The sequence below is a fragment of the Ruegeria sp. AH7 genome, assembly GCF_056541325.1.
This window is the reverse complement of record NZ_JBQFYF010000002.1, coordinates 1-55,559: the sequence shown is the minus strand read 5'-3', so window position 1 is coordinate 55,559 and position 55,559 is coordinate 1. Positions and strand designations below refer to the sequence as shown.

57 protein-coding genes (1 of these 57 running past the window's edge) are annotated in these 55,559 nt (G+C 57.9%); 30 read left to right on the top strand and 27 right to left on the bottom strand.

Annotation, left to right across the window (positions count from 1 at the left end; translation table 11 throughout):
• The 4 genes in view from fabA to ACR0JX_RS04745 are tightly spaced (at most 59 nt apart) and all read left to right on the top strand, a layout consistent with a single transcriptional unit that may run on beyond the window.
• Positions 1-212, top strand: the 3' end of a protein-coding gene (fabA, locus tag ACR0JX_RS04760) for a bifunctional 3-hydroxydecanoyl-ACP dehydratase/trans-2-decenoyl-ACP isomerase (protein WP_170531196.1). Its footprint begins 298 nt before the window's first position; the window shows 212 of its 510 coding nt (coding positions 299-510); its start codon lies off the left edge, out of view; its stop codon occupies positions 210-212.
• A 31-nt stretch (positions 213-243) separates the two neighbouring features.
• On the top strand, positions 244-1,473 hold the full coding sequence (fabB, locus tag ACR0JX_RS04755; RefSeq protein WP_480541867.1) for a beta-ketoacyl-ACP synthase I: 1,230 nt from the start codon (positions 244-246) through the stop codon (positions 1,471-1,473).
• A 5-nt stretch (positions 1,474-1,478) separates the two neighbouring features.
• Positions 1,479-2,270, top strand: coding sequence for an enoyl-ACP reductase FabI (locus ACR0JX_RS04750; protein WP_480541865.1), 792 nt, complete (start codon positions 1,479-1,481; stop codon positions 2,268-2,270).
• Between the two features lie 59 nt (positions 2,271-2,329).
• Positions 2,330-2,503, top strand: coding sequence for a hypothetical protein (locus ACR0JX_RS04745; protein WP_170531201.1), 174 nt, complete (start codon positions 2,330-2,332; stop codon positions 2,501-2,503).
• Positions 2,504-2,619: 116 nt separating this feature from the next.
• On the opposite strand, the gene ACR0JX_RS04740 is transcribed toward ACR0JX_RS04745, so the two are convergent.
• Positions 2,620-3,048, bottom strand: coding sequence for an FKBP-type peptidyl-prolyl cis-trans isomerase (locus ACR0JX_RS04740; protein ID WP_480541863.1), 429 nt, complete (start codon positions 3,046-3,048; stop codon positions 2,620-2,622).
• A 126-nt stretch (positions 3,049-3,174) separates the two neighbouring features.
• Between ACR0JX_RS04740 and ACR0JX_RS04735 the strand changes: the two genes are divergently transcribed.
• The 8 genes from ACR0JX_RS04735 to ACR0JX_RS04700 all read left to right on the top strand — a co-directional run bounded on the left by ACR0JX_RS04735 (position 3,175) and on the right by ACR0JX_RS04700 (position 10,237).
• Positions 3,175-3,861, top strand: coding sequence for a haloacid dehalogenase type II (locus ACR0JX_RS04735; RefSeq protein ID WP_480541861.1), 687 nt, complete (start codon positions 3,175-3,177; stop codon positions 3,859-3,861).
• The gene (locus ACR0JX_RS04730) at positions 3,861-4,688 is read left to right on the top strand and encodes an alpha/beta fold hydrolase (protein ID WP_480541859.1); all 828 of its coding nucleotides are present in this window, start codon (positions 3,861-3,863) and stop codon (positions 4,686-4,688) included. The genes ACR0JX_RS04735 and ACR0JX_RS04730 overlap by 1 nt, the downstream gene beginning before the upstream one ends.
• The gene (locus tag ACR0JX_RS04725) at positions 4,685-5,662 is read left to right on the top strand and encodes a threonine ammonia-lyase (protein WP_480541857.1); all 978 of its coding nucleotides are present in this window, start codon (positions 4,685-4,687) and stop codon (positions 5,660-5,662) included. The genes ACR0JX_RS04730 and ACR0JX_RS04725 overlap by 4 nt, the downstream gene beginning before the upstream one ends.
• A gap of 46 nt (positions 5,663-5,708) precedes the next feature.
• Positions 5,709-6,497, top strand: coding sequence for a 3-oxoadipate enol-lactonase (gene pcaD / locus ACR0JX_RS04720; RefSeq protein ID WP_480541855.1), 789 nt, complete (start codon positions 5,709-5,711; stop codon positions 6,495-6,497).
• A gap of 12 nt (positions 6,498-6,509) precedes the next feature.
• Positions 6,510-7,223 (top strand): alpha/beta fold hydrolase, encoded by a 714-nt coding sequence (locus tag ACR0JX_RS04715; RefSeq protein ID WP_480541853.1) that lies wholly within the window; start codon positions 6,510-6,512, stop codon positions 7,221-7,223.
• Positions 7,224-7,320: 97 nt separating this feature from the next.
• The gene (locus ACR0JX_RS04710) at positions 7,321-8,520 is read left to right on the top strand and encodes a TCR/Tet family MFS transporter (protein WP_480542968.1); all 1,200 of its coding nucleotides are present in this window, start codon (positions 7,321-7,323) and stop codon (positions 8,518-8,520) included.
• Between the two features lie 90 nt (positions 8,521-8,610).
• Positions 8,611-9,843 carry a mandelate racemase/muconate lactonizing enzyme family protein gene (locus ACR0JX_RS04705; RefSeq protein ID WP_480541851.1) on the top strand — a complete coding sequence of 411 codons (1,233 nt, stop codon included), beginning with the start codon at positions 8,611-8,613 and terminating at the stop codon, positions 9,841-9,843.
• A 106-nt stretch (positions 9,844-9,949) separates the two neighbouring features.
• The gene (locus ACR0JX_RS04700) at positions 9,950-10,237 is read left to right on the top strand and encodes an ArsR/SmtB family transcription factor (RefSeq protein WP_480542966.1); all 288 of its coding nucleotides are present in this window, start codon (positions 9,950-9,952) and stop codon (positions 10,235-10,237) included.
• A 3-nt stretch (positions 10,238-10,240) separates the two neighbouring features.
• Here ACR0JX_RS04700 and ACR0JX_RS04695 read toward each other — a convergent pair whose 3' ends face one another.
• A complete protein-coding gene (locus ACR0JX_RS04695; RefSeq protein WP_480542964.1) occupies positions 10,241-13,237 on the bottom strand; it encodes an ABC transporter transmembrane domain-containing protein in 2,997 nt (998 codons plus the stop codon).
• A gap of 256 nt (positions 13,238-13,493) precedes the next feature.
• On the opposite strand from ACR0JX_RS04695, the gene ACR0JX_RS04690 reads away from it, so the two are divergent.
• Positions 13,494-13,841 (top strand): DUF3307 domain-containing protein, encoded by a 348-nt coding sequence (locus ACR0JX_RS04690; RefSeq protein WP_480541849.1) that lies wholly within the window; start codon positions 13,494-13,496, stop codon positions 13,839-13,841.
• Between the two features lie 7 nt (positions 13,842-13,848).
• Here the strand turns inward: ACR0JX_RS04690 and ACR0JX_RS04685 are convergent, their stop codons facing one another.
• The 8 genes from ACR0JX_RS04685 to ACR0JX_RS04650 all read right to left on the bottom strand — a co-directional run bounded on the left by ACR0JX_RS04685 (position 13,849) and on the right by ACR0JX_RS04650 (position 23,045).
• Positions 13,849-14,580 carry a hypothetical protein gene (locus ACR0JX_RS04685; RefSeq protein ID WP_480541847.1) on the bottom strand — a complete coding sequence of 244 codons (732 nt, stop codon included), beginning with the start codon at positions 14,578-14,580 and terminating at the stop codon, positions 13,849-13,851.
• A gap of 57 nt (positions 14,581-14,637) precedes the next feature.
• Entirely contained in the window at positions 14,638-15,942 is a 1,305-nt protein-coding gene (locus ACR0JX_RS04680; RefSeq protein WP_480541845.1) for an NAD(P)/FAD-dependent oxidoreductase, read from the bottom strand.
• On the bottom strand, positions 15,939-16,613 hold the full coding sequence (locus ACR0JX_RS04675) for a TetR/AcrR family transcriptional regulator (protein ID WP_353012206.1): 675 nt from the start codon (positions 16,611-16,613) through the stop codon (positions 15,939-15,941). Before ACR0JX_RS04675 ends, ACR0JX_RS04680 begins: the two co-directional genes overlap by 4 nt.
• Positions 16,614-18,158, bottom strand: a complete 1,545-nt coding sequence (locus ACR0JX_RS04670) for a trimethylamine methyltransferase family protein (RefSeq protein WP_480541842.1) — start codon at positions 18,156-18,158, stop codon at positions 16,614-16,616.
• A gap of 2 nt (positions 18,159-18,160) precedes the next feature.
• Complete coding sequence (locus tag ACR0JX_RS04665; RefSeq protein ID WP_480541840.1) at positions 18,161-20,563, bottom strand: GcvT family protein; 2,403 nt, start codon at positions 20,561-20,563, stop codon at positions 18,161-18,163.
• Positions 20,564-20,676: 113 nt separating this feature from the next.
• Positions 20,677-21,306: a glutathione S-transferase family protein gene (locus ACR0JX_RS04660; RefSeq protein WP_480541838.1), complete on the bottom strand. Its 630-nt coding sequence runs from the start codon at positions 21,304-21,306 to the stop codon at positions 20,677-20,679.
• A 31-nt stretch (positions 21,307-21,337) separates the two neighbouring features.
• Positions 21,338-22,486 (bottom strand): acetate/propionate family kinase, encoded by a 1,149-nt coding sequence (locus tag ACR0JX_RS04655; RefSeq protein WP_480541836.1) that lies wholly within the window; start codon positions 22,484-22,486, stop codon positions 21,338-21,340.
• A gap of 61 nt (positions 22,487-22,547) precedes the next feature.
• Entirely contained in the window at positions 22,548-23,045 is a 498-nt protein-coding gene (locus ACR0JX_RS04650; RefSeq protein WP_480541835.1) for a class I SAM-dependent methyltransferase, read from the bottom strand.
• A 233-nt stretch (positions 23,046-23,278) separates the two neighbouring features.
• Between ACR0JX_RS04650 and ACR0JX_RS04645 the strand changes: the two genes are divergently transcribed.
• The 5 genes from ACR0JX_RS04645 to ACR0JX_RS04625 are packed head-to-tail and all read left to right on the top strand — an operon-like array spanning position 23,279 to position 30,487.
• Positions 23,279-25,051 carry an ABC transporter ATP-binding protein gene (locus tag ACR0JX_RS04645; protein WP_480541833.1) on the top strand — a complete coding sequence of 591 codons (1,773 nt, stop codon included), beginning with the start codon at positions 23,279-23,281 and terminating at the stop codon, positions 25,049-25,051.
• The gene (locus tag ACR0JX_RS04640; protein ID WP_480541831.1) at positions 25,044-26,954 is read left to right on the top strand and encodes an ABC transporter substrate-binding protein; all 1,911 of its coding nucleotides are present in this window, start codon (positions 25,044-25,046) and stop codon (positions 26,952-26,954) included. The genes ACR0JX_RS04645 and ACR0JX_RS04640 overlap by 8 nt, the downstream gene beginning before the upstream one ends.
• 13 nt (positions 26,955-26,967) lie before the next feature.
• Entirely contained in the window at positions 26,968-27,996 is a 1,029-nt protein-coding gene (locus ACR0JX_RS04635; protein WP_170531235.1) for an ABC transporter permease, read from the top strand.
• Positions 27,993-29,147 (top strand): ABC transporter permease, encoded by a 1,155-nt coding sequence (locus ACR0JX_RS04630; protein WP_480541828.1) that lies wholly within the window; start codon positions 27,993-27,995, stop codon positions 29,145-29,147. The genes ACR0JX_RS04635 and ACR0JX_RS04630 overlap by 4 nt, the downstream gene beginning before the upstream one ends.
• The gene (locus ACR0JX_RS04625) at positions 29,144-30,487 is read left to right on the top strand and encodes a CoA transferase (protein ID WP_480541826.1); all 1,344 of its coding nucleotides are present in this window, start codon (positions 29,144-29,146) and stop codon (positions 30,485-30,487) included. Before ACR0JX_RS04630 ends, ACR0JX_RS04625 begins: the two co-directional genes overlap by 4 nt.
• Before the next feature lie 100 nt (positions 30,488-30,587).
• On the opposite strand, the gene ACR0JX_RS04620 is transcribed toward ACR0JX_RS04625, so the two are convergent.
• The gene (locus ACR0JX_RS04620; protein ID WP_480541824.1) at positions 30,588-32,951 is read right to left on the bottom strand and encodes a mechanosensitive ion channel domain-containing protein; all 2,364 of its coding nucleotides are present in this window, start codon (positions 32,949-32,951) and stop codon (positions 30,588-30,590) included.
• 275 nt (positions 32,952-33,226) lie between these two features.
• Between ACR0JX_RS04620 and ACR0JX_RS04615 the strand changes: the two genes are divergently transcribed.
• From ACR0JX_RS04615 to ACR0JX_RS04585, 7 genes are read left to right on the top strand one after another with little or no spacing between them, the layout of a single operon-like run.
• Positions 33,227-34,441 carry a glycosyltransferase family protein gene (locus ACR0JX_RS04615; RefSeq protein ID WP_480541822.1) on the top strand — a complete coding sequence of 405 codons (1,215 nt, stop codon included), beginning with the start codon at positions 33,227-33,229 and terminating at the stop codon, positions 34,439-34,441.
• A complete protein-coding gene (locus ACR0JX_RS04610) occupies positions 34,438-35,685 on the top strand; it encodes a glycosyltransferase (RefSeq protein ID WP_480541820.1) in 1,248 nt (415 codons plus the stop codon). The genes ACR0JX_RS04615 and ACR0JX_RS04610 overlap by 4 nt, the downstream gene beginning before the upstream one ends.
• Positions 35,685-36,761 carry a glycosyltransferase family 4 protein gene (locus tag ACR0JX_RS04605; protein ID WP_480541818.1) on the top strand — a complete coding sequence of 359 codons (1,077 nt, stop codon included), beginning with the start codon at positions 35,685-35,687 and terminating at the stop codon, positions 36,759-36,761. Before ACR0JX_RS04610 ends, ACR0JX_RS04605 begins: the two co-directional genes overlap by 1 nt.
• Positions 36,758-37,342, top strand: coding sequence for a histidine phosphatase family protein (locus ACR0JX_RS04600; protein ID WP_480541816.1), 585 nt, complete (start codon positions 36,758-36,760; stop codon positions 37,340-37,342). The genes ACR0JX_RS04605 and ACR0JX_RS04600 overlap by 4 nt, the downstream gene beginning before the upstream one ends.
• On the top strand, positions 37,339-38,481 hold the full coding sequence (locus tag ACR0JX_RS04595) for a glycosyltransferase family protein (protein ID WP_480541814.1): 1,143 nt from the start codon (positions 37,339-37,341) through the stop codon (positions 38,479-38,481). The genes ACR0JX_RS04600 and ACR0JX_RS04595 overlap by 4 nt, the downstream gene beginning before the upstream one ends.
• Positions 38,478-39,251 (top strand): polysaccharide deacetylase family protein, encoded by a 774-nt coding sequence (locus ACR0JX_RS04590; protein ID WP_480541812.1) that lies wholly within the window; start codon positions 38,478-38,480, stop codon positions 39,249-39,251. The genes ACR0JX_RS04595 and ACR0JX_RS04590 overlap by 4 nt, the downstream gene beginning before the upstream one ends.
• Positions 39,248-39,724 (top strand): class I SAM-dependent methyltransferase, encoded by a 477-nt coding sequence (locus ACR0JX_RS04585; RefSeq protein ID WP_480541810.1) that lies wholly within the window; start codon positions 39,248-39,250, stop codon positions 39,722-39,724. The genes ACR0JX_RS04590 and ACR0JX_RS04585 overlap by 4 nt, the downstream gene beginning before the upstream one ends.
• Here the strand turns inward: ACR0JX_RS04585 and ACR0JX_RS04580 are convergent, their stop codons facing one another.
• Positions 39,725-40,867 carry an alpha-D-ribose 1-methylphosphonate 5-triphosphate diphosphatase gene (locus ACR0JX_RS04580; RefSeq protein WP_170531257.1) on the bottom strand — a complete coding sequence of 381 codons (1,143 nt, stop codon included), beginning with the start codon at positions 40,865-40,867 and terminating at the stop codon, positions 39,725-39,727.
• Between the two features lie 52 nt (positions 40,868-40,919).
• Here ACR0JX_RS04580 and ACR0JX_RS04575 point away from each other — a divergent pair, with 52 nt between their 5' ends.
• A complete protein-coding gene (locus ACR0JX_RS04575; RefSeq protein ID WP_480541808.1) occupies positions 40,920-41,603 on the top strand; it encodes a DUF1045 domain-containing protein in 684 nt (227 codons plus the stop codon).
• Here ACR0JX_RS04575 and phnN read toward each other — a convergent pair.
• Genes phnN through phnG form a run of 8 tightly spaced genes read right to left on the bottom strand, consistent with a single transcriptional unit; the run spans position 41,585 to position 47,181 of the window.
• A complete protein-coding gene (gene phnN, locus ACR0JX_RS04570; protein WP_480541806.1) occupies positions 41,585-42,133 on the bottom strand; it encodes a phosphonate metabolism protein/1,5-bisphosphokinase (PRPP-forming) PhnN in 549 nt (182 codons plus the stop codon). The two genes, ACR0JX_RS04575 and phnN, sit on opposite strands and share 19 nt — an antisense overlap.
• Entirely contained in the window at positions 42,130-42,813 is a 684-nt protein-coding gene (gene phnL, locus ACR0JX_RS04565; protein ID WP_480541804.1) for a phosphonate C-P lyase system protein PhnL, read from the bottom strand. The genes phnN and phnL overlap by 4 nt, the downstream gene beginning before the upstream one ends.
• Positions 42,814-42,835: 22 nt before the next feature.
• A complete protein-coding gene (phnK, locus tag ACR0JX_RS04560; protein ID WP_480541802.1) occupies positions 42,836-43,606 on the bottom strand; it encodes a phosphonate C-P lyase system protein PhnK in 771 nt (256 codons plus the stop codon).
• A complete protein-coding gene (locus ACR0JX_RS04555) occupies positions 43,603-44,463 on the bottom strand; it encodes an alpha-D-ribose 1-methylphosphonate 5-phosphate C-P-lyase PhnJ (protein ID WP_480541800.1) in 861 nt (286 codons plus the stop codon). Before ACR0JX_RS04555 ends, phnK begins: the two co-directional genes overlap by 4 nt.
• Positions 44,460-45,056: an HAD family hydrolase gene (locus tag ACR0JX_RS04550; protein WP_480541798.1), complete on the bottom strand. Its 597-nt coding sequence runs from the start codon at positions 45,054-45,056 to the stop codon at positions 44,460-44,462. The genes ACR0JX_RS04555 and ACR0JX_RS04550 overlap by 4 nt, the downstream gene beginning before the upstream one ends.
• On the bottom strand, positions 45,053-46,144 hold the full coding sequence (locus ACR0JX_RS04545) for a carbon-phosphorus lyase complex subunit (protein ID WP_480541796.1): 1,092 nt from the start codon (positions 46,142-46,144) through the stop codon (positions 45,053-45,055). The genes ACR0JX_RS04550 and ACR0JX_RS04545 overlap by 4 nt, the downstream gene beginning before the upstream one ends.
• A gap of 3 nt (positions 46,145-46,147) precedes the next feature.
• Positions 46,148-46,723, bottom strand: coding sequence for a phosphonate C-P lyase system protein PhnH (phnH, locus tag ACR0JX_RS04540; protein WP_480541794.1), 576 nt, complete (start codon positions 46,721-46,723; stop codon positions 46,148-46,150).
• Complete coding sequence (phnG, locus tag ACR0JX_RS04535) at positions 46,723-47,181, bottom strand: phosphonate C-P lyase system protein PhnG (RefSeq protein WP_480541793.1); 459 nt, start codon at positions 47,179-47,181, stop codon at positions 46,723-46,725. The genes phnH and phnG overlap by 1 nt, the downstream gene beginning before the upstream one ends.
• A gap of 102 nt (positions 47,182-47,283) precedes the next feature.
• On the opposite strand from phnG, the gene phnF reads away from it, so the two are divergent.
• Positions 47,284-47,994: a phosphonate metabolism transcriptional regulator PhnF gene (phnF, locus tag ACR0JX_RS04530; RefSeq protein ID WP_480541791.1), complete on the top strand. Its 711-nt coding sequence runs from the start codon at positions 47,284-47,286 to the stop codon at positions 47,992-47,994.
• Between the two features lie 57 nt (positions 47,995-48,051).
• Here phnF and ACR0JX_RS04525 read toward each other — a convergent pair whose 3' ends face one another.
• From ACR0JX_RS04525 to phnC, 5 genes are all read right to left on the bottom strand, one after another.
• On the bottom strand, positions 48,052-48,666 hold the full coding sequence (locus ACR0JX_RS04525; protein WP_480541789.1) for an LbetaH domain-containing protein: 615 nt from the start codon (positions 48,664-48,666) through the stop codon (positions 48,052-48,054).
• A gap of 20 nt (positions 48,667-48,686) precedes the next feature.
• Complete coding sequence (phnE, locus tag ACR0JX_RS04520; protein ID WP_480541787.1) at positions 48,687-50,054, bottom strand: phosphonate ABC transporter, permease protein PhnE; 1,368 nt, start codon at positions 50,052-50,054, stop codon at positions 48,687-48,689.
• On the bottom strand, positions 50,051-50,932 hold the full coding sequence (gene phnE, locus ACR0JX_RS04515) for a phosphonate ABC transporter, permease protein PhnE (RefSeq protein WP_480541785.1): 882 nt from the start codon (positions 50,930-50,932) through the stop codon (positions 50,051-50,053). Before phnE (ACR0JX_RS04515) ends, phnE (ACR0JX_RS04520) begins: the two co-directional genes overlap by 4 nt.
• A 65-nt stretch (positions 50,933-50,997) precedes the next feature.
• Complete coding sequence (gene phnD, locus ACR0JX_RS04510) at positions 50,998-51,900, bottom strand: phosphonate ABC transporter substrate-binding protein (RefSeq protein WP_480541783.1); 903 nt, start codon at positions 51,898-51,900, stop codon at positions 50,998-51,000.
• Between the two features lie 64 nt (positions 51,901-51,964).
• The gene (gene phnC / locus ACR0JX_RS04505; protein ID WP_480541781.1) at positions 51,965-52,786 is read right to left on the bottom strand and encodes a phosphonate ABC transporter ATP-binding protein; all 822 of its coding nucleotides are present in this window, start codon (positions 52,784-52,786) and stop codon (positions 51,965-51,967) included.
• Positions 52,787-52,949: 163 nt separating this feature from the next.
• Here phnC and rpe point away from each other — a divergent pair, with 163 nt between their 5' ends.
• Entirely contained in the window at positions 52,950-53,636 is a 687-nt protein-coding gene (gene rpe / locus ACR0JX_RS04500; RefSeq protein ID WP_480541779.1) for a ribulose-phosphate 3-epimerase, read from the top strand.
• Between the two features lie 7 nt (positions 53,637-53,643).
• Here rpe and ACR0JX_RS04495 read toward each other — a convergent pair whose 3' ends face one another.
• Positions 53,644-54,096, bottom strand: coding sequence for a MarR family winged helix-turn-helix transcriptional regulator (locus ACR0JX_RS04495; protein WP_480541777.1), 453 nt, complete (start codon positions 54,094-54,096; stop codon positions 53,644-53,646).
• A 57-nt stretch (positions 54,097-54,153) separates the two neighbouring features.
• Between ACR0JX_RS04495 and ACR0JX_RS04490 the strand changes: the two genes are divergently transcribed.
• Positions 54,154-54,522 carry an antibiotic biosynthesis monooxygenase family protein gene (locus tag ACR0JX_RS04490; protein WP_480541775.1) on the top strand — a complete coding sequence of 123 codons (369 nt, stop codon included), beginning with the start codon at positions 54,154-54,156 and terminating at the stop codon, positions 54,520-54,522.
• Positions 54,523-54,543: 21 nt separating this feature from the next.
• Positions 54,544-54,993, top strand: coding sequence for a hypothetical protein (locus tag ACR0JX_RS04485; protein WP_480541773.1), 450 nt, complete (start codon positions 54,544-54,546; stop codon positions 54,991-54,993).
• Positions 54,994-55,111: 118 nt separating this feature from the next.
• On the opposite strand, the gene ACR0JX_RS04480 is transcribed toward ACR0JX_RS04485, so the two are convergent.
• Positions 55,112-55,559: EF-Tu C-terminal domain-related protein (locus tag ACR0JX_RS04480; protein ID WP_480541771.1), on the bottom strand; the 448-nt coding region annotated here is incomplete at its 5' end.

Sequence of the window (55,559 nt, the reverse complement as noted above, 5' to 3'; positions counted from 1 at the left end):
GGCAGGGTCGCGGCATGGCCGTGGGTGTCGGCGAAGTCAGGCTAACAGGGATGGTGCGACCGGACCGCAAGATGTTGACCTATAAAATCGATTTCAAAAAGGCGATCCAGACCCGCCGCCTGACCATGGGCGTCGCAGATGGTATCGTCGAAGCGGACGGCGAAATGATTTACGACGTCAAAGACATGAGAGTTGTTCTGTCGGACGCCTAAGGCGGACCAGCCTGAAATAAGGAGCACGCACATGCGTCGAGTAGTTGTCACCGGTCTGGGGATCGTATCCTCCATCGGGAACAATGCCCAAGAGGTTCTGGCCTCACTTAAGGCCGGTAAATCCGGTATCGAAGCTAATGAGCAAATGGTTGAACATGGCTTTCGCAGTCAGATCGCCGGAACGCTGAAAATCGACGTGGCCGAGCATGTGGACAAACGCACTTTGCGGTTCATGGGCCCCGGCGCTGCCTATGCCCATATCGCCATGAGTCAGGCGATAGCCGATTCCGGGTTGGGCGAAGACCAGGTGGTCAATCCTCGCACGGGTCTGGTGGCAGGTTCCGGTGGGCCATCCACAAGCGCAATGCTGACAGCGCACCAGACCGTGCTGAAAACCGGTGCGACTAAGCGGATCGGGCCATTTGCTGTGCCGAAATGCATGTGCTCGACCATTTCCGCGAACCTAGCGACGGCGTTCAAGATCAAGGGGATCAACTACTCGATCACCTCGGCTTGCTCGACCTCGCTGCACTGCATCGGCAACGCGGCAGAACAGATCATGCTGGGCAAACAGGATGTCATGTTCGCAGGCGGCGGAGAAGAACTGGACTGGACGTTGTCCTGCCTGTTCGACGCGATGGGTGCGATGTCATCGAAGTATAACGACACACCCGAAAAAGCCTCGCGCGCGTTCGACGAAAACCGCGATGGGTTCGTGATTTCCGGCGGAGGCGGAATTGTCGTGCTGGAAGAACTGGATCACGCCTTGGCCCGTGGTGCAAAAATCTATGCCGAAGTGACCGGCTATGCCGCCACATCGGATGGCCATGATATGGTGGCCCCGTCCGGCGAGGGTGGTGAACGAGCGATGCGGCTGGCTCTGGCGACAGTTCCTGAAAGCCGCAAGGTTGGCTATATCAACGCCCATGGCACCTCGACCCCGGTCGGGGACGTGGGTGAGGTCGAAGCCGTGCGCCGCATTTTTGGCGAAGGCAGTGTGCCGCCAATCTCATCGACCAAATCGATGACCGGCCACGCACAGGGGGCTGCGGGCGCGCTAGAGGCGATCTTCTGTCTGCTGATGCTGGATAATGATTTCATTACGCCGTCGATCAATGTCGACACTTTAGCCGAAGGCATTCTGCCCGGTGAAATTGCAACGGAAACGGTTGAAAACGCAGGCTTGGACAGTGTCATGACCAACAGCTTCGGCTTTGGCGGCACCAACGGGTCCATGGTTCTGTCGAAGTATAACGGGTGAATGTGATGTCGGATATTCTAAAGGGAAAACGCGGGCTGATCATGGGCGTGGCCAATGATCGCTCGATTGCATGGGGCATTGCCAAAGCCATGCACGAAGCAGGCGCGGAACTGGCATTCACCTATCAAGGCGAGGCATTCGGCAAGCGGTTGGAACCGCTGGCCCAAAGCCTTGGCAGCGATTTCATGGTGGATGCGGATGTCACCGATGACGCATCGTTGGATCGCGCGTTCGGAGAACTGGCCGCACGCTGGCCAACCATTGATTTCGTGGTCCACGCGATTGCCTATTCGGACAAATCCGAACTGACGGGCCGGTTCCTGAACACCTCACGGGCCAACTTCAAGCATTCGATGGATGTTTCGGCATATTCCTTCATCGAAGTCGCGCGACGCGCCTATCCGATGATGAAGGAAAATGGCGGCTCGCTGCTGACACTGACCTATCAGGGTTCGAACCGCGTTGTTCCAAATTACAACGTGATGGGTGTTGCCAAGGCGGCACTGGAGTCTGCGACCCGCTATTTGGCCAACGATCTGGGCCCTGAAGGCATCCGTGTAAACGCCATTTCGCCCGGACCGATGAAGACACTAGCAGGCGCAGCCATCGGCGGTGCGCGTAAGACCTACAAGTTCTGCGACCTGAATGCCCCTATGCGCTCGAACGCGACGCTTGAGGCGGTCGGCGGAACCGCCGTCTATCTGACATCGGATGCGGGCGCCTGCACGTCGGGCGAAATCATCCGTGTGGATGGCGGTTTCCACGTGCTCGGAATGCCACAGCCCGATTTCATGTGACCATATCTTTCCCTGACGCCGCCCAGATTTAACCAAATTTCAGCGTCAGGGTTTGCGATATGAGCAAACTTGACCAGATCATCGCAAGCAATGCCCGCACGGCACGTCGCAAATCCGGCTTTCTGAGCCAGCGCGCCCGTATCCTGCTTTTGACCCTGACCACGTTGCTGGTGCTATTTGTGTTCTTCACACAACCTCCAGTGCGCAGCGCCATCGAAGCGTTGATCGGATAAGGGCAAAGCCGGGTTCATTGCGTTCAAGAACAGCGCAGGCCCGTGCAGGTCCTGCGATGGTACTGCGTAGATTTCAACCGTTCTGACTGAAACACTCGGATCGATCTTCAATTACACTAGTTGATTGAGGCAACCTCAATCTCGAAAATCAAATCCTGACCAGCCAGCGGGTGATTGGCGTCCAGCGTTACGGTCGCGTCATTTGCGTCAACAATCGTGACCGGCAAAGCCTGACCATCCGGTGTCTGCATTTGCAATTGTGTCCCGGGGTCCAGCGGGATGTCATCCGGAATACCCTCGCGCGGTATTTCCTGGCGCATGGCAGGGTTGATCGGCCCATAGGCATCAACGCAGGCAATCTCGACCCGTTTCTTATCGCCCACGGCAAGGCCGGGCATCGCGCTATCAAGCCCCGGGATGATCTGCCCGGACCCCACAACAAACTCCAGCGGATCGCGCCCGTCCGAGCTGTCGAAGACAGTACCGTCCAGCAGCGTACCGGTATAGTGGATGCGAACCCTGTCGCCTTGTTTGATGTCTGTCATTTGGGGCCTCCGGGCCGATAAGTGTGTGAACCGCCAACCCTAGGGGCCTACACAATGATGTAAACCCTTCGCCCTTTCATGCCCTGCCCTCTTATGCCAACTTGCGCAGAAATGTCGGAGGCGTAGATGACAATCACAACCTGTATTTTTGATGCCTATGGCACATTGTTCGACGTCGCCGCCGCCGCCCGTCAGGCCGCGTCCGAGCCAGGCTTTGAGGCGCTGCGCGACACCTGGCCCAAGGTCGCGGGACATTGGCGTTTGAAGCAGCTCCAATACACCTGGCTTCGGGCCGTCGCCGATGCGCATGCCGATTTCTGGGATGTCACACAGGATGGTCTGGATTGGGCGCTAGAGGCCGCCGGGCTGCAAGGGAACGCCAAGCTGCGCCAACGCCTGCTGGATCTGTATTGGGAGCTACAGGCCTACCCCGAGGTTCCGGACATGTTGAAGGCCTTAAAAGACGGCGGACTGCAAACCGCGATCCTTTCCAACGGATCTCCGCCAATGCTGGACGGGGCTGTTGAATCTGCCGGGATTGGCGACCTGCTGGATGATGTTCTGTCCGTCGAAAGCGTTGGTGTCTTCAAGCCACATGTTCGGGTCTATGATCTGGTGCAGCAACGGTTCGGCTGCGCCCGAGAAGAAGTGTTATTCGTCAGCTCGAATGGTTGGGATGCCGCTGGCGCCAGTGGTTATGGCTTTGTCACCGCATGGGTAAACCGCGCAAACGAGCCGATGGATCGTCTGCCTTGGACACCGGCGCATGTGCTGGCGGACCTGACCACGATCCCTGATCTGGCGGGGGTTTGATGTCTGATTTTCGAACATCAGACGGCAGACGCCTGTATTTCCAACAATCCGGCTCTGGTGATCCTTTACTCTGTCTGTCGGGTTTGACACGCAACAGTGGTGATTTCTCATTTGTCCAGCCCCACCTGAGTGGCATGCACCTCATCATGATGGATTACCGCGGGCGCGGGCGATCAGACCATGATCCAGACTACATGAACTACAACATCTTCCGTGAATCACTGGACGCGATTGACCTGTTGGATCATCTGAACTTGCCCAGAACAGCAATTCTGGGCACGTCGCGTGGCGGGTTGATCGCCATGGCCCTTGCCGCCAGCCACCCCGAACGGCTGACCCATGTGATCCTGAACGACGTCGGGCCCGTGATCGAACCGGCAGGCATCGCCAAGATCATGGATTATGTTGGCAAAGAACCCGCCTCAAAAACTTATGAACAGGCGGCAAAAGCGCTGATGTCAGGGATGGCAACGCAGTTCCCTGATGTTCCATATGACAGATGGCTGGCACAGGCTAAGATTCAGTATAATGCCGCAGATGACGGTTTGACCCTGCGCTATGACCCTGCCCTGCGCACCGCGTTGCTGGAACAGGCTGCAACCGGAGCGATCCCCGATATGTGGATGTTCTTCGAAGCGCTAAACGGCATCCCAACCGGCGTGTTGCGCGGTGCAAACTCGGATGTTCTAAGTGCGGAAACCCTGGCTGAGATGCACCGACGCCATCCCGGTTTGATCTCAGCCGACGTTCCGAACCGGGGGCATGTTCCGTTTCTGGACGAACCTGAATCTTTGGCCCTCATACACAAGGTATTGAGTACAACATGAGCAGTATTGAACTGATCGAAGCCGCCGCAGACCGGTTGCGCGGGCATGTAAGGGAAACGCCCGTTCTAACCTCACCCTTTCTGGATAACATCGCGGGCCGTCGCGTTTTGGTTAAACCCGAATGTCTGCAACACACCGGCAGCTTCAAGTTTCGCGGCGCTTGGTCGGCGATATCTGCGCTGAACCCCAAGCAGCGACAGCGCGGTGTCATCGCCTATTCCTCGGGCAATCATGCGCAGGGCATTGCGATGGCGGCGGCGAAGCATGGCGTTGCGTCAGTGATCGTGATGCCGTCGGATGCGCCACAATTGAAGATCGACAACACACGCGCTTTGGGTGGCGAAGTGGTCCTCTATGATCGGTCCAGCGAAAGCCGTGAGGAGATTGGCGAGGCTTTGGCCGCTGAACGAGGCCTGACCCTTATCCGGCCCTATGATGAACCTCAGGTTATTGCCGGTCAGGGCACAGTTGGCCTTGAACTCGCGCGACAGGTCGAAGCGTTCGGTGTTGAAAAGGCAGATGTTCTGGTCTGCTGCGGCGGTGGTGGGTTGACCTCGGGTATCGCTCTGGCTTTGGAAAAACATGCGCCCGGCCTGCGCGCCCGACCGTGTGAGCCGGACGGGTTTGACGACGTCAAACGTTCGCTGGCCAGCGGTCAGATCCAGAACAACAACGCCTCGTCCGGCAATATCTGTGATGCGATCCTCACCCCGCAGCCGGGCGAGATTACCTTTCCCATTCTCCAACGGCTCTGCGGACCGGGCCTGTCGGTGTCTGAGGATGAGGCGTTGAAGGCAATGGCTTTGGCATTTCTGCGCTTGAAACTCGTATTGGAACCCGGTGGGGCCGTTGCCCTGGCCTCGGCCCTGTTCCGCAAGGATGAGATCGAAGGCGACGATGTAGTAGTGGTTGCATCCGGCGGCAATGCCGATCCGGAAATGTTTGCCAAAGCATTGGAGCGGTTAGACGCATAGTGGTCAGCTTGAATGAAGCACGTGTTATGACCCAAAGGACCTTAACGTGACTCACGTGACTATCGGGAACGTGGACCTGAACTACAGGATTGATGGCTCGCCAACCGGCGCACCCATCGTGTTTGCCAATTCACTGGGCACAGACCTGCATCTATGGGATGGGGTGATCCCTCACCTGCCCGACGGTCTGCGGATCATTCGATTTGACAAGCGCGGCCATGGTCAATCCTCGGTTCCACCTGCTCCTTATTCGATGGGATCGCTGATCCGAGATACCGAGGCTTTGTTAGATCATCTCGACGTGCGCGATTGTGTGTTCGTGGGCCTGTCAATCGGTGGCATGATCGCCCAAGGCCTAGCCATCAAACGTCTGGATCAGGTGCGCGCCTTGGTCCTGTCTAACACGGCCGCCAAGATCGGCATGCCCTCGATTTGGCAGGATCGGATGCAGGCTGTTCGCGATGGTGGGATCGAAGCCCTGGCTGATGCCACAATGGAACGCTGGTTCTCGCGTGAGTTTCGAGCCGCACAAAACCACCTGCCCTGGCGCGAGATGATGGTGCGGCAGCCAATTGAAGGGTATCTGGGATGCTGCGCCGCTATCGCAGGCACGGATTTCTATACGCCAACGTCGGGTCTGCGGCTGCCCACACTGGGCATCGCTGGCAGCGAAGACGGCTCGACCCCACCAGACCTTGTGCGTGAAACGGTCGAACTGATCCCCGGCGCGAAATTCAATCTGATGCGAAGGGCAGGACATTTGCCTTGTGTTGAAAAACCAGACGAGTTTGCCGCTATACTTGAAGCGTTTTTGAAAGATATTGGACATATTTAAGGGAGCCTTTCGATGGCTGATTTCCTTCTGATTCATGGTTCTTGCCACGGCGCCTGGTGTTGGCGCGACTTGATTCCCGCGCTGGAAAACTTTGGGCACACAGCCCGTGCCATCGACATGCCCAGCCACGGTGCTGACCCTACGCCGATTGCCGAGGTCACCCTTGATGGCTGCCGAGACGCCATCCTTGCCGCATCGACGCCAGATACGATCATCGTAGGGCATTCCTGGGGAGGGTATCCGATTAGCGCCGCCGCCGAAGCGCAACCGCAAGCCATGCGCGCCCTGGTCTATCTGAGCGCCTATGTCCCGCAAGACGGGGTGTCTATGGTCGAGATGCGCCGCCGTGGACCAAGCCAAACAATCGCGAATGCAGTAGAAAAATCGGCTGATGGATTGTCTTACACCGTCCGTCCAGAGCACGTAAAAGAACTGTTCTACCATGATTGCGCGCCCGAAATCACACCGTTCGCCTTTGCGCGCCTTTGTCCGCAGGCCATACGCCCGCAAGATACGCCCTTGGCACTTAGTGAGCGCTACAAAAGTGTCGCGCGCGCATATATTGCAACCAGCGATGATCACACTGTTCCATTCGCGTATCAAAAGAAAATGGGCAGCGAAATCCGCACGGATTTGCAACGCACTATTGACAGCGGCCACTCCTCGTTCTTTTCCCATCCGGACCAATTGGCGCGTGCGCTGACAGATCTTGAGAAACAGCTTTGATCAGGCGCCTTTGCGACCCTACGTCAAAGAACAGCCCTCTATCCTAACGAATTGGCCCCGCCTAGGGTGCTGGGGACGAAACTTTGTGACGGTTCTGATGCGCCTGCCCTTTGCCTTTGTTCTATGTACGGTGATGATCGATGCGATGGGGATTGGCCTCGTGATGCCAATCATGCCGCAACTGATTGTCGAGGTTCAGGGCGGAACGCTTGCCAGTGCGGCGATTTGGGGCGGTATCCTCAGCACCGCGTTTGCGGCAATGCAGTTTGTCTTTGGGCCTATCCTCGGGAATCTGTCTGACGCCTACGGACGACGGTTGGTTCTGCTGGTGTCGCTGTTTGTGATGGCCTTGGATTACGTGGTGATGGCGCTCGCAGGGAGCATCTGGCTACTGCTGATTGGGCGTATTGTCGGGGGTATCACGGCGGCTACACATTCGACGGCGGCGGCATTTATGGCCGATGTCTCAAAACCGGAAGACAAGGCTGCAAACTTTGGCCTTGTCGGCGCGGCGTTTGGCGTGGGCTTTGTTCTTGGCCCAGTGATGGGCGGGCTGCTCAGTGAATATGGAACACGCGCGCCGTTTTGGGCGGCTGCCGGTCTTTCAGCACTGACTTTCGCCATTGGCTTTTTTGTGATGCCGGAAACCGTGACCGACAAGACCAGACGGGCATTCAGTTTGAAGCGCGCGAACCCGGTCAGCTCGCTTACCGCGATCGCCGCCCTGCCTGGCATCCGGCCTCTACTGTGGGTCTATTTCCTGTATTCGGTGTCAATCTACGTCTACCCCGCGATATGGTCCTATTTTACCACCGAGCGCTTTGGCTGGTCGCCGCAGATGATCGGCCTGTCGCTGGGCGTTTATGGAATTGGCATGGCCGCAGTTCAGGGCGGACTGATCCGCCCCGCCACGCGTTATCTGGGTGAACGCGTCACCATCCTCTACGGTATGGCCTTCGAGATCGTTAGCTTCCTGTTTCTGGCCTTTTTAACCAATGGCCTGATCGCCCTGATGCTGATCCCGATGACTGCGCTGGGCGCGGTCATCACGCCAGCCTTGCAAGCGATGATGTCACGCGCAACGCCAGATTCGCAGCAGGGTGAACTGCAAGGCGTATTGGCGTCTCTGCACGCGTTGTCGATGGTCATATCACCCCTATTGATGACCAGTGTTTTTGCCCGCTTTATCCAACCCGAGACGGCGATCTATCTGCCTGGTGCTCCCTTCCTTCTTGCTCTGGTCCTCATGCTGGTTGGGGTGCTTCTATTTCTTCGCGCACGCCCCATCGCGGTATAACAACGACATCAATCTGACGATTTCTGGCTTGCGACCCGATTGTTCCCAAGCCACCGTGGGCGAAACAGCCGAATAGCCGGAGCGCTCGGAATGAAGTTGCAAGATCTTGATATTATTGTCACCGCACCCCCCGCCCCCGGTTGGGGTGGGCGGTATTGGATATTGGTGAAGCTCACCACCGATACGGGCATCACAGGCTGGGGGGAATGCTATGCCTCGACCGTGGGCCCCGAGGCCATGAGCCATGTGATCCGCGATGTATTCGACCGACACATGCAGGACGAAAATCCCGAAAACATCGAACTGATGTTCCGCCGCGCCTATTCCAGCGGGTTCACTCAGCGCCCGGACCTGACGGTGATGGGTGCTTTTTCTGGACTTGAAATCGCGTGCTGGGATATTCTGGGGAAAGATCGAGATCGGCCCGTTTACGCCCTGCTGGGCGGCAATATGAATGAGCGCATTAGGTCCTATACCTACCTCTACCCTCTGCCCCAGCACAATTTGAATGACTTCTGGACTGCGCCTGATCAGGCCGGAGAAAGCGCCGCAGAAATGGTGCGACAAGGCTATACGGCGGTCAAATTCGACCCGGCGGGTCCCTATACCATCCGAGGCGGGCATATGCCGGCGATGTCTGATATCTCGATGTCTGTGGCCTTCTGCAAAGTCATCCGCGAAGCTGTGGGGGACAAGGCCGATCTGCTGTTCGGCACCCACGGTCAATTCAACACGGCTGGCGCTATCCGGCTGGGCCAAGCGTTAGAGCCGTATTCGCCGCTTTGGTTCGAAGAACCCACCCCGCCGGATAATATCGAAGACATGGCCCGCGTCGCGCGCAATGTCCGTATCCCTGTCGCAACCGGCGAGCGCATGACCACCAAGGCCGAGTTCGGTGCAGTCTTGCGCGCGGGCGCGGCGGAGATCCTGCAACCCGCTCTTGGGCGCGCCGGTGGCATTTGGGAAATGAAGAAAGTCGCGGCCATGGCCGAAGTCTTTAATGCGCAGATGGCACCTCATCTTTACGCCGGTCCGGTAGAATGGGCCGCCAATATCCATCTGGCGGCCTCGATCCCCAACTTGTTGTTGCTGGAATCCATCGAAACTCCGTTTCACGATCAATTGATCAAGGGCTCGATCCGGGTTGAGGATGGCTTTGTCACACCACCCACGACGCCGGGGCTTGGGATTGAGGTCGACGAAGATCTGGCGCGTGCTCATCCCTACACCGGAGACGGCCTGCACCTGCAAATGCAGGAAGATCCTTGCGACTACGCAAATGGAAATTCCTTTCAGGGCGGCGCACCAGCAACCGAGGGGTGACAAGCCCGCGCGGGTTGGGGCATATTGCTCCAACCCCTATCTTACAGATGACCGATCCGTGACCCCGAAAGACGCTGCCGTTCTACCCGCTGAAGCATCAGACAGCATGCAAGCAAATGCAGCCCGTGCTGCGGCTTACCTGAAGACATTGGCGCATGAAGGCCGCCTGATGATCCTGTGCCATCTGAGCGATGGGGAAAAATCGGTCGGAGAACTTGAGAGCCTGTTGCAAATCCGTCAGGCCGCCGTCAGCCAGATGTTGGCCCGGTTGCGAGATGAACAACTGGTTTCAACCCGACGGGACGGTAAGACCGTTTATTATTCACTGGCCGACCACAGCACCCAGCGCGTGATCGGATTGATGTACGAGCTGTTCTGCCAGCCCGAGAGCTGAGGATCAGTTCGACACATACCCGGCGATCACCTGCATCAGCTTATAGGCAGTGGCGGCATCGTTTTCGACAACGGCCAGAAACTCCTCTTCACCAATCCGAAGACAAGACAGGTTGGTTTCGGCAATCATGCTCAGGGCGCGTGGCTCTTTTCGGATCAGCCCCAACTCACCCACCAATGCACCTGCGCTTACGGTTGTGATCAATTGATCCGGGCCATCCGATTGCGGCAGATACAGGCCGGCCTCTCCGTCCAATAACACGTAGGCGCCATCGGTCGGTTGGTCATCTTTCAGGAACACGACCTGTCCGGGTGTTGCATCAAACCAGCGCGCACCAAAGGCCAGCAGGCGCAGCTGTCTGCGATCCAGGCCCGAGAACAGAGGGGTCTGTTCAAGCGCTCGTAACTTGCGCGCAAGATCAGCCGATGCAGCGCTGTCTTCTTCCACGTCCATAGGTCCTTCGTCCGAGACCACACGACCTTGACGGATTTCGACGAACATGTCGAACACGTCCGGATTTTCGAACTGATCGTTCAGATAGATGATCGTGACATCCGGCATCAACTCCCGCAGATTTTTGTAAACAGCAATCTGTGTCTTGACGCTGTAGCTGGCCAACGCATTCTCCAGGATCAGGATATCTGGCTTCTTGATCGTTGCCCGCGTAAACGCCAGTGGCTCGGCAAAAACGGCGGGCAGGTTCTGCCCCCCCAGCGAAACCGGCACATCATAGATCAGCTCAACAACCAGCGGGCGCGCGCCATTCTCGGCCAGAACATCCACAATCAGCTTGCGTACCTCGTCAGATCGCGCGCCGCCAATCTGGCTGACTTTGCCAAAAAGAGCGTTTTCCATCACAGACAAACCCGGTGCGATCTGCTTGGAATCCAACGGAACAAACACGTCCTGCAGCGGTTCCAGCAGCTTACTGGAATGGCTATTGCGTAGCTGCAGAATGCGGCTCTTGAGTTCATCAGTGAAGGCTGGGCCAATCTGTTCCGCTGAGATCACAAATGGCACGGCCAGCAGGTTCGCCAATTGAGCGTCATCTAGCCCCTCAGCCCCTTCTTTCCGGGTGCGTTCGACCAGTTCAACGGCCGCTTCATAGGTCCCGGCCTCCAGCCCCAGTTTGCGGAACAAGGGATGGTCAGTGCCATCCAGCCCAAAGATCTGCCGCAACATATCGATCACGTCGCGCGTCAAGGCGATCAGGGTCTCATCCAATCCAAGCTCACGCAACTGGCCCAGGAACACGGTTTGCTTGGCCAAAAGCTCTTGGTTGACCGGAACGCAAGGCGTTGCGAACAGCAGGTTCTCGGCCACGGGCAAGGCCGGGTTATAGCTTTCGCGATCGAAGATCAGCGCCTGCTCGGTCAGCTTCGCTTTTGTTACCGTCTCTTGTATCAACGGGCGCAGTTCGATCAGCTTCTGCGCAAGCTGAGGATGGGCCACCGGATCAAAATCCTGCTCGGCTCCGCGTTGAAACAAGGCTGCGCCCGATCCCATACCGTCGATTAGTTTCAACCACCAATCCCGCAGATCAGCCGCGCTCTGAAAGCCTGCGCGAGACGGGTCGAGCCATTCTGCCTGGAACGGGTCGGTGCTGTTGCCGGCACGCAGGGTCTCAGCAAAACCGGGGTGATCGGTGTGTTCAGACAACGGCTTGAACCGCATAGGCATCATAACGTTGTCGCCCAGCGTGCCTTGAAACATCACTGGTCGGGATGATGCATAACCGATCCGCGCCGCCACGACGCCCTGATGCAACTCGGCCAGATTCTGATCACCGATTTCAACCCTACCCGCGCTGGGCAGGATTTCGCGTGTCAGCAATTCGCTGACGGCGCGCCGGTCTTCCTCGCTCTGCGCTAGAATGCCGATTGTTTTGCCCGCCGGGAATGTCAGGTTCAGGTCATCCAGCACCTGATTGCCATCCATGTCGCGCACCGAAACGTGATCAAGAACAATATCGCCGCTCAGATGCGGACACTCGGGCGGTTCGCCTTCGAACAAACCTTCATCTTGCATACCCGAAGGCGCAAACCGTTCAACCACCACGTCCCACCGCAGCGACATATCCTGCGTTTGATTGTAGTAGGTCAGCAATTCTTTCCAGGGGGAACTGAGATCTTTATACGCCGCCAACGCAGCCACCAGCGCGCCCAGCGAGACCGATCCCTGCAGCACCAACAATCCGCCAACTAGGTAGAACATGAACGGCGTCAGTTGTGAGATGAAGTTGTTTATGAATTTCATAAAGAACTTCTTCTGGTAGATCTCGAACCGGATTCCAAATAGGCGCCCCAATTGATCCGAGACCATGGCGCGGCGATAGCGCCAGCCCCCGTTTGCGCGCAGGGTCGAGGCACCGGCTGCGTTTTCTCCGATCTGCGCAGCCAGGGTGCGGACTTCCTGAATGCGTTTCTTGTTAAGAAGGTTGATCTGGCGTTGCAGTTTCGGGATCAACCACGCCTGCACCGGGATCAAAGCAACCGCCGCAAGGCCGAACCAGACGCTTTGCAGAAACAAGAACGATAGGATCGTGATCATCTGACCAGCTTGAAGCACCGGTTGGCTGATCGCATCGCCCATCAACCCGCCCATCGGCTCGCTTTCGGCGGTGATCATCGACACCATTTCGCCTTGGCTGACCCGTTCGAAGTAAGGCTGAGGGAAGCGCAAAGCCCGGCTGATCAGTTGATAGCGAAAGCGCCGCAGCATCCGCTCGCTCAGCACACCTTTCATCGTGTTGATGCGCATCTTCATCAGGCCGTGGGCAAGAACCGCACCCAGAAAAGCAAAGCACAAGATGATCAGGAAATTAGTCTGCGGTAAGCTGTATCCCCAGACCTCTACGATTTCACTGCTGGCCCCAATCGCATCGTTGATGATGCGCTTGGGAAGTTCCAGCGTCAGATATAGCAACGGAAACAACGTTGACGTCACGGCCAGAAGGATAAGCTGGTCGCGTTTGGAGTACTTCCAGATAAAACGAAAGATCGTGCGCTCTATGGAACCGGTTCCTGCTTGCTATCTACAACTCAGCTTTTTGGCATGGCCTCAGACTCAACAGCATAAAGCCACAAAATCCCAGCGAAAACTGATATTCGAGGTCAATAGCGGAACATTTCTTTGCCGAATGTGAACTAGTTTATTTACGTAGCAACTTAATCGTGCCTAGTATCCGCCTCAGGACGTTTTCGGGAGAGGCCTTTTGACTGCCAGTTTTGGCGCAGTTTTTTTTATGCTCTGCTTGATGCAGATTAAGCATATGTTTGCCGATTATTACCTCCAGACGCCCAAAATGCTATCCGGGCGAGGTGAGTATTTTCATGTCGGTCGCGCGCAACATGCCGGGGTGCACGTTGTCGGCTCTGCTGTTGTCTTTATCCTATTTGGCACGCCTTTGCTTTTCATCCTGATTGTCGGTCTGATCGAATGGGTGGTTCATTTCAATATCGACTACGCCAAAGCCAGCTACTCCGACAAGAAGCAGCTAGAACCCAAACAGGCCGCATTCTGGCGCGCGGCCGGGCTGGATCAGTTGATGCATCAGTTGACCTATATAGGTATGGTCTGGGCTTGGGTTACCTTCGCCGCCTGAACCGGTTTCAGGCGACATGTTTCAGATGACTGGGCTCATAAGCCGACAACCACATCCGATCCAAAGCGTCGAGTTTTTCAACATCAAAACGTTGCGCTTCTTCCCAATAGCGCCCGGATGGTACGTGATACGCCAACCGTTCTTCTTCAGCCAAAGCCGCCTTCATGCCTGCGGTCGCGGGTAGTGGTGCCGAGGTCAACCGTGACGAATGCGACGACGGAAAGACCAACCGACTGTCCCCTTGTGACAATCGCACAACACGGCACTTTTGAGCGGCTGCAAACAGGGCCAAACGGGCGGATTTGGCCTCTAACGAGCGTAAGGTGACGTCATCGCGCAGCGGATCAGCCGCGCCCGTGCCATAGAAATGGGTCTGACCCTTGCCCGCATAAACCATGTCACATCCAAAATACGCAAGAACCTCGGGCTCAAGGGCCGATAAAGCCCAATACCCTGCCGTAAAGGCCATCGTGCCGCCTGCGTAGACAAAGCCGCCATAGTGGTTCTGCCGCGGCACATAATCCTCGGCCGTAACAATGCTTTGCCCAGGTTTCAAATGCACAGGGCACCTGTCTGTTGGGAAATCTTCGGGATGGATCAGCACATCCCAATCCTCGCGCACACGCCAGGCGTTGTTCATCACCACTATGTGCGTAAAGGGCGCACGGGGCCATGCGCGCGCCTCAATCGCATCTGGTGCGCTGCCCAAAATCAGAACGCGGTTTCCTGACTGTGCCATCTCGGGTCCTGTGTTTGCTCAGACCTTTCGAAAGCATAGCGCGTTTGGACCGGTCGACTACCCCAGAACCGAAAAACTGCTTTCCTCGTTGATTGGGCGTTTGCGCGAATAGAACCCCACATCGATCATGCGCTTGATATACGGCAGTTCGAACTGCAGCGGCTTGGAATCATGGTCGGCCCCACCTTCGCAATATTCAATCAGCGCAGTCATCATCTTTCCCGCAATTGGAGCGTTCTTATACTGGTTTCCGCTGGTGCCACAGGCCATATAAAAACCCGGCAGGCTGGATTTGTCGTAAATCGGAATCCAGTCTGTCGACGCATCGTATAGATCAACCACACCTCGGGTTTTGGACGGGATGCCCAGGCTGGGCACGCGCTGCGCATATCGCATGGCCTGAGTGGTCCACTGATCGGTGAAATCGCGATTGTAGTGCAAATCATCCTCGCACCACTGATGCGGGTCGCATTCAGGGTCTTCAGACCCAACGAGGATATGGTTTCCATGTTCCGGGCGGCAGTAACACGCGATGTCACTGTCTGAGACGATGGTGCCATTGTTCTCGAAATCGAACCCTTCGGGCGCGGGCACATGAACCACTTCTTGCCGCAAGGGTCGTGTCTCAATCGTCATGTCATCCAATACGCCCGCCATCTTGTTGATGATGGCCGACCCCGGCCCGGCCACATTCACGACAACCTTGGCGTGGATTTCTTCGCCAGACGCCAGCTTGACACCCGTTACACGACCATCTTCGGATAGAACTTCAACGACCTCGGCCCCAGTCTGAACCTGAGCCCCATGTTGCTTGGCAGCATCAATCAGGTTCTGAGCGGACAGCGCTGGATCGGTGACATAACCTGCCTGCGGCCAAAACACACCGCCCTGCATCTTGCGACCGTTGGGATGACCGAACTCAGGATCATCCATCCGGCGCGCAGGAGCAAAACTATCCAACGAATAGACCGGTAAACGATCGTTAATCACCTCAGGCGACCATTCTTCGAACGGGCAATCCAGATCGGCGCTGTTGGCCATATGCTTTTCCAGCATACCGTTGGCATCGGTCTTCATGACCAGACACCCCGTCTCGCGAAATTGCGCCAGGTCGGCACTGGCTGGCAGACCTAGATATTCGGCCCAATCACGCCAATAGTGATATCCTTCCCAGGCAAAAGCCGTGCCATCGAAGGTCGAATAGTGCATGCGGATGATCGCGCAGGACCCAGCGGTCGATCCATGCCCCGCCTGACTGTTCCGATCCAGCGACAGGGTTTTCCACCCGGCTTTTGCCATCTCAAAAGCGATGGCGGCACCGATCACACCGGTGCCGATGATGATTGCGTCTGGCTGGCTCATGGGGTGTCTCCTCTCCAATAGCGCTGCGAATAGGCGCTGAATTCTTCGACTTCCTCGGGTTTCGGGTCGACCCCCGTAAATACATACAGATAGTGCGGCACCATCGAGATCCGCGTGTCCATGGGCTCGTTCAATTGGGCCAGATCATAGCCGATCTGCATGTAGTACAGAACGCGCGCGCGGGTTTCTGCTTCGACCTCGGAATACCCATATCGTGCGAACATTGCGTGCAGGGCGGCCAGGCGTTTGGCGTCGGACTGATCCAGAACGCGCCGCACCTTGCCGGATTTGCGCGCCCAGTCGCGCACCGCAAAGTCCAAGGCAGTGTCAAACAGCGCCGTATTCACGACACACCGATGCACGTTACAGACCGCCGCGGTAATCGTCTTGGCGGGGATTTCAGCCTGTTTGATCAGGGCCGCAGTGTTCGTCGCCTGCCAGCGCGCCAAAAGCGCGTCCAACAATTCCTGGCGCGACTTGAAGTACCAGTAAAAGGACGACCGTGACACAGCCATCCGCTCGGCCAGGTTCAGCACCTTGATCTGATCCACCCCGTCCGAGATCAGCACATCCATCGCCACGTTCAACCAGTCGTCGCGCGTGACTTTGACATTGCCGACCAATGGTTCGGCCTGTGGGTCATCCCGGTGCAGGATCGGTTTGGTGTTCATTCAGCTCTCCGGTGGTGCGCCGCCCTCGGCAGTGCGTCGTTCAATAAATTCGTGCAGGGCTCCGATACGGTCACTATCGGTTGGCGGTGCTTTGAAATCGTTCAGAATAGACTTCCAAACCCCGGTTGCCCGATGGTTGGTGTCAATCGATCCGCGTTCGGTCCAGGTTCCGAAATTGGCGTAATCGTGGACATGGGGCTGATAGAACTCGGTATTGTATCGCTCCATTGTTTGGCTGGAGGCAAAGAAATGGCCGCTGGGCTCAACCTCACTTAGCGCAGTATCAAAGCCGATCTCAGAGGTTCCGGCCTGCGCCCCGGCGCAAAGCTCGGCGACCATGTTGAGAACCTCGGCATCGCAGACAAGCTTCTCGAAGGATACAGTCAGCCCGCCTTCAAGCCAGCCTGCCGAATGGATAATCACAGTTGCCCCGGCCATCAAACAGCCCCACAGGCCGAACTGATTCTCGTTGGCCGCCTGCACATCGTTGACATTCGCCGCCGATCCCGCCGCAGATCTCCATGGAAGACCTAAATGGCGCGCGAGTTGTCCGGCCGCTAGCGAAGCCTGGAAATGTGAGGGCGTCCCGAATGCCGGCGCACCTGATTTCATATCCACATTGCTGGTGAACGTCCCATAGCACACAGGCGCGCCCGGATTGGTTAGCTGCGTCAGGGTCAGTGCCGCCAGCGCCTCGGCATGAGACAAGGTGATCGCACCCGCGACCGTGATCGGTGCCATCGCACCCATCAGTGTAAACGGCGTGATGATCGACATCTGACCGTGCTTGGCGAAATCGATCAGCCCCTGTGCCATCGGAATGTCCAGCGTGCGCGGGCTGTTGGTGTTGATGATCGTGTAGCAGTGGGCCGCAGCCTGGAAATCGTCGTCTGACAGCCCCCGTGCAGTGGCCAGCATCTCAAAGCAGTCCATCACCTGTGGTGTGCCACGCGAGAAGAAGAATGGAAACTTATCCGTCAGCTCGATCTGCGCTTTGGTCGTGAAGTAGTGGCGTAGGTTGGTTGGCACGTCCTGCGGTTCGACCTGGGGTGAGATCATCTGAAACACGTCAAAATGATGGGTGAGTTTCAGAAACTCCAGATAGTCCCGCCCTGTCGCCGGCCGGCGTCCCCGCTCCAGATCGGTGGCATTCGGGGCCCCGGCCCCCGGTTGAAACACCAGCGAGCCCAGTTCCAGCGTGAAGTCCCGATGCCGTGCACCCGCCCGGCAGGCAATCGACTTTGGGGCCGAGGCAACCGCCGCCTCGACCATATCGCGCCCGATAAAGACCATGTCAGTCTCTTCGTCGAAACGGGCCCCTCCTGCGGCAAAGATACGACGCGCTTCGGGTAGCAAAACCTTGACGCCCAGCTCTTGCAGCATGCGTAGCGCGGTCTCGTGCATGTCCGCAATCTGATCTGCGGGGAACACCTCCATCTGCGGGAAAGGGTTTCTAAGTTGGCGATAGTTCACATCCCGCAAAACGGGTGGCGCAGCCTCTGCTCCGCGTCCGCGCCGTCGACGCCTTTGGTCATGCGCCACCATGATCAGCCTCGCATCGCCTTACCCTGCGGGTCGTATGGCGACGCGGCGATCACACAGGCCGGGCGTTCGACGCCGACCACATGTACGGACAGTTCCGTCCCCGGTTCAGCTTTGTCCCTGTTGACCAGAGCCATCGCCAGCGACTTGCCAGTGTAGTGGCCATAACCGCCCGAGGTTACAAACCCCACACGCTCTCCATTCGCCCAGATCGGTTCATACCCGCTGGCATCTGCGTCCAGCGCATCGACCTCAAGCGTGACCTGCACCTGTGCAGGGCCATTGCCATCGCGTTCGGCCACAGCGGCATCCTTGCCGACAAAATCCTTGTCCCAGTCGATCCAACGATCCATCCCGGTCATGCCTGGTGTGTAAAGCTGCGTGAATTCCGCCGACCAGATGCCAAAGCTTTTTTCGAGGCGGGTCGACAACATCGCATTGAAACCACATTCACGGATGCCCTCATCGGCCCCGGCCTCAAGCAGCATCCTACGTAGCTTGATGTGATCACCATAGCGGCAGTTGATCTCGTACCCCTTTTCACCAGTCACCGACATGCGGGCCACGCGGGCACGCACGAGGCCAATATCGAAATCGCCGCAGCCCATGAATTTCAGGCCCGAGATATCCTGTTCGGCCAGTTTCTCGATCACGTCTTGCGATTTCGGCCCGACCAGACCGAAGCCGCAGTATTCCTCACCTAGATCGCGTATGTTCACCCCATCGATCATGTGGTCGTCGAACCAGCGCATGTGCCAGGCGCGCAGGTAATAGCTGCCCATGATCCACCAGGTGCCATCGCCCCAGTTCAACACGGTCAGATCGCCCTTGAGGCGCCCGTTCTCACCCAGCATCGGCGCGAGTTTGGCCCGACCCGGCGCAGGCAGTTTTGAGGCCATGACTTTGTCCAGCCATGCTTCGGCATTCGGGCCCGAAACCTCGAACCGCGAAAAGCCCGAGATGTCTAGCAGGCCCACGCCTTCGCGGATCACTTTGCATTCCTCGGCCACGATGTCATGCGCGTTGGACCGCTTGAGGGTCGGTGTTTCCTCGAACCCTTTCGGCGCAAAATAAAGTGGCACTTCAAGGTCCCAGCTGACGCCCCATTTGCAACCTGCCTCTGTCATCGCATCATGGGCAGGGGCCATTTTTAACGGGCGGCCAGCGGGCAGTTGTTCGTTTGGATAAGTCATCACAAACCGGCGGGAATAAAACTGACCGGTGGTTTCGCGGATGTAGCGTTTGTTCTGAGCGAAATCGCCGTAGCGCGCTACGTCCATCGGCCATGCATCTGCCTCAGGCTCGCCATGGATCATCCATTCGGCCAGCGTCTTACCAACGCCGCCGCCTTGCAGGAAGCCCGCCATCACGGCACAGGCCGACCAATAGCCACGCTTGCCCGGCACCGGCCCGACCAGCGGGTTGCCATCGGGCGAGAAGGTAAAAGCGCCATTGACCCAAGTCTTGATGCCGACCTCTTGAATCGATGGATAGCGTTCGAAACCCAGCATCAGCTCGTTCTCGATGCGATCCAGCTGCTCCTGAAAAAGCTCTTCGCCATAGTTCCAGGGCGCGCCGTCCATGGCCCAGTGTTCATGGTCGACCTCGTAGATGCCGACCAGAACGCCCTTCTGATCCTGCCGCATATAGGTGAAGCCTTCGAGGTCGACAGTCATCGGCATTTCGAAATCCGCCGCCGCCACTTCGGGCACCGCATCGGTGATCAGGTAGTGGTGCTTGAGTGGCGAAACCGGCAGTTCGACCCCGGCCATGCGCCCCACCTGCTTGGCCCACAGACCAGCGGCGTTGACCACATGTTCACAGGTGATCGTGCCTTTGTCGGTCACCACTTCCCAGCCATCCGCCGTCTGTGTCAGGCTTTCGACCTTGGTTTCCTCGTAATACTCCGCCCCACGTTTTTTTGCCGCCGTTGCATAAGCCTGAACTGTGCCGGTGGTGTCGATGTAACCTTCGCGGTCCGCCCACATCGCGCCCAAAACGCCATCAGTGGACATAATCGGACAACGTCTTTGCGCCTCTTCCGGCGTCAGCAACTCGCAATCGTCAATACCGATGGATTGGAAGATGCGGTAGTTGGCCTGCAGCCATTCCCAGCGTTCCGGGGTGCCAGCCAGCGTCAAACCACCGGTCATGTGCAGGCCGATATTCTGGCCGGACTCTTTCTCGATCTCGCTAAGCAGATCAATCGTATACGCCTGCAGCGACGCCATATTCGGATCGGCATTCAAGGCATGGATACCGCCCGCCGCATGCCAGGATGACCCCGAGGCCAGCCGCCGCCTCTCGAGCATGACGACATCCGACCAGCCAAATTTGGCCAGATGATACAGAACCGAGGCGCCCACAACGCCGCCCCCAATGACCACCACGCGATACTGCGATTTCATCCCGACCTCCCTTGGGTGACTCGTAGCGGACGCTAGCGGCACTGTTCACTCCTGTCTAGACATTTCTGTACAGTGCAGATCACCGAAGGAAGGCGCAAGGTTGGGCGCAGAAATTACAGGCTTGCGCTGGGTCGGGATTGAACGCTTTGAAACCAGGCTAGGGTTGCGCTGTTGCCTTCGGGGATGCGTGTTTTGATGACGCGGGCAAAATCCAAAAACACAAACGTGCTGATATCCGCCAAACTGAACATATCCCCCGCGATAAAGCGGCTGGCCTGCAATCGCGCCTCAAGCAATGTGAAAAAATCGGATAGGCGCGTTCTGCCTCGTTCGGCCAATGCTGAGATCTGAGGATGGTTTGTCGGTCCGGGGATGGCCCGGTCCTTGAACGCCGGGTGCGTATTGCGCAGAACCTCTGCGATCGGCATACCGCCCTGTTGTTCAACGATGGCATTCCACATCAAAACCTGCCCCTTCTCATCTGGTTTGCGCCCGAGTAGGGGTGGTTTGGGAAAGCGAGCCTCAAGATAGGCCGCGATCCCCAGGTTTTCGGTCAGAACTGCGCCTTCATCTGTGACCAGAACCGGGATTGTCGCCCGAGGGTTTACGGCCAGAAACGCGTCATCCAACTGCTCGTTCTTGGCAATCGAAACCTCGCGCGTTTCGATCTCCAGCCCTTTTTCCGCGATGAACATTCTGGCTCGGCGCGGGTTCGGGGCGGTCGAGCAGTCGTAGAAGATCATCTCGAATTTCCTCTCATTTAGGGGCGACAATTCAATCCAGTGCCTGGGACACGGCGCGCGCGATGACGCGCTCTTCATCCGTCGGGATCACCAACACCGGAATACCCTTGTCTGATATGACCTTGGAATTGGTGTCATTGGCCTGAACATTCAGGTGGATGTTCAGAAACTCCATCCCCTGCAGCACACGTTGCCGAATTGGGGCCGCGTTTTCTCCAATACCGCCACAAAAGACCACGGCATCAAGACCACCCAGAATGGCGGCCATTGCCCCCAGCTCGCGGCGGATGCGGAAAACGTAGTAGTCAATTGCCTCGCGGGCATGCGGGTCGTCACTGGCCAGCAAGGTACGCATGTCGTGGCTGATCCCGCTCAAGCCCAGCAGGCCGCTCTTTTTGTACAAGATATGGGTGATCGCCTCGACCCCATGCCCCTGCTGCATCAGATACAGCAAGACACCGGGATCAAGCTGACCGCAGCGCGTTCCCATCGGCAATCCATCCAGCGCAGAGAACCCCATGGTCGATCCGACGCTTGCGCCGTTGGTCACGGCACACATCGACGCACCATTGCCCAGATGCGCAATGACAACGCGACCCGCCGCTAAATCGGGGTAGTCCTGCTGCAACTTGCCGGTGATGTAGTCATAGGACAGCCCGTGGAACCCATAGCGCCGCACGCCTTTTTCGTAGAACCGCCGCGGGAGGGCGAAGGTATCGTTCACAAACGCATGGCCTGTGTGGAACGAAGTATCAAAACACCCCACCTGCACCGCATCCGGAAAGGCGGCCTGTGCAGCGCGAATGGCGGCCAGATTGTGGGGTTGATGCAGTGGAGCCAGCGGCGAAAGAGCCTCTAACTGCGTAAGGACATGATCATTCAGAACAACAGGACCATCAAATGTTTGCCCGCCATGCACGATACGGTGACCCACCCCAACAATATGGTGCGTGTCCAACAAAGGCTCGACAGATTGTAAAATTGCCTCTACGGCCGCCGCATGGTCGGCTGGGCCGATCTCAATGACCTGAACCGGCCCATCGCCTTGCAACTCCAGCTGCGCGACTGGGCCAAGGTTTTCGACCTGCCCCTGCCACAACAGTTCGGGTTCAGACGCGGCCCGGTATACGCTGAACTTGATGGTCGAACTTCCCGCGTTCAGTGTCAGGATTGCCTGCATGACGTCCCTCCTGTTTGCTTTGGTTGCCGCCGTGCCGACGCTACCTCCAGGCTTATCAAACCTAGCGCTGATAGATAAAGCACCGCCCCGGAACCGCGCCTTGGGGTAAGGGGAGCTCGGTAAGGGTTTCAAAATACATCCGGTCGCTCGACACCATTAGGCCACCTTCGGCCAAAAGCGGCTCGATCAAGGGTGAGACAAACCGTGCGAAGGCGTCATTCTTTTCTCGGTTGTGCCCGCCCAGATCAGCATGGATCAGGCTGGCTGTCGCACCGAACCGATCCAGAGAAGCGGGAAGTGTCTCGCGGACATCGCCCAAAATCACTCGATCCTCGGGCGGTGTCGAATCCGGATGCGAAGCGACCGCGCGTTCGAACACATAGACCGGGCGCTTGGTGACATATTGGATCATGTGGTGATAGGTCCTGCCATTCCCCAGCCCAAGTTCAAAGACCGGCCCACCCATATCTTGGGTCTGCGCGATGGCAAAATCCAGGCAGGCCCGCTGGGACACCATGCGGTCGATGAACAGATCAAGTCGGCTTTGATTCTCGGACACTGGGAAATCTCTCCTTGATACCTACTGCCAACATAAGGGCGGTCGAATTGGGCTTTGATGACAAAAGCTCAAGTGTTTGTGTAGTCGCCAGACCCCAAGTTTCACATTTCCGCGACATTTCAGCACAAGAACGGGTTTGACTATACGGGCAGAACCGCGCGAGACTGTCGAAAAAATCACGGGGAGTTGATAAAGCCGATGCAAACATGCGGCCAACCGGGTGGAAAACCCGAATGAATGCTTTGTTGTCCGTCAAAAACCTGAGCATCGGTTTTGGCGCAGGTGAATCTGTTGTCAAAGATGTGAATTTTGATGTCCATGCCGGACAGACCCTGGCGCTGGTCGGCGAGTCCGGGTCTGGCAAAACCATCTCATGCCGCGCCGCCTTGCGCATTCTGCCCCGAACCGCGCAAATCCGCAGCGGATCAATCACTCTTAACGACTCCAAAGGTACCGCCGAACTGACACAGATCAGCGAGCGCGAAATGCGTGGCATTCGCGGCAACCGGGTATCGATGATTTTTCAGGAACCGATGCGCTCGCTTTCGCCGCTGCACAAGATCGGCAATCAGGTGAGCGAGGTTCTCTGGCTTCATCGCGGCGCGTCCGAGGCACAGGCCCGCAAAGAGGTATTGAGTCAGTTCGAACGCGTTGGCTTCCCAGACCCGCAGCGCGCCTACGATTCCTATCCGTTCGAACTGTCTGGCGGCATGCGTCAGCGTGCAATGATCGCCATGGCAATGGTATCTAAACCCGATCTGTTGATCGCTGACGAACCGACCACAGCGTTGGACGTGACCACTCAAGCACAGGTTCTTGGCCTGATCAAAGAGCTTCAGCGCGAAACCGGCATGGCGCTGATCCTTGTAACCCATGACCTTGGCGTTGTGGCGAACATGGCCGAACACGTGGTGGTGATGCACAAGGGCCGTGTGATGGAGGCAGGCCCCGCCGCGCCGATCCTCACCGCTCCGGCGCATCCTTATACCAAGCAGTTATTCGATGCCGCCCCCGCGATCCCCGATAACGATGCTGTCGGGGTGCCAATGCCGGATGAAGACCTGATCCTGCAGATGAAAGGCGTTTCAAAGACCTATACGATGCGGGCCAGCAAAGGCTGGCAGGCCGACAAGGAAATCCACGCCTGTCGTGGCGTCGACCTGAACCTTGGCCGCGGCAAAACGCTGGCCATTGTCGGTGAAAGCGGGTCGGGCAAGACCACGGCAGCCCGGATCGCCCTGGGGGCAGAGCTACCTGACGCCGGTGGGGAAGTTCTGTTCAAAACCTCCGCACGAGATGACCCGATCCCCGTACATCAGATGACCCGCGCCCAGCGCACCGCGTTTCAACGCAAGGCGCAGATGGTATTTCAAGACCCCTATAGCTCGCTCAGCCCGCGTATGCGCATTCAGGATGCGATGACCGAACCGCTGGAAATTCACCGGATCGGGTCGACATCGGAACAACGCGACAAGGCCGCCGAGATGTTGCAGCGCGTGGGGCTGAACGGGGATATGCTGAAACGCTACCCGCATGCGTTCTCCGGCGGGCAAAGGCAGCGCCTGTCCATTGCGCGCGCCATGATGCTGGACCCGCAACTGATCGTCTGTGACGAACCGACCTCGGCTTTGGATGTTTCGGTACAGGAACAGATCCTGACCCTTTTGGAGAATTTGCAGGACAGTCTGAACCTGTCGTATTTCTTTATCTCTCATGACCTTGCCGTTGTGGCCCGCATCGCCGATGAGGTCGCCGTAATGCGCCGGGGGTTGGTCGTGGAACAAGCCCCGCCCGAAACCCTTTTCTACAATCCGCGCCATCCCTACACAAAGGCGTTGATTGCCGCCCAACCAGAACCCGACATCAACCGCCCGATTGACTTGCAAATGGTCTCATTGGGTGCCGGCGCGCCGGACAGTTGGGATGAAGCCTTTCGTTTCTCTGACACCGTGATACCTTCACTTGTGGAATTGGAGCCGGGCCATAAGGTACGTTGCCATGTATAAGACCACTCGCCATCTGATCCTTGCGGCATCGTTGGCCTTTTCTTTGCCCTTTGCCGCGAGCGCCGAACTTCCGACCTTGCAAGAGAGTGAGTTCTGGTCAAACGAGGTCAATTCCGGCGATCTGCCGCCCATAGCCGAGCGCCTGCCTAAGGAACCGCTGATCGTTGATCTGGCCGCGAAAGGCCGGGAATTCGGAACCCAGGGCGGCACCTTGCGCACCATGGTGACCCGGTCCAAGGATATCCGTCAGATGGTCGTCTATGGCTATGCGCGACTGGTCGGGTTTGACGAGAACTACAACATTGTCCCTGATCTGCTGGCCTCGTTTGAAAACGAAGGCAACCGCAAGTTTACCCTGAAGCTGCGGGAAGGTCACAAATGGTCTGACGGGTCGGCGTTCACGTCCGAGGATTTTCAATATTGGTGGGAAGATGTAGCAAACAACCCTTTGCTCAGCCCGTCCGGCCCGCCAGATTTCCTGATTGTCGAAGGCAACGCGCCCACAGTTTCTTTCCCGGATGAAACCACGGTGATCTTTGAATGGCCGGATCCCAATCCGGATTTCCTGCAATCGCTGGCTCAGGCCCGCCCGCCATTCATCTATCGGCCTTCAGCATTCTTGAAACCCTATCACGAGAAGTACGCAGACCCTGAAGAGCTTGCCTTTTTAGTCGACGACGCCCGGGTCAAAAGCTGGGCGGCGCTGCACAACAAGCTGGATAACCTTTATAAATTCGACAATCACGAACTGCCCACGTTGCAGCCTTGGTTGAATGCAAGTTCTGGCAAGAAAATCCGCCACAACTTTGTCCGCAACCCCTACTATCACCGCATTGACTCAAATGGCGTCCAACTGCCCTATATTGACATCGTCGCGATGGAGATCGTCGCCCCCGGTCTGGTCGCCGCAAAAACCAACGCGGGCGAGAGCGATCTACAGGGTCGCGGCTTGGCCTTCCGGGATGCATCGATCCTGAAAAAGGGGGAAGAGGTCGGCGACTACAAAACCCTGCTGTGGAAAACCGGTGTCGCCTCGCAAATCGCAATCTACCCCAACCTGAACTATGCCGATGAGGTCTGGCGGAATGTGCTGCGCGATGTCCGGGTGCGCCGTGCACTTTCGCTGGCGATAGATCGTAAAACCATCAATCAGGCGCTCTACTTCAAACTGGCGAAGCCAATGGCGATGTCCGTCCTGCCTGCCTCGCCCTTTTACAACGAGGAAGATGCCAAAGCCTGGGCCGCATTCGATGTCGATATGGCCAATGCGCTGCTGGATGAGGCCGGGCTGGACCAACGCGACGGCTCTGGCACCCGTCTATTGCCGGATGGCCGCCCGATGGAACTGATCATCGAAACCGCAGGTGAACGGCAAGAAGTTGAGAATGCGCTGCAGATCGTAACCGATACATGGCGCGAGATCGGGGTCAAACTGGTGATGCGCCCGCTTGATCGTGACATCTTGCGGAACCGTGTTTTTGCAGGCAATACAATGGCTTCAGTCTGGTTTGGGTGGGATGACGGGCTGCCACAGGCACATACCTCTCCGGCCTATCTGGCCCCGACCGATCAGGTCTTCCTCGCCTGGCCCAAATGGGGCCAATTCTACCAGACAGGTGGTGAGGTTGGCGAAGCCCCCGATATGCCCGAGGCCGAGCGGCTCATGAATCTGAACCATGATTGGGAGGTCGCCACCACGGATGAGGAGCGCACGGCAGTTTGGGCAGAGATGTTGAAAATCCACGCCGATCAGCTTTATGGCATCGGCATCCTGAACGGCGCCCCACAGCCTATCGTCGTATCGAACCGTCTACGCAACGTCCCGGAACAGGCCATGTGGGCGTGGGAGCCCGGCGCGCATTTTGGCGTCCACCGCCCAGATGAATTCTTTTTGGTCGACTGACAGGAGCAGCTAAATGATCATGCTGCGCTATGCGGTCTATCGCTTCTTTACGATGCTGCTGACCCTGTTGGTGGTCTCGGTTCTGATTTTCGTCATTATCAACCTGCCGCCGGGCGACTATCTGAGCAATCAAATCGCTGAACTTCAGGCCTCAGGTCAGTCAGCAGGTGTGGCAAAGGCCGAGTTTTTGCGCACCGAATATGCGCTGGATCGGCCGATGTGGGAACAATATCTGATCTGGATGGGCTTCTGGCCCGGCCCGCACGGGTTCTCTGGCATGATACAGGGCAACTGGGGTTGGTCCTTCGAGTTCGACCGCCCCGTGTCCGAGATCGTGGGTGATACGCTTTGGCTGACCGTTGTTGTGAACCTGGCCGCTATCCTATTTGTTTACGCCGTCGCCCTGCCCCTGGGCGTGATCGCCGCAGCACGATCGCGGACGTGGATCGACTATACTTCGGCCTTTGTCGGTTACCTGGGGCTGGCCACACCAAACTTCTTGCTGGCGCTAATCCTCTTCTACTACGGCCATCAATATTTCAACCTGCCCATCGGCGGACTAATGGATCCCAAATTCGAAGGTGAGCCAATGAGTTGGGACAAGCTGAAATCGATCCTAGTACATCTGATCGTGCCCACCTTTGTGATTGGCACCTCCGGCGCCTCGGCGATGATGCAGCGTTTGCGTGCGAACATGTTGGACGAGCTAGGCAAGCCCTATGTTGAAACCGCGATTGCCAAGGGAATGGCGCCATCGCGGATGCTGACAAAATACCCTCTGCGCGTTGCGTTCAATCCCTTCGTGGCCGATATTGGCAACCTGCTGCCCTCGATGGTGTCGGGTTCGGTTCTGGTGTCCGTTGTGTTGGGTCTGCAAACGATTGGTCCGACGCTGCTGACAGCCCTTAAGACACAGGATCAGTTCCTGTCAGCTTTCATTCTGATGTTTGTGGCGCTGTTGACACTGATCGGTACGATGATCTCAGATATCCTGTTGGTGATGCTTGACCCCCGCATTCGGTATGAGGGGCGCGAAGCATGACAGATCGCCCTGATAACCGCTATGTTGACGAGGCACCGTTCGATCCCGAAGCCTCGGTCCAGCAGCTAGAACGCGCTGATCTGGACGCCCCGAACTGGGTGCTGGTCTGGCGCAAATTCAAAACACACAAGCTGGGCTTGATCTCAGGCATCTTCCTGTTGCTGTGCTATCTTATGTTGCCGTTTGCGGGGTTCATTGCACCGTACGGCGCCAACGAACGCAATGGCGAGCATCTCTATGCCCCGCCCCAATCGATCAACTGGTTCCATGATGGCGAATTCATCGGGCCGCATGTCTATCCAATTGTAGCCGAAGCCGATCTGGAAACGTTCCAGTGGAAGTTCGTTGCGGATACTGACGACCCAAAACCGATCAAGTTCTTCTGCGAAGGCTCCGAATATCGTCTGGCCGGGTTCATTCCATCTGACACCCATCTGTTCTGCGCACCGGATGGAGCGACCGTGTTCCTCTGGGGCTCGGACCGACTGGGCCGCGATATCTTCAGCCGCATCCTCTATGGCGCGCAACTGTCGCTGACTGTGGGCCTGATTGGCATCTCGGTATCGTTCTTCCTAGGCATTCTGTTCGGTTCAATGGCCGGGTATTTCGGCGGGCGCATCGACTGGACCATCAACCGCGTTATCGAAGTTCTGCGATCCCTGCCCGAACTTCCCTTATGGCTGGCTCTGTCAGCCGCCGTGCCCTCGAACTGGAGCCCTGTTGCGGTCTTCTTCATCATCTCGATCATCCTGGGCATCCTCGACTGGCCCGGCCTCGCCCGATCCGTGCGGGCCAAATTCCTATCACTGCGCGAAGAAGAATATGTGCGCGCGGCTGAGATGATGGGCGCCAGCTCGGGTCGGGTGATCCGCAAACACCTGCTGCCGAACTTCATGTCCCACCTGATCGCCTCGGCCACCTTGTCGATCCCGGCCATGATTCTGGGCGAAACGGCGCTTAGCTTCCTGGGTCTGGGTCTGCGTGCACCGGCGGTCAGCTGGGGGGTCATGCTGAATGACGCCCAAAACCTCGCCTCAATCGAGATTTATCCGTGGACGGCCATTCCTATGCTTCCCATTATCGTCGTCGTTCTGGCCTTCAACTTCCTGGGTGACGGATTGCGCGACAGCCTCGACCCCTATCAACAATGAGCCTGCTGGCTTCTCTTCCCGCGGCCAGCAGCTACCGCACGAAAAAGCCCGGTGCATTGCACAGTGCGTTTGCTGTCTCGGAACTGGCAACCGCCAGCATCGCCGCGGTTGGACAGGAACTGTCGCGCCTGATGGTGGCGATGAACCTTACACCAACCGCACCTGAGGTGGTTGTGGATCAGCGCCTGGCCTCACTTTGGTATCGCTATTCTTTCAAACCAGACGGCTGGGAAATGCCAAGCCTGTGGGACGCGGTCGCCGGAGACTATCAGGCGGCAGACGGGTGGATTCGCTTGCACACCAACCTGCCGCATCATCGGGCCGCAGCCTTGAAGGTGATTGGCACACGCGCAGACCGGGACACCGTCGCACAGGCATTGAAATCATGGTCGATCGTTGACCTGGAAACCGTCATCGTCGCCGAAGGCGGGGTCGCCGCCGCCATGCGCAGTCGGGCCGAATGGCTGGACCATCCTCAGGGGCGTTCCGTGTCGCGGGACCCTTTGATTGGTTGGCACGGTCCTAGAAAAATCTCTCTGCGGGTTCGGCCAGAGGCAAACGCCAATCGCCCGCTGGCTGGGCTGCGCGTGCTGGATCTGACGCGCGTTCTGGCGGGCCCGGTCTCAACCCGCACGCTGGCGGGACTTGGGGCTGATGTTTTGCGCATCGACCCACCGGATTGGGACGAGCCTGGCGTCATCCCTGACATCTCTTTGGGCAAACGCTGCAGCTATCTCGACCTCAAATCACCAGAGGGGCTTGCGCGGTTGGAGGGGCTTCTGGCAGAGGCCGATGTGTTTGTCCATGGCTATCGCCCCGGTGCATTGGATGCGTTGGGACTGAATAAAGCCAAGCGAGATCAACTGGCCCCAAACCGGGTTGAGGTGACGCTGGATGCGTATGGCTGGCAAGGTCCTTGGGCCGCACGGCGCGGATTCGACAGCCTGGTACAGATGAGCGCCGGGATCGCACATACCGGTATGATCTGGGCGCAGGCGGACAAACCAACCCCGCTGCCGGTTCAGGCGCTCGACCACGCAACCGGCTATCTTATGGCTGCCGCTGTTCTGTCCGCTCTGGCCGAAGCGGCGCGAGGTAACACCGTGATGCATGCCCAGCTGTCGCTTGCCCGAACGGCAGAGCTGTTGGCAGCCCTGGGCAAATCCGATTCGGAAAAGGCCATCAAGGACGCCTCTCAGTCTGACTATAACAATACGCCCGAAACCTCGGGTTGGGGGCCGGGATATCGCCTGAGATCGCCGCTGAGCGTTGGCAAAACCAAACTGCACTGGAACCTGCCCGCCTCAAAACTGGGCACATCCGACGCCGTCTGGCCCTAGCCGATCAAAACACGCGACCGCCGCGCGGAACGCGCGGCCCGGCCCAACGCTTTGGGGGTCGTCTCGTCAGAGATGCATCCCACAGGGGCAGGAGCCTACCCTAGCGATCATCTCCACCCGGGCCGATATCGTCCAGGTAATCTTCGTCAATAGCAGCTTGAACCGCGCCGGTGACCGCCTCACGCTGTTTCGGGCTCAGGTCTTCGACCTCTTTGCCATCGGCCAGTCTGACGGTCACCTCACGATGGGCAAAGCGGATACCTTCACGCGCAAACAGCTCTCGGATGTCCTGGTAGACCTTCTTGCGCACAAGCCACTGATCACCGGGCTTGGTCATGAATTTGACGCGGATGATCATCGCAGAATCCTGCATTTCGATCACCCCTTGCGACTTCAGCGGCTGAATGAAGTTTTCACCAATCACCGGATCGCTCAACAGTTCCTGTCCCAGCTTCTTGATCAGCTTCCGCACCTTCTCGACATCCGTGTCATAGGTCACGCGCAAGGGCAGTTTCATGATCACCCAATCACGCGAATAGTTGGTCAGCACTTTGATCTCACCAAATGGGATGGTGTTCAGCGCCCCCAGATGGTGCCTCAGCTGGAATGACCGGACCGAGATCTTTTCAACCGTCCCTTTCACGTCCCCAATGTCGATGTATTCCCCTTTGCGGAACGCGTCATCGAGCAGGAAGAAGGCACCCGAGAAGATATCGCGCACCAAGGTTTGTGAGCCAAACCCGACCGCCAGCCCGACAACACCGGCACCAGCGAACAAGGGGCTAACATTGATGCCCAACTCCATCAGTACGATCAGGATAATCGTCACTACGACAACGGCCAGGATCGCCCCACGGAACAGTGGTAGCAGAGTCGCCAGACGGCTTTGCCCGCCTTCGCCACCTTCGTCCCCAAGTTCGGCCTCGGTACCGTCATCGGATTCTTCGGCGATCTTGCTGTCGATCCAGATGCGAAAGAAGTTGAACAGGATGTAACCGATGAACAGGATCACCATGACATCCAGCGCGCGCTCGATGGGCAGGTCTTCGCTCCAACTGGCTTCGGGGTTCCAGATCACGACCAAAGCGTAGATGCCGACTACAAAGGCCAGAATGCCGGCCACACGGCGGGCCAGATCCTCATAAGTAAGGATCACATGCTTGCGTTGCTCAGCTTGCGGCGTGTCGGCATCCTCGTGCGCTGCATCTGCAATGGCATTCTTTTCTTCTATACGCCGGTTGCGATCAAAATAGCGTTCCAGCACATAGTTCATCGCGCCGTATGCGACGACAACTGACATGAAGATCATATAGCTACTGGCAACAATCGGGATTGAATTGTCATTCTCCAGCACCAGATCAACGGCCAGTTTGAACCAGCTGAACATCAAATAGACGATCAGAAATGGCGCCCAGGCGAAAGAAATAAACCTCAAGAGCCATGATACTTGAGCCGGGGCCCGTCCACCTCGGATCGCGTTAGAAATCGCACGCGCATTGAATAGGATCATCAGGATGTTGCCCACGGCACCGACCATGGTCAGCCCGCCATACACCATGGCGTAGACATTGTAGTTCAACCCGAAATCCGCGACCCAGGTTGCAAATAAAACGGCCGAGATATCATAGGTCGCCAGAAGCGAGGCCCAGATATACAGCCGCTTCGCATCCCGGTCCGAAAACGGGGGCAATCGGTACTGGCTCAGAAAGGGTGATAACACCATCCGCCACAAGTCAGACACCGTTCGCGCCAGGAAAAAGGCGGTAAATATTGCAGTCACCGTAAACTGGATCGAAATATCTTCGGCCTCGCCAAAGAACAGATAGCCAACGATCAGGGCCATCAACATCGCAAAGATGGTTCCGCCTATCCCCATAAGGAAGCGGAACACCAAGAACGGCATCTTTTCCTTATAGCCTTGCGGGTTTTCCTTGATCCGGGCCACCACCCAGCGTCTGGCGAACCGCTTGCCATAGATTTCGGTGGACAGCCATCGGCCCAACAGCAGGAACAGAACGTTCCAGCCCAGAACCTCGACATAGGTCTGTATCCGCCCGTCCGGGCTGGTCTGGCGCAAGATGTACTGAACTTCGAACACCGAATACGGCAACGCCTCCAGCCGTGATGCGGCGGAATCGCGGAATTTCGAGAACCGCTCCTGCGCTTTCATCAGCTGCGACCCATCAGCCATTGGGTTACCCGAAGCGTCTTCCGATGCCTCTGCCGCAGCACCGGTTGACGTGACGACCTGCCCGGCGCTGTCAATGACAATAACGCTGGCACCGGCCTCACTGGCGGCGCGGATGGCAGCGGCCAAATCGCTTTCACTGGTGGTGTCGGTACTCTCGCTTGATCCAGAGGAATAGCCCGGTATCAACCCGGTTTGCGCGGTTCCGCTGACCGGATAGACCAAGACAAAGGTCATGAACGCAAAAAGCAATCCAGCCAGAACATTATGTTTCATAGGGTCTTACATCCCGATCCAAAGTTTCGGATAAGGTTACAAAAGCGTTCGGTTCAGTTCAAACCATCTTGGCCCAAGGTCCCAAATTTGTGTTAAATTGCGTGATCGGCGCACCGTGACAAGGATTCCTCAAAACCCATTCGGCTGTTGCCAAATCACAATGTTTGGCGCATTTGCAAAGGCGCTTTTCCACCTTTGGCAAGCGCGGCTTAACAATGTAAGGTATGTGGTGCAAACGCGCAGACCATAAGTAAGACCAAAACACAGGCACCAATATGAGCCTCGGCAAAAACACAGTTAACACCGGTCGCGCGCCGCGCATCCTGTTTTACAGCCACGATACTTTTGGGTTGGGGCATCTGCGACGCTCGCGCGCATTGGCTGCAGCGATCACACAGGCTGATCCGACCGCCTCGGCCCTGATCCTGACGGGATCGCCCGTGGCTGGGCGGTTTACCTTCCCGCGCCGCGTCGACCATGTCCGCCTACCCGGCGTCACCAAGCGCGCCGACGGGTCTTATGCCGCGCGCACAATCGGGATGGGGATCGATGAAGTGACCGACCTGCGATCCGGCCTGATCCAGACAGCAGTTCAGCAGTTTAACCCCGATATCCTGATCGTTGACAAGGAACCCACCGGGTTTCGGGGTGAGCTTTTGCCCACGCTTGAATATCTTGAAAACAACTGCGGCACACGGCTGATCCTGGGTCTGCGCGATGTTCTGGATGAACCCGAGGTGCTGGCTGCAGAGTGGGAGCGCAAAGAGGCCATCGCCGCAACCGAACGGTTTTATCATGAAATCTGGGTTTACGGGCTGAACTCAATCTATGATCCAACCAAAGGATTGCCGCTGAGCCGCAGCGCGCAATCCCGTATCCACTACACCGGCTATCTGCGCCGCGATCTGGGCCCGGTTGGTGAACCGCCCGAACAGCCCTATATTCTGATCACACCCGGCGGAGGGGGTGACGGCAAGGCCATGGTCAATCTGGTCCTTTCCGCCTACGAAAAAGATCCCGATCTGTCCCCCCGAGCCATTCTGGTCTACGGCCCGTTCCTGTCGGGTGAGTTGCGAGAAGAGTTTGAAACCCGTGTCGCTGCGCTAAACGGTCGGGTCACTGCCGTTGGCTTTGAATCCCAGATCGAAACCCTGTTTGCCGGGGCGGCCGGGGTTGTGTGCATGGGGGGCTACAACACGTTTTGCGAAGTTCTGTCCTTTGACAAACGTGCCGTTATCGTGCCCCGCACCACTCCTCGTCTAGAACAATGGATCCGGGCCTCGCGCGCCGAAGGTCTGGGGCTTGTGCGCATGCTGGATGAAACCCGCGATGGCCTGACGCCCGACGCGATGATCAAAGCCATCCGCGCGCTGCCGCAGCAATCTTTGCCATCGCAAACCATCCGTGCTGGCCTGCTGGATGGCCTTGACTATGTCACAGCCCGTATTGATGCCCTGCTGACCGGGGAAAAGGAACGAGCCACCGGATGAATGCCAATGCTCCGAAGCTAGCGGTGCTGGTCAAAGGGTGGCCGCGCCTATCCGAGACATTCATCGCGCAGGAACTGGTCGCCCTTCAGGATGCAGGCCACCAGTTTGATATCTGGTCGCTGCGCCACCCCACGGATACCAAGCGTCATCCTTTGCATGACCGCTTTAGCGGTCAGGTTCACTACCTGCCTGAGTATCTGTATGACGAACCCCAACGCGTCTGGGCCGCGCGCGCGGAGGCCCAACGCCTGCCCGGTTACGCCAAGGCCTATGACATCTGGCGCAAGGATCTGCGCCGCGACCCGACCCACAATCGCATTCGCCGTTTCGGTCAGGCCTGCGTTCTGGCCACCGAGCTTCCGGCGGCAACGCGCGCGCTTTATGCGCATTTCATGCATACGCCTTCTTCTGTGGCGCGCTATGCCGCCATCATGCGCGGCCTACCGTGGAGCTTTGCCGCCCACGCCAAAGATATCTGGACGTCACCAGACTGGGAAAAGCGCGAGAAGCTGCACCCAGACACCTATGGCGCAGCCTTTGGGGCGACGTGCACTGCATTTGGTGCCAAACATCTGCGCGGACTGGCCGATACGCCAGATCGGATCGATCTGATTTATCACGGGCTGGATCTGGGCCGGTTTCCTGCGCCGCCTGATCGTCTACCGCGACAACCCAATGCGGCCTTCCATATGATGTCGGTTGGCCGGTTGGTTGAGAAAAAAGGGTTTGACCGGCTGATCGCCGCTTTTGCCTTGCTGCCGGATACCCTGAACTGGCGTTGGACCCATATCGGCGGCGGCGGTTTGGGGCCAAGCCTACGTGATCAGGCCTTAGCTGCCGGTGTCGCAGATCGCATCACCTGGAAAGGGGCCTGTGATCAGCCCGAGGTGATTGCCGCCATGAGGCAGGCAGATTTGTTTGTTCTGCCAAGCCGGATTGCCGAAGATGGCGACCGGGACGGGCTGCCAAATGTCTTGATGGAGGCGGCCTCGCAAAAACTGCCGATCCTGTCGACACCGGTTTCGGCCATTCCCGAGTTCATCGAAACGGGGTTTCATGGCCTCTTGTCCAGCGACGGTCCTGCCGCATTGGCCAGTGCGATTTGTGACCTTGCAGCGCACCCATCCCAAACCGCCCAAATGGCCGAAGCCGCTTATACGCGCCTATTGGCAGAGTTTCGGATGGATCCAGGAATTGCGCGTTTGTCGGCCCGTCTTAAGACCCTGTGCGCGGATGCAGCCTGATGGCGCGGGTCGCGTTCTATGCTCCGATGAAATCGCCCGATAGCCCCAAACCCTCGGGCGATCGCGAGATGGCCCGAAACCTGATGCAGGCAATCGGGGCACAGGGGGATCGCGTTGATCTGATCTCGGATCTGCGCATCTATGACAAGATCGGAGATGCGGCGAAGCAGCGCGCCCTGCGACAAGCGGCTGAGGTTGAAGCACAGCGGCTGATCTCGGACATGCCTGAAGACATCGACCTTTGGGTGACCTATCACAACTACTACAAGGCGCCCGACCTGTTGGGGCCGGTCGTCGCGCAAGCACTTGGCATTCCTTATGTGCAGTTGGAAAGTACCCGCGCCTCAAGCCGCCTGACGGGACCGTGGGCAAGATTTGCGCAAGCTGCGCACACAGCCTGCGATGCGGCACAGGTGATTTTCTATCACACGGCCAATGATCTGATCACACTGGAGCGCGAGCGCTATGGCGATCAGGCACTGATTGAGCTGCCTCCATTCTTGCCGATGGCGGATCTGCCATCCGCAAGTAGCTGTGATGGCCCGATGCTAACCGTTGGGATGATACGCCATGGGGATAAGCTGTCCTCGTACCGGATTCTGGCCGAAGCACTGTCGCACCTGTCAGGCGATTGGCACCTGAACATCGTGGGTGATGGCCCTGCGCGCCCGGATGTCGAAAACCTGATGGCACCGTTTGAAGGCCATATCACCTTTCTGGGCCAACTCGATCGGGAGGCGCTCCAACGTGTTTACGGCGAGGCCTCGATATTCGTGTGGCCCGGTGTGAACGAAGCCTATGGGATGGTCTATCTGGAAGCGCAAGTCGCTGGCGTACCCGTCGCCGCGCAAGACAGACCCGGTGTGCGGGACGTTCTGGCCCCAGCGGACTACCCGGCTGCTGAGGCGGGGGCAAAAGGATTGGCGCAGCAGATTCAACCTTTGCTGGATGATCCCAAGCGGCGGCGCGCCCTTGGCCAAGCGGCCCGCACGCATGTTGCCACCCGTCACCTGATGCCCAAAGCGACCGAGGTGTTTTGGGCAGCCATACGCCCAATGCTGGAGGTAAAGGCATGACCCGATTGGCTCTGCTGCGCCATGGACACACCCACTGGAACCGTGCTGGACGCATTCAGGGGCGCAGTGACATCCCACTGGATGACGATGCCCGTTCAGAACTGGCCGAATATGCCCTGCCAAACGGTTGGGAAGACGCCGAGATATGGTCCAGCCCTTTGGCCCGCGCGCAAGAGACGGCGCTGTTAGTATCGGGTCGCACCCCTCAGACCTCGCCCGCGTTGACCGAAATGAACTGGGGCCGGTGGGAAGGGTTGCGCGGGGTCGATCTGATCGCAGACCCAGACAGCGGGTACCGCCATATCGAGGACTGGGGTTGGGATTATCGCCCACCCGAGGGCGAAAGCCCTGCTGAAGTTTGGGCACGATTGGAATCCTGGCTGTGTGAGCTGAACCAAGACACTATTGCTGTCTGCCACATCGGCATCATGCGCGTCATTCTGGCCCGGGCGTGGGGATGGAATTTTGAAGGCCCAGCGCCCTTTAAGATCAAACGCAATCGGCTCTATATCATTGATATGGCCGATATGACCCCAACACCGGATCCCGTTCGCCTGATTGCTCGCGGAGTGACCGAATGAATGTGATGATTGTCGTCACCCATCTGTTGGGAACGGGCCATCTGAGCCGTGCGCTGACGCTTGGCCGTGCCTTTACCGAAGACGGCAGCGACGTGATGATCGTGACCGGCGGGATGCCCGCGCCGCAGTTAAACTCGGACGGCATAACACTGTTTGGCCTGCCCCCGCTACGCTCGGACGGAACAGATTTTACGCGTCTTTTGACAGAGATCGGTGAGGCCGCCGACCCTGCCTATCTGTCGGCGCGTAGTGCGGCCCTTGTTCAGGCTGTACAAAGCTTTCAACCGGATGTTCTGATCACCGAGCTGTTCCCCTTTGGCCGCCGATCCCTTGCGGCGGAGTTCGAAGTGGGCCTAAAGGCGGCATATGCCTTGCCGAAACGCCCGCTGGTTCTAGCCTCGGTCCGGGATATTCTGGCCCCGCCATCCAAACCGGCTAAAGTGACCCGTGCCGACGAAATCATTAGTCGTTTTTACGATGGTGTCTTGGTGCATTCGGATGAGAGCATAATCCCATTATCGGTCAGTTGGCCGGTATCCGATCAACTGGCCCAGCACCTGCACTATACGGGTTTTGTTGCGCCTGCCGCGGCGCGCCCGCATCCCGAGGCGCTTGGAACCGATGAAATCCTGGTAAGCGCTGGTGGCGGATCGGTGGGGCAGCCGATCTTTCGTGCGGCCATCGAGGCCGCGCGAAAGATACCCAACAGGCGCTGGCGCCTGTTGGTGGGCGGGCGTGATGCGCAGGAGCGCATTGCAGAATTATCTCAGCTAGTTGGTGAGGCACCCGTGTCGCTGGAACCCGTCCGCCCGGATTTTCGCCAGATGCTGCCACACGCAGCGGCCTCGGTCAGCATGTGCGGCTACAACACTGCGCTGGACATCCTGCAATCGGGCACCCCTGCGGTACTCATCCCGTTTGATGACGGCAAAGAGGTTGAACAAGGCTTGCGCGGGCAAAGCCTGTCAGAACTGCCTGCAATAGAAGTGCTGCGTAGTCAGGCATTGACCGGCGATAGTATTGCCGAACGGGTCGAGCAAGTGATCTTGGAAGGCAGGCGTGCACCCAAGCAAGACGGCCTCGATGGAGCAAAGCGCTCTGTCGAGATCACAAAGCACCTGTTGGGGCGGCGCACATGACGCCGGATTGGAAACCCTTGGAGGACGAGCTTGCGCTTTGGCGTGCCCAAGGCCTGACGCTGCCCCTATGGTGGCGCGATGATGATGCCACGGTGCAAACACCGCAATTGGAGACACTGACTGCGCTGTCCGAACGCGTTGGATTGCCGGTACATCTGGCCGTTGTCCCCCGGGATGCGAATGCCAGCCTTGCGGGTTTCGTAGCACGCCACGAAAGCCTAATCCCTGTCGTCCATGGCTGGGCACACCAAAACCATGCGCCTGCGGGAGAAAAGAAGTCTGAATTTCGCGCGCATCGCCCGTTACAGGATATCATTGCCGACGCGCAAGCCGGGTTTGTTCGCCTGACGGATCTGTTTCACGACAGGTTGCGCCCCATGTTTGTCCCCCCCTGGAACCGGATCGGGGATGAGGCTGTCGCCCAACTGCCTGCACTCGGGTTCCGAATATTGTCGACAGCAACACCGCGGAAAGCGACCTTTGCGGCCCCTGGATTGGAACAGATCAACACGCATCTGGACCCGATTGACTGGCGGGGCACACGGGGATTGGTCGCACCGGACATTCTGATCGCAAGGATGGCCGCACTACTGCAAGACCGCCGCACGGGTCAGGCCGACAATACAGAGCCCTTCGGCATCCTGACCCACCATCTGGTCCACGACCCAGACATTTGGACCTTTACCGAGGCATTGCTAACAAAACTGCTGGAGGGACCCACGCGCCCTTGGGTGGCCCTCGACACACCAGAACGGAGTTCCCCCATATGAGCCGATTGGATTCCATGCTGCGCCGCCTGACCGCTCAGCGCGACGGGCTGAACTGGGCCGCAGCCCGGATCACCAACCAAGACGGAGATGTTCTGGACATGGGTCTAGGCAATGGCCGCACCTATGACCACCTGCGGGAAATCATGCCGGATCGGCGCATTTGGGTTATGGATCGCCTGTTGCAATGCCACCCTGACAGTACCCCACCCGAACAGGATTTCTTGCAAGGTGAGGCCGAGCCAATGCTGCAGAAACTGGCAGCCTCGGGCCACAAGATGGCCATGGCACATTACGATTTCGGACGCGGGATCAAGGAAGACGACGTGGCTGAAGCCGCGCACCTCAGCCCGATGATCGCACAGGTCATGCAACCCAATGGGTTGTTGATCTCGGGCCAACCTCTGGTCGGGTTCAACCAGATCGAAGGACCCGAAACCATCGCCCCGGACCGTTATCTGTTTTACACCGCCTGATCAGGCGACCCGCTGCCCGCGCGACCAAACGGCGCTGAGCGCGGGTACATTGCCACGCATTCGGAACCGGATCAGGTCAGCGCGTGCATCTTTGCGCAGCTCACCCCGATCCTGCAGCCCTGCGGCCTGCGCTGGGGTGAGCGTAACGGTCTTGAGGCCGCGCGCCATATCCCCCCACATCTCGCCCAATCGCACTGCCGACAGCAACAGCGCAGATGGCACATAGTCAGACGACATGATGTCCAGATGGCCCAACTCGGCCAGGTCCCGGGCTGCGACGTTCCCAGAATGCGACCCGCCCCGAATGATGTTCGGTGCCCCCATCATCACCTTGATGTCGTGATCATGGCAGGCGCGCGCCGCCTCGACGGTCGTGGGAAACTCGGCCAAGCGGATACCGTGGCCAGCAGAAACCTTCACCTGATCCTCGGTCGTGTCATCATGGCTGGCCAGCACCGCCCCAAAACGACGCGCGGCCTTGACAGTCTCGACCTCATGCTTCTCACCATACGCATCCCGCAGCCCCTTCAGTCGCGCCACATGCTGCAGGAACATGTCATCGTCCATGGCATGCTTGCCCTTCACATAAGCCTCAAGCTTCGAGATATCCCGAAACTGGCGTTGCCCCGGCGTGTGATCCATCAGCGAGACCAACCCAACCCGATCTTCCGGGCCAAACTCATCCAGTTCTTCGACCAGGGTTTCCGAGCAGACCTCTGCCCGCAAATGCAGGAAGTGACTGATCTTAAGGGCGTCCTGTTCGCGTAGCTCCCACAGTTCTTGCGACAAACCGCGGGCGTATTTGCCATACCGCGCCGCACCAGATGGGATCGACCCCACCCGCATGGCATCGAACACCGTGGTAATCCCGGTGCTGGCCAACTCGGCGTCATGAGCCAGGATCGCAGCAGCATGAGGCCAGTCCACTTTCGGACGCGGCTGGATATGCCGCTCCAGATTATCCGTGTGCAGCTCGACCAGACCGGGGCAAACATAGTCGCCCTCGCAATCAATCGCACCCGCCGGAACCGCAGCCCCGGTGTCGATATCGGCAATATGCTCACCAACGATGCGAATGCTGCCGGTTACGGTCTCATTCGGGAAAACAAGCGTGGCATTGGCAAGGGTCAATTCTTCTGTCATCTGAACTTCACACTGTTTGAGCTATTGGAAGGCCACGCAATAGGAGGCCAATGTGACATTCACGCGATACGCGATCTATTTTGCACCACCCGCCAAGGCGGATTGGACGGTTTTTGCAACCAGCTGGCTGGGCTGGGATATGGAAAGCGGAACGCAGGTCGCACACCCACCGGTCGATGGTGTTGATGTTGCTGCCGTGACCGAGGTGCCCCGCAAATACGGGCTGCACGCGACTATGAAACCCCCGTTTCGCCTGCGCAATGGCCAAAGCTGTGAGGCTTTGCAACGGGCCTGCGAAACGCTTGCGGCCAACCAAACGTCGGTTAATCTGGACGGGCTTGAAATTGCGCGTCTTGGTCGGTTTTTGGCCTTGCGCCCGGTTGGCGATGTGGATGCGCTGAATGCGTTGGCCGCCGCCTGCGTGACAGAGCTTGACAGGTTTCGCGCGCCCGCATCCGAGGTCGAACTGACGCGTCGCCGTGCCGCCAATCTGACCCCGGAACAGGATGCCCATCTGATCAGATGGGGCTATCCTTACGTGCTGGATGCGTTCCGGTTTCACATCACGCTGAGCGGGAAGTTGGACAAACCCACTCTGGCCGCGACCGAAACTGCGCTTAAAGCACATTTGGGCCCGCTTTTGCCCAAGCCCTTCCAGATCAACGATCTGGCTTTGATGGGCGAGGCCGAGGATGGGCGGTTTCACCTGATCCATCGCTACGCGCTTTCTAACTGAAGACAGTTCAGGATCTCGCTGACCGTATCGTCCAACGTGCCTGAATTGTCGATTTCGAACACTCGCTCCAGCCCCTCAGGCAAAGGGGCGCGTGCTCGCCCAAGGCGGCGCGCTTGTTCCACGCTGCTTTCGCGCCCACGCGCCGCAAGACGCTGGGCCAGAACTTCAGCGCTGGCAGTCAGCGAGACCACAACCAAATCCCCGAAGACCTCCTGCGCCTGCACCAGTATGGACCGAGAGAGGTTCACCAATACAGCGCTGCAAGTCTTGCGCTGCTCAGCAATCTGAGACGGCACGCCATATAGCAACCCATGGGCCGACCAATGCAGCGCAAAGGCCCCGTCCAGTATCATCTGTTCGAACAGATCGACCGAAACGCGGTCAAAATCCTCGCCCTCTTCCCCTTCGGGCCGGGTGATCACACGGCGCAAACGCTGTATACCCGGCGCGCGGGCCTCCAGAGCCTCCATCACGCTGTCTTTGCCAACCCCTGAAGGACCGACAACAGCAATGACCGGAGCCAGCGTCATGCGGCTTTCCCGGGGGTGAAACCCGACACGTCAATCTCGCGATCGCACAACCGCTGACGGGCTTCGATATCGTGGAAGATGCCCACAATCGCCGCCCCTCGCGCCTTTGCCTCTTCGATCAGTGACAAAACCGTTTCGCGGTTCTGCGCATCCAGACTGGCCGTTGGTTCATCCAGTAGCATCGCCGGGTACTCATGCGCGAAACCGCGTGCGATGTTGACCCGCTGCTGCTCGCCACCCGAAAACGTCGTCGGGCTTAGCGCCCAAAGCCGTTCAGGAATGTTCAACCGCTTGAGCAGGCCTGCAGCCTTGTCCAACGCGATCTGCCTGTCATGCCCCAACGCCAACAACGGCTCGGCCACAACCTCCAGCGTCGGGACCCGAGGGACCACCCGCAGAAACTGGCTGACATAGCCCAGCGTTTCGCGCCGCAGTGCCAGAATCTCGCGCGGCTCGGCCTGTGCAACATCCAGACCGCCGACCAGCACCTTGCCAGACGCCGCCAGATAGTTCCCGTAAATCACCCGCATCAGCGTGGATTTCCCCGCGCCCGAGGCCCCGGTCAGCGCGACGCATTCCCCCGCACTGACCTTTAACGAGGCACCTTCCATAACCGGGATAACCGCGCTGCCCTGATTGTGCAGGGTAAAGCTCTTGCTTACGTCATTCAGCTCAATCATAGCTTTATCTTTTCCAAACTATTCAAACCTGCAGAACGCTGGAGACCAGCAGTTGCGTATAGGCATGTTGCGGATCGTCCAGCACCTGATCGGTCAACCCGGCCTCGACCACATGGCCGTCTTTCATGACCATCAACCGGTCCGCCAGCAGACGTACAACGGCCAGATCATGAGTAACGATAATGGCGCTCAGCCCCATTTCGCGCACCAACCCGCGCAACAGGTCCAACAGGCGTGCCTGAACCGACACATCCAGCCCGCCGGTGGGTTCGTCCATGAACACCAGCCGGGGGCCTGTGACCAGATTGCGCGCGATCTGCAAACGTTGTTGCATCCCGCCCGAAAACGCCGTGGGCCGGTCATCAACGCGTGCCTCGCTGATCTCGACCCGACCCAACCAGTCGATCGCCTTGTCGCGGATGTCGCCATAGTGACGATCGCCGACCGCCATCAGGCGCTCGCCGATATTGCCACCCGCACTGACCGACATCCGCAGCCCATCGCGGGCATGCTGATGAACAAAGGCCCAATCGGTGCGGCTGAGCATCCGACGCTCGGGTTCCGACATGGTCACGGTGTCCACCGGACCATCTGCGCGAGTGTCAAAGACCACCTGCCCGGCATCAGACTCCAAATGCCCCGCCAAGCAGTTCAAAAGGGTCGATTTGCCCGAGCCGCTTTCGCCCACGATCCCCATCACTTCACCGGGATAGAGATCAAAGCTTACATCCGCGCATCCGATCCGCGTGCCGTAATGTTTCTGAATACCTTTGACTTGCAACAAGGGGGTCATGCCGCGTTCTCCTTGGTCATTGGACCAACATGGCCCGCCTCGCGGCGCGACCGGCAGTAATCAGTGTCCGAGCAGACAAACATGCGATTACCTGCGTCATCCGTAATGACCTCATCCAAATAACTGTCCGCGGCCCCGCACAGATCGCAACAATGATCGGCCTTGGTTGCCTCGAACGGGTAATCCTCGAAATCAAGGCTGACGACTTTGGTATGCGGCGGTACCGCGTAAATCCGTTGCTCGCGTCCCGCGCCAAACAGCTGGATCGCGTCCATCTCAAGCTTGGGGTTGTCGAACTTCGGAATCGGGGACGGATCCATCACATACCGTTCCGACACTTTCACCGGATAGGCGTATGAGGTCGAAATAGCGCCGTGCTGGCTGATATCTTCATACAGCTTCACATGCATTAGCCCGTATTCCTCTAGGCTGTGCATCTTGCGTGTCTCAGTCTCGCGCGGTTCCAGAAAACGCAGAGGTTCCGGGATCGGCACCTGATAGACCAATATCTGATCTTCGGTCAGCTTCGCCTCGGGGATGCGGTGGCGGGTCTGGATAACAGTCGCCTTGTCCGTTTCCTCAGTGGTCTCCACACCTGCGGTGTTTTCAAAGAACTTCCGGATCGAAACCGCATTGGTGGTGTCATCCGCGCCCTGATCGATCACCTTGAACGTATCATCCGGCGTCAGCGTCGCGGCCGAGACCTGCACCCCGCCTGTGCCCCAACCATAGGGCATCGGCATCTCGCGGCTGGCAAATGGCACTTGGTAGCCTGGAACTGCCAACCCTTTGAGAATGGCGCGGCGGATCATCCGCTTGGTCTGTTCGTCCAGATAGGCGAAATTATACTCGCTCATAAGAACCCTCTTTCGGTTAGCGCGATGTCCAGCGCTTTTGGCGTGGTAAAATGGATACCGTCCATGCCGACTGCCTTTGCGCCTTCGACATTGTGCAACCCGTCATCAATGAAAACGCAGTCTTCTGGCGCGACTCCCGCACGATCACATAGCATGTGGTAAATACGGGCATCCGGCTTCATCACACCTTCTTGCCCAGACACGACCAGAGTGCCGAAGACCTCACCCAAACGTGGGTGGACCTTCAGACCTTCGGGCCAGGTTTCAGCAGACCAATTGGTGATGGCGTGGACTGGTGTTCCTTGAACCTTCAATCGGTCCAACACGTCCCACGTTCCATGGATCGCGTTTTCTACCGTCCGGGCGTAAAGCGAAACATAGTCTACAAACAGGTTTTGATCTTGCGGGTCTTCTAACTCTTGCGCCAGATCCGCAAACTGCTCACCATTGTCCGCACGCGCGTTCTTTTCCCGAAAACCCGTTCTTTCGATAAACGCATGAGCAGCCTCTTCTGAACCCAGCGCTTCGGCCCAAGCCAATTGCGGCTGCCAATCAATCAGCACACCGCCAATATCAAAAACGACCGCCTTCATTCCGCGGCCTCCCTGGGCGCAATCCGCTCTTCGGCCTCGCGGCGCAGTTTGCGGACCAATTCCAGTTCGGACTGGAAATCCACGTAATGCGGCAGCTTGATATGTTCCAAGAACCCGGTCGCCTGAATGTTGTCCGAATGGCTCAGAACAAACTCTTCGTCTTGCGCCGCAGCACCAACAAAATCCTCGCCCAGTTCTTTCCAGCGCAGCGCGCGATCAACCAAGGCCATCGAGATGGATTTCCGTTCCGATTGCCCGAACACCAAACCATAGCCGCGCGTGAATTGCGGCGGTTCGGTTTTCGAGCCTTTGAACTGGTTCACTGTTTCACATTCGGTCAACTCAACCTCGCCAATGTCGATGGCAAAACCCAATTCGGGGATATCCATCTCAACCGCGACCTTGCCAATCCGCAGCTCGCCGACAAAGGCGTGGTTCCGGGCATAGCCGCGCTGGGTTGAGTAAGCCATGCCCAGCACGAACCCTTCATCCCCGCGCGCCAAAGACTGCAGCCGCAAAGGTCGGTTCGATGGAAACTCCAGCGGTTCGCGCGTCAGATCACCGGGTGTTTCATCACTGGCAATTTCATCCTGAATGATGTCCTCACCCTTGAGGAATTCGGTGATATGCGGCGTGGATTCGGTGCGTGCCGCCCCTTCCGGCGCGGCGGGCACCTCTCCATCAGCGGCCAGTTTGAAATCAAGCAAGCGATGGGTGTAGTCGAAAGTCGGGCCCAGAACCTGCCCACCAGGCGCATCCTTGAACGTGGCCGAGATCCGTCGGTCACAGTCCATCTGCCCCGTTTCAACCGGGTTCGAATACCCAAAGCGCGGCAAGGTCGTGCGATAGGCACGGATCAGGAAGATCGCTTCGATCAGATCGCCACGCGCCTGTTTGATCGCCAATGCAGCCAGATCGGGATCATACAGAGAGCCCTCGGCCATGACCCGGTTTACCGCAAGGCTCAACTGCTCGCGGATTTGCGCAAGGCTCAGTTCGGCCACGTCGGCTGATCCACGCCGTTCCTCGGCCAGCCAGGCATGGGCGTTTTCAATCGCTTTTTCGCCACCTTTGACAGCTACATACATGGCTTAGCCTCCTACCGTGATCTGCGTGCTGCGCGGCAGAGCCGCAACCTGATCGCCGCAGGTCAGAAAGAAATCACACCCCAACGGGTAGAGCGCCGCGTTAGCTTGCAGAACAGCCACATCCGGTAGTGACAGTTGGGCGACATCCTTGATGCCTGGCCCAGACAGAACCGCACCTGACGCCTGCAGGTCATCGCATTCCACGATCAGCGTGGCCGAGCGGTCGGGGTATTCCGGCGTTCCAATACGATACGCATTGAGGGGCCCCAAATCCTGCCAGCTTCCAACGGCAAAATCCGCCTCAGACGCGGCAACCAAAGGTGCCCCGGTGTGAAAGGTCAGCCACTTGCGCACGGCGCCGGTGTCGACTGCCCCGGCCAGGTACAGCTTGGTTTCTGGGTCGCAAAGCGTCAGCAGCAGGGTCGCCGCCGCAACCGACAAGGGCGCCGGAGGAACAGCGCCGGTCAGGCTGCGAATCTCACCCGGTCGGGCCATGACTGTCATAGCTGCGCGGAAGGCATGTGCCGCCTGGATTGGGGCGTTATCAAATCCGCCCGAAAACTGTGCTTGTTCCGCCATCAGTCTTCCCCCCGCACCATCGTGAAGAACTCGACCTTCGTCGCCGCCGCCTTGGCCGCACGCGCCGTTTTCGACGCCTGCATCTGCCGCTTAAGCGGTTCCAAAAGCTCGGACCTCAAGGTCCCCGCCGCAGGGGTCTGCATCATCGCGTCAATCAGCGCCGCAGCTTCGGCCTTAGGCTTTGACCGCCCCTGCACATATCCGTGCCCAACGGTGCCATCGTCCAGAACAACGGAGCAGCGGGTCACAGTCATTTCACCCAGATTGAACGGTGCGCCAGTGCTGCCTGCGCGACCACGAACCATGACGCCACCGACTTCAGGACGGCGCAGCCAGTCAAAATGTGGACGGTCGGAAAGCCCATTCCACAGCGCCAACATCGCCTCTTCTGGCGCGCGCGCCAGAAGGCCCATCCATTCTTGCCGGGCGGCAGTCTCAATTTCTGTTTGATTTGTCATCAAAGCCTCTTGGCGGGGTTGTCTACACATACTATACAACTAGACAAATATTACCTTGCAGGGATCTGCACTGCAATCGAAACTCTGTGAATATTTGATGACATGAACAAAACACCGATCTGGAAAAGCATCTCGCTTAGCCTGACCTCCGACATCGCTGAGGGACGGTACCAAACCGGGGATCGCATCCCGACCGAGGCGCAGCTGGCCGCAAAACATGGCGTCAACCGTCATACGGTGCGGCGGGCATTGTCGGATATGGCTGAACAGGGCTTAGTCCATGCGCGGCGCGGTGCCGGTGTGTTCGTGGCGGCTCGCCCAACCGACTATCCCATTGGTAAGCGCGTCCGGTACCACAAGAACATTTCGGCCAGCGGCAAAATCCCCGGCAAGCAGATTCTCTCGCTGACAACCCGCACCGCAGATGAGGCCGAAGCTGATGCACTTCAGCTAAATACTGGCGACCCCGTGCACGTCTATGATGGATTATCCTTGGCCGATGGGCAGCCGATTGGACTGTTTCAAAGTGTTTTTCCAGCCCAACGATTTCCCGATCTCTTGAAAGCTCTGCAAGACACGCAATCCGTCACAAAGGCGCTGCAGACCTGTGGTGTATCCGACTACACCCGAATATCGACTAGGCTGACCGCGCGGGCTGCAACGGCAACTCAAGCTTTGCATCTGCATCTCAGCGAAGGAGCCCCGATACTGTTTTCAACGGGGATCAACGCCGACCCTGATGGCAATCCAGTGGAATTTGGCCGGACCGTTTTTGCCGGTGAGCGCGTGACTTTGACCCTGAACGACGATTGATCGAAAAGGGCTTCCGCGGGTCTTCGACCTCCTGAAGGAGGTCTTATTCCTTGATGCCTATTCGTATTTTTCCAGGAACGCCTCAGCATCCAAGGCGCGAAAATCCGGCAAGGCTTTGCACAGGCGGGTATTGTCCCAATCCCACCAGGCCAAGGCCATCATCCGGTCGGCTACGTTGATGGAAAAGCGGCGACGTATCTCCGTCGCCGTGACGCCTCCGACGATGGAAAAGGGTGCAACATCTTTTGTGACAACGGCCCCCGCAGCCACAACCGCTCCGTGGCCAATTGTAACCTCAGGCTTGATCATGGCGCCATGGCCGATCCATGTATCATGGCCAATTCGAGCTGTTCGGCTGGCCCGATGAGCAAACCAGTTGGCATCATCCTCTTCATCGTCCCAATAGCTCGCCGATCGATATAGAAAATGATGCAGCGACGCTTTCTCCATGGGGTGATCTGTTGCCCCGATGCGGGTGAAACTGGCGATATTGGCGAATTTGCCGATCTCGGCATTGGCGATGTCGCAAGTTCGGTCACAATAGGAGTAGTCACCCCAGACCGAATTTGCGACACGGCTACCCGCGCCGATCTCGACATATTCACCAAACTGGCTGTTGGTGATCTGACAATCGGGGTGAATGAACGGCTGATCTGCACGCAGTCTTGGCATGGTCTGGTCCAATTATCCTGTCAGGGCAAAAGGAAAGGTTTACGTTTAGAATCACGCGGCTTTCGCGTCTTCCCTGTCTCTCCCTGGATCAATCGACGGCGTAGCCAACCCGAGAACCAATCCATCAGCATCACCATCAAAATAATCAGGACGATGTAGTAGGCGACCTCTTCCCAGTCCTTTTGCGTGATGATCGCTTGGGTCAGCAACAGGCCGATACCCCCACCGGTAATGGCACCAATTACGGTGGCGCTGCGGGTGTTGGATTCGAGGAAATATAAAAGCTGGCTTAGCAAAACAGGCGTGATCTGAGGGATAACTCCAAAACGATAGCGCTGGGTGGCATTGGCCCCGGTCGATTGCACGCCTTCGATTTGTTTCTGGTCCACATTCTCCAGCGCTTCTGAGAAGATCTTGCCGAAGGTGCCGGTATCCGTCACCAGCATGGCCAAAGCCCCAGTTAACGGGCCGGGACCAAAAGCGCGGGCCAGCACAACGGTCCAGATCAACGCATCCACACCCCGTACGAAGTCAAAGATACGGCGGGTGAAAAACCGGACGGATTTCAGCGGGTTGAAGTTACGCGTGGCCAAGAACGCCAGCGGCAACGCCACGATGGCCGCACCGAACGTGCCCAGAAACGCCATCAGGATGGTTTCAAAAATCGCCCAAGCCACGTCCTGGTGCCGCCACATCTTATTGGTCCAGAAATCGTTGAAGATGGCCCCCGCCTCACCCGAAGCAGCACGCCCGGCGAGTTCGGAGAAAGACTGGCCATAATACGGGCTGTCCAAGGTGAACCAGAACAGCTCCCACCCGTTGAAGTACCGAAATACTTCGGCGCGGTTTCGGGTCACCGTCAGGCGGCCCGCATCCGTGGTGATGGCCATCCGGTTTTTCGAAACATTGATCCACTCGGGCACATCTCCTGCAGGCAATTCAGCCTGCACCCCGGCGGTGCGCGTCGGGGTGGCGCGCACGGTGCCATATCCGGGAATGTCATATTCAATCGTTTCCGGACCGAAACGGACAACATGCCCGTCTTCCAGATTGATCACGGTTGTTTCGCCCAGCGCGACCCAATCTGGGGCCTCACCTTCGGGATAGGCGCCCTTGCGTTCGCCCTCGATGGCAGCTGAGACCTCGCCGGTGCGATTGTCCCGCTCGATATGGGTTTTGTAGCTGTAACTGTCTGCAACCAGCGTTTTGCCGTTCTCCAGATTGGCGCGGGCTGCCAGACCGGTCACGTCAAAGGCGAAGAATACATAGGTTAGGTAGACCAGAACCAGCACAGGCAGACCGAAATTCATCAGGCGCTTGCGGCTGAACAGGCGGTCCGCCTCGGCCTTCAGTTCATCAATCGACAGATCGGTTGCGAAGGTGCTCATACAGAGGCTCCTTTTTCCGACCCGTGGGTCAGGCGATCGCGCAGCACACCTGAGATCTGGTCCACAACGACGATAGTGACAAAGAGAAGAAGGAAGATGGCCGCCGCTTCATCATAGCGCCCCTGGCCCCAGGACATCGAGTTCCTCAGCTCATAACCCAAACCGCCCGCCCCGACGAAACCCAGAATGGCCGACGCGCGGATGTTGATCTCGAACCGCAGCAGCGCATAGCTGACGTAGTTCGGGCCGACCTGCGGGATGACACCCAAATACATGCGCTGTGACCAATTGGCTCCGGCTGAGTGCAGCCCTTCAACTGGCTTTAGTGAGGCGTTTTCGTTCACTTCCGAGAACAATTTGCCCAGTGCCCCGGCCGTATGGATCGCAATCGCGATCATCGCGGGAACCGGACCGCCACCCAGAACAAAGATCAGCACCAAAGCGATGACAATCTCGGGGATCGCGCGACAGATATCGGCAATACGTCGAAACAGCGGGATAAGTGCAGGCCAAAGCGCCATGCCCCGCGTCGACATCAAGGCCAGAAACGTCCCCGCGATAGTCCCGATCAGAGTGGAGGCTGCGGCAATGTTGATCGTCTCGATCAGAGCCGGGAAAAACTTGACCAGGTTCTCGGGCATTGACCCGATCTTCTCCCACGCCTCCGACAAAACTTCTGAGGGGTAGTCGAAGATACGGTGCCAGCCATCGATAAAGCTGCCTGCGTTGCGGCTGTCTGCGGTGCGGAAACCCGCGGCCATCAGCGCGACAAAAAGGATCAGAAGAATACCACCATAGACCCGCTTGCGCCGTGTCATATCGGAATAGTCGGCCCGAATCTGGTCGACGGTCTGGGACCCTGCGGTCAGGTCTGTCATGGAATGCTCCTGAGTGGAAAACGGGGCCCGGTGGAAACCGGACCCCGAACTTGGAAGATGCAGGCTTAGTTTGACTTCAGCTTGCGTGCTTCGATGATGATCTCATACGCGTCATGCGTGATTGGCTCGAACGCCTTGGCTTCACCGGCCGCAACACCGTAAAAGCATTCGCGGTCTTTTTCCGCCAGACCAGCCATCAGAGCAGTCATCTTTTCCTTTACGTCGGCAGGCAGTGCGGTGCGCAGAACAACCGGGCCTTCCGGAATCGGCTTGGATTGCCAGATCATCACCATGTCGTTCATGTCAATCAGACCTGCGTCAACCGCGCGGCGCAGGGCACCCGAGTTGAAACCGTCTTCCCAGTCGCCCAGACCGTCAGCCCAGGTCACACCACCGTCAACGTCGCCATTGTTCACAGCAACGATGGTCTGCTCATGACCGCCGGTGAATTTCACTTCACCAAAGTAATCACCCGAGTCCATGGTCGCGCCAGTTGCCTGCGGGATTTCGATCGACGGGATCAGGTAGCCCGAGGTCGAGTTCGGATCACCGAAGCCAAAAGTCTTACCCTTCATGTCTTCCAGCGAGGCAATGCCGCTGTCCTTGCGCGCAAAACCGATCGAGTAGTAGCCGTAACCACCGTCCAGGTTCACTTTGACCAGAACCGGCTCAACTGCTTCGGGGTCGCTCAGATAGGTTTTTGCGTAACCCGACGCACCCAGCCAGGCCATGTCGATGGTGCCGCCCAGCAGGCCCTGGATCACGCCATCATAGTCGGCAGGGGCGAACAGCTTGGTTTCAACACCCAAAGCTTCTTCGGTGTATTCACGCAGACATTCGTTGTTGTTCAGGCGGTCCTGGGCGTTTTCGCCGCCCAGAATGCCAATGCGGAACTCGCTGATTTCGTCAGCCAGGACCGGTGTGGCCAGGGCCGTGGTCGCAGCAAGGGCAGCAATCAGTTTTTTCATCTGTCTCTCTCCAGTTGATGTGCCGGCCTTTCATCAGCCGGTCGATGAAAGGGGGGTAGGTGGCTCAGATGGTGGCTTCAGCTTCCATCAGCGCCTTCTGGGTGGCGTCCAGAGTGTCGATCTCGGTCGAGGTTGCCTCTTCCGAGAAGCTGGCATCGGCCCCGTAGATCTCGCGGGCGACGCCGGTTGTCAGTTGCTCGGGCAGGCCATCAAAGACGATGCGCCCGTCGCGCATACCAACCACGCGGTCGCAATAGCGGCGCGCAGTGTCCAGCGTATGCAGGTTGGCGATGACCGTGCGGCCATCCTCTTCGTGGATGCGACGCAGCGCCTGCATCACGACCTGTGCGTTCATCGGGTCGAGCGAAGCAATCGGCTCATCCGCCAGAATCATCTTGGGGTCCTGCATCAGGGCGCGAGCAATGGCGACGCGCTGCTGCTGTCCGCCCGAAAGCGCTTCGGCCCGCTTTGGCGCGTGCTCGGCGATCCCCAGACGATCCAAAATATCGATGGCGCGATGGATCTCGGCCATTGGGTATAGGTTGAACATGGTGGCCAACGTAGAATGACGGTTCAGCGTGCCATGCAGCACGTTCGAGACCACATCCATGCGCGGCACCAGATTGAATTGCTGAAAGATCATCGCGCAATCGGCCTGCCAGGCGCGTTTCTCACGGCCCTTCAGTTTCGTGACATCGCGGCCTTCGAACAAAATCTCGCCTTCGGTCGAATCCGTCAGACGGTTGATCATCCGCAACAGGGTCGATTTGCCCGCGCCCGAGCGCCCGATGATGCCGATCATGCACGGCTTATCTACATCCAGCGTTGCCGCATCAACGGCGGTATTCTCGCCGAAGCGCTTGGTCAGTTTCTCGATCCGCAGCACGTGCCACCCCCAATTCGTATTGGCGGTCAGCTACAGACACCACAAAACGGATATGTGTCAGTATGGTGAAAGTTTTGTAACGGCGTGGACGGCGGCGGGGCTATCCTTCTATGACGGCCACGGGTATACGCGACCCCGACTCTTTAGCTGATACGAGACCGCCATGAGCTTTGACCGCACCATCAAGATCGCCCCGTCCATTCTGTCCGCCGATTTCGCCAATTTCGGTGCCGAGATTCAGGCCATCGAAGCGCAAGGCGCAGATTGGGTTCATGTGGATGTGATGGACGGTCATTTTGTCCCGAACCTGACCTTCGGCCCCCCCGCGGTAAAAGCCTTCCGACCCCATGTGAAAACCGTGATGGACGTGCACCTGATGATCGCACCGGTCGACCCCTATATTCAGGCCTATGCCGATGCAGGCGCTGACATCCTGACCGCCCATGTCGAGGCTGGCCCGCACACGCACCGAACCCTGCAGGCGATCCGTGCCGCTGGCATGAAAGCCGGCGTCGCCTTGAACCCCGGCACCCCGGCGGAAGCGGTTGAGCATCTGCTGGACCTGACTGATCTCGTCTGCGTCATGACCGTGAACCCAGGCTTTGGCGGCCAGAAGTTCATCGACATGACCGCTAAGATCCGCAAGTTGCGCCAGATGATCGGTGACCGCCCGATTCATATTGAAATCGACGGTGGCGTTGATCCCCGGACTGCTCCGTTGGTCACTGCGGCCGGTGCCGACGTACTGGTCGCCGGGTCAGCGGTGTTCAAGGGCGGGTCGGTAGATCAGCCTGAGGTCTATGGCGAGAATATCCGGGCAGTACGTGCGGCGGCAGAGGGTGGGCTTTAGCACCTACCTAGTCCTGACGCATGCCTGAAATGATCCGACGCATGAGGTCCAGGAGCTGACGCTGTTCAGAAGCATCAAGTCCCTCAAGCGCCTGAGCGTTGACGCTGTGGGCGGCGTCATATGCATTCTGACGAAGTCTAGCGGCCTTTTCAGTCAACCAAATCAATTGCGCCCGGGCATCAGTTGGGCTTTTGGTTCTCTTGACCAGCCCGTCCCGCTCCATCCGGTTGAGAGTATTTGCAAGGGTCGCCTGCTCGACATCGATCCTGCTGAGCAGATCCTTTTGCGACACTCCATCTTTCTGCCACAGCTCCAACAGGATCGGGAACTGGCCGACAACGATACCCATTGGTGAGATACGCTGTTGCAGTTCTCTGGCGAACAAACGCGCCATGTGATTGATCAGATATCCGGCTGAGTCTTCTTTCCTGAATTCCATATCAAGCAAATACGCTTGCATAGCATGCTATGCAATATTATATAGCTTGCTATATTAATACTTTGGAAAGGATCCAGAATGGCACGTATTGTAGAACTCGACAATGTTGCAAGCTTGGCCGATCAGATGGAAACTGACGAAGGCCCAGTTGTATTGATCAACCTCTTCACGGTTGATGCGAAGGACGAAGACGCTCTGTTGGCCGCATGGTCGCACGACGCTGAGTTCATGAAGTCCCAACCAGGATACATCTCGACACAGCTACACAAGGGCATCGCCAATAGCTCAACCTTTGTGAATTACGCCGTTTGGCAAGACGTTCAGAGCTTTCGTCAGGCCTTTACCAACCCTGAATTCCAGCGCCGTATCGCCGATTACCCTGACAGCGCGGTAACGCGCCCGCACCTTTTGCGTAAGCTGGCGGTCGACAATCACTGTGTTGCTTGAGTGAAGGACAATGAGGGACACATGATCAAAACAATCCACCCGATCGCCGGAGTCGTTGGTTTTCTGACGATTCTGACCTTCTGGACATCGACTCTGTATAGTGAACTTTTCACCTCATACGCGACCGTTGCTTTTGTGAAAGCGAGCGTCGTCAAGGGGCTGTATTTGCTTGTACCTGCCATGATAATCGTCGGGGCAACCGGCATGTCGATAGGACGTCGTCGCAAAGATGCGCCGGCTGTGGCAAAGAAGAAGAGAATGCCCATCATCGCAGCCAACGGGCTTCTGATCCTTGTGCCTGCCGCAATCTACCTAAACGCAAAAGCCGGAACCGGAGCGTTTGACACCGGCTTTTACGTTGTGCAGGTCATCGAGTTGATTGCCGGAGCCGCCAATCTGACACTGATGGCGATGAGCATTCGCGACGGTCGGGCGATGACCGCGCGAAGGCGTAAACTACAGAAAAAGTAGATCACACTTCCTGAATATACAAAGGCCGCCCCCTGTGGGACGGCCTTCTTTTGTTCAACCGAGTGGGCTCTCATTGCTCTTTCAGAGCAACTGCCGCCCACCAGTCGGCAGAGCCGACTTACTCAGTGATTTTCGACACGACGCCGGCGCCGACGGTGCGGCCGCCTTCGCGGATCGCGAAGCGCAGGCCCTGCTCCATCGCGATCGGTGCGATCAGCTCAACGCCGAACGACACGTTGTCGCCAGGCATGACCATCTCGGTGCCTTCCGCCAGGGTCACGGTGCCGGTCACGTCAGTTGTACGGAAGTAGAACTGCGGACGGTAGTTCGCGAAGAACGGGGTGTGACGACCGCCTTCTTCCTTGGTCAGGATATAGGCTTCGGCTTCGAACTTGGTGTGCGGTGTAACCGAACCCGGCTTACACAGAACCTGGCCACGCTCAACGCCGTCACGATCCACACCACGCAGCAGGGCACCGATGTTGTCGCCTGCTTCACCGCGGTCCAGCAGCTTGCGGAACATTTCAACGCCGGTGCAGGTGGTTTTGCTGGTGTCGCGGATGCCA

What these genes read in the sequence shown, in the direction of transcription:
- fabB (WP_480541867.1), top strand. Translation starts at nt 244, where the DNA reads ATGCGTCGAGTAGTTGTCACCGGTCTGGGGATCGTATCCTCCATCGGG.
- ACR0JX_RS04750 (WP_480541865.1), top strand. Translation starts at nt 1,479, where the DNA reads ATGTCGGATATTCTAAAGGGAAAACGCGGGCTGATCATGGGCGTGGCC.
- ACR0JX_RS04745 (WP_170531201.1), top strand. Translation starts at nt 2,330, where the DNA reads ATGAGCAAACTTGACCAGATCATCGCAAGCAATGCCCGCACGGCACGT.
- ACR0JX_RS04740 (WP_480541863.1), bottom strand. Translation starts at nt 3,048, where the DNA reads ATGACAGACATCAAACAAGGCGACAGGGTTCGCATCCACTATACCGGT.
- ACR0JX_RS04735 (WP_480541861.1), top strand. Translation starts at nt 3,175, where the DNA reads ATGACAATCACAACCTGTATTTTTGATGCCTATGGCACATTGTTCGAC.
- ACR0JX_RS04730 (WP_480541859.1), top strand. Translation starts at nt 3,861, where the DNA reads ATGTCTGATTTTCGAACATCAGACGGCAGACGCCTGTATTTCCAACAA.
- ACR0JX_RS04725 (WP_480541857.1), top strand. Translation starts at nt 4,685, where the DNA reads ATGAGCAGTATTGAACTGATCGAAGCCGCCGCAGACCGGTTGCGCGGG.
- ACR0JX_RS04715 (WP_480541853.1), top strand. Translation starts at nt 6,510, where the DNA reads ATGGCTGATTTCCTTCTGATTCATGGTTCTTGCCACGGCGCCTGGTGT.
- ACR0JX_RS04710 (WP_480542968.1), top strand. Translation starts at nt 7,321, where the DNA reads ATGCGCCTGCCCTTTGCCTTTGTTCTATGTACGGTGATGATCGATGCG.
- ACR0JX_RS04705 (WP_480541851.1), top strand. Translation starts at nt 8,611, where the DNA reads ATGAAGTTGCAAGATCTTGATATTATTGTCACCGCACCCCCCGCCCCC.
- ACR0JX_RS04700 (WP_480542966.1), top strand. Translation starts at nt 9,950, where the DNA reads ATGCAAGCAAATGCAGCCCGTGCTGCGGCTTACCTGAAGACATTGGCG.
- ACR0JX_RS04690 (WP_480541849.1), top strand. Translation starts at nt 13,494, where the DNA reads ATGCAGATTAAGCATATGTTTGCCGATTATTACCTCCAGACGCCCAAA.
- ACR0JX_RS04685 (WP_480541847.1), bottom strand. Translation starts at nt 14,580, where the DNA reads ATGGCACAGTCAGGAAACCGCGTTCTGATTTTGGGCAGCGCACCAGAT.
- ACR0JX_RS04680 (WP_480541845.1), bottom strand. Translation starts at nt 15,942, where the DNA reads ATGAGCCAGCCAGACGCAATCATCATCGGCACCGGTGTGATCGGTGCC.
- ACR0JX_RS04675 (WP_353012206.1), bottom strand. Translation starts at nt 16,613, where the DNA reads ATGAACACCAAACCGATCCTGCACCGGGATGACCCACAGGCCGAACCA.
- ACR0JX_RS04670 (WP_480541842.1), bottom strand. Translation starts at nt 18,158, where the DNA reads ATGGTGGCGCATGACCAAAGGCGTCGACGGCGCGGACGCGGAGCAGAG.
- ACR0JX_RS04665 (WP_480541840.1), bottom strand. Translation starts at nt 20,563, where the DNA reads ATGAAATCGCAGTATCGCGTGGTGGTCATTGGGGGCGGCGTTGTGGGC.
- ACR0JX_RS04660 (WP_480541838.1), bottom strand. Translation starts at nt 21,306, where the DNA reads ATGATCTTCTACGACTGCTCGACCGCCCCGAACCCGCGCCGAGCCAGA.
- ACR0JX_RS04655 (WP_480541836.1), bottom strand. Translation starts at nt 22,486, where the DNA reads ATGCAGGCAATCCTGACACTGAACGCGGGAAGTTCGACCATCAAGTTC.
- ACR0JX_RS04645 (WP_480541833.1), top strand. Translation starts at nt 23,279, where the DNA reads ATGAATGCTTTGTTGTCCGTCAAAAACCTGAGCATCGGTTTTGGCGCA.
- ACR0JX_RS04640 (WP_480541831.1), top strand. Translation starts at nt 25,044, where the DNA reads ATGTATAAGACCACTCGCCATCTGATCCTTGCGGCATCGTTGGCCTTT.
- ACR0JX_RS04635 (WP_170531235.1), top strand. Translation starts at nt 26,968, where the DNA reads ATGATCATGCTGCGCTATGCGGTCTATCGCTTCTTTACGATGCTGCTG.
- ACR0JX_RS04630 (WP_480541828.1), top strand. Translation starts at nt 27,993, where the DNA reads ATGACAGATCGCCCTGATAACCGCTATGTTGACGAGGCACCGTTCGAT.
- ACR0JX_RS04625 (WP_480541826.1), top strand. Translation starts at nt 29,144, where the DNA reads ATGAGCCTGCTGGCTTCTCTTCCCGCGGCCAGCAGCTACCGCACGAAA.
- ACR0JX_RS04620 (WP_480541824.1), bottom strand. Translation starts at nt 32,951, where the DNA reads ATGAAACATAATGTTCTGGCTGGATTGCTTTTTGCGTTCATGACCTTT.
- ACR0JX_RS04615 (WP_480541822.1), top strand. Translation starts at nt 33,227, where the DNA reads ATGAGCCTCGGCAAAAACACAGTTAACACCGGTCGCGCGCCGCGCATC.
- ACR0JX_RS04610 (WP_480541820.1), top strand. Translation starts at nt 34,438, where the DNA reads ATGAATGCCAATGCTCCGAAGCTAGCGGTGCTGGTCAAAGGGTGGCCG.
- ACR0JX_RS04605 (WP_480541818.1), top strand. Translation starts at nt 35,685, where the DNA reads ATGGCGCGGGTCGCGTTCTATGCTCCGATGAAATCGCCCGATAGCCCC.
- ACR0JX_RS04600 (WP_480541816.1), top strand. Translation starts at nt 36,758, where the DNA reads ATGACCCGATTGGCTCTGCTGCGCCATGGACACACCCACTGGAACCGT.
- ACR0JX_RS04595 (WP_480541814.1), top strand. Translation starts at nt 37,339, where the DNA reads ATGAATGTGATGATTGTCGTCACCCATCTGTTGGGAACGGGCCATCTG.
- ACR0JX_RS04590 (WP_480541812.1), top strand. Translation starts at nt 38,478, where the DNA reads ATGACGCCGGATTGGAAACCCTTGGAGGACGAGCTTGCGCTTTGGCGT.
- ACR0JX_RS04585 (WP_480541810.1), top strand. Translation starts at nt 39,248, where the DNA reads ATGAGCCGATTGGATTCCATGCTGCGCCGCCTGACCGCTCAGCGCGAC.
- ACR0JX_RS04580 (WP_170531257.1), bottom strand. Translation starts at nt 40,867, where the DNA reads ATGACAGAAGAATTGACCCTTGCCAATGCCACGCTTGTTTTCCCGAAT.
- phnN (WP_480541806.1), bottom strand. Translation starts at nt 42,133, where the DNA reads ATGACGCTGGCTCCGGTCATTGCTGTTGTCGGTCCTTCAGGGGTTGGC.
- phnL (WP_480541804.1), bottom strand. Translation starts at nt 42,813, where the DNA reads ATGATTGAGCTGAATGACGTAAGCAAGAGCTTTACCCTGCACAATCAG.
- phnK (WP_480541802.1), bottom strand. Translation starts at nt 43,606, where the DNA reads ATGACCCCCTTGTTGCAAGTCAAAGGTATTCAGAAACATTACGGCACG.
- ACR0JX_RS04555 (WP_480541800.1), bottom strand. Translation starts at nt 44,463, where the DNA reads ATGAGCGAGTATAATTTCGCCTATCTGGACGAACAGACCAAGCGGATG.
- ACR0JX_RS04550 (WP_480541798.1), bottom strand. Translation starts at nt 45,056, where the DNA reads ATGAAGGCGGTCGTTTTTGATATTGGCGGTGTGCTGATTGATTGGCAG.
- ACR0JX_RS04545 (WP_480541796.1), bottom strand. Translation starts at nt 46,144, where the DNA reads ATGTATGTAGCTGTCAAAGGTGGCGAAAAAGCGATTGAAAACGCCCAT.
- phnH (WP_480541794.1), bottom strand. Translation starts at nt 46,723, where the DNA reads ATGGCGGAACAAGCACAGTTTTCGGGCGGATTTGATAACGCCCCAATC.
- phnG (WP_480541793.1), bottom strand. Translation starts at nt 47,181, where the DNA reads ATGACAAATCAAACAGAAATTGAGACTGCCGCCCGGCAAGAATGGATG.
- phnF (WP_480541791.1), top strand. Translation starts at nt 47,284, where the DNA reads ATGAACAAAACACCGATCTGGAAAAGCATCTCGCTTAGCCTGACCTCC.
- ACR0JX_RS04525 (WP_480541789.1), bottom strand. Translation starts at nt 48,666, where the DNA reads ATGCCAAGACTGCGTGCAGATCAGCCGTTCATTCACCCCGATTGTCAG.
- phnE (WP_480541787.1), bottom strand. Translation starts at nt 50,054, where the DNA reads ATGAGCACCTTCGCAACCGATCTGTCGATTGATGAACTGAAGGCCGAG.
- phnE (WP_480541785.1), bottom strand. Translation starts at nt 50,932, where the DNA reads ATGACAGACCTGACCGCAGGGTCCCAGACCGTCGACCAGATTCGGGCC.
- phnD (WP_480541783.1), bottom strand. Translation starts at nt 51,900, where the DNA reads ATGAAAAAACTGATTGCTGCCCTTGCTGCGACCACGGCCCTGGCCACA.
- rpe (WP_480541779.1), top strand. Translation starts at nt 52,950, where the DNA reads ATGAGCTTTGACCGCACCATCAAGATCGCCCCGTCCATTCTGTCCGCC.
- ACR0JX_RS04495 (WP_480541777.1), bottom strand. Translation starts at nt 54,096, where the DNA reads ATGCAAGCGTATTTGCTTGATATGGAATTCAGGAAAGAAGACTCAGCC.
- ACR0JX_RS04490 (WP_480541775.1), top strand. Translation starts at nt 54,154, where the DNA reads ATGGCACGTATTGTAGAACTCGACAATGTTGCAAGCTTGGCCGATCAG.
- ACR0JX_RS04485 (WP_480541773.1), top strand. Translation starts at nt 54,544, where the DNA reads ATGATCAAAACAATCCACCCGATCGCCGGAGTCGTTGGTTTTCTGACG.